This window comes from Psychrobacter celer, from assembly GCF_016107555.1.
GTDB classification, from domain to species: domain Bacteria; phylum Pseudomonadota; class Gammaproteobacteria; order Pseudomonadales; family Moraxellaceae; genus Psychrobacter; species Psychrobacter celer.
This window is the reverse complement of sequence record NZ_JABASU010000008.1, coordinates 57,672-105,496: the sequence shown is the minus strand read 5'-3', so window position 1 is coordinate 105,496 and position 47,825 is coordinate 57,672. Positions and strand designations below refer to the sequence as shown.

Annotated in this window: 40 protein-coding genes, 2 tRNA genes and 1 riboswitch; of the genes, 12 read left to right on the top strand and 30 right to left on the bottom strand. The window is 47.8% G+C overall.

The genetic code is table 11. The features are described from left to right. The first annotated feature begins 191 nt into the window (after positions 1-191). Entirely contained in the window at positions 192-1,481 is a 1,290-nt protein-coding gene (locus JFC05_RS06025; protein WP_192993866.1) for a replication-associated recombination protein A, read from the top strand. Between the two features lie 306 nt (positions 1,482-1,787). After that, positions 1,788-2,900 (top strand): bifunctional 3,4-dihydroxy-2-butanone-4-phosphate synthase/GTP cyclohydrolase II, encoded by a 1,113-nt coding sequence (gene ribBA, locus JFC05_RS06020; RefSeq protein ID WP_198336186.1) that lies wholly within the window; start codon positions 1,788-1,790, stop codon positions 2,898-2,900. 125 nt (positions 2,901-3,025) lie between these two features. Here the strand turns inward: ribBA and JFC05_RS06015 are convergent, their stop codons facing one another. From JFC05_RS06015 to JFC05_RS05990, 6 genes are all read right to left on the bottom strand, one after another. Beyond that, complete coding sequence (locus tag JFC05_RS06015) at positions 3,026-3,508, bottom strand: acyl-CoA thioesterase (RefSeq protein WP_198336185.1); 483 nt, start codon at positions 3,506-3,508, stop codon at positions 3,026-3,028. A gap of 66 nt (positions 3,509-3,574) precedes the next feature. Continuing rightward, positions 3,575-4,522, bottom strand: a complete 948-nt coding sequence (locus JFC05_RS06010; RefSeq protein ID WP_198336184.1) for a hypothetical protein — start codon at positions 4,520-4,522, stop codon at positions 3,575-3,577. A gap of 99 nt (positions 4,523-4,621) precedes the next feature. Next, positions 4,622-5,710: a uroporphyrinogen-III synthase gene (locus JFC05_RS06005; RefSeq protein WP_198336183.1), complete on the bottom strand. Its 1,089-nt coding sequence runs from the start codon at positions 5,708-5,710 to the stop codon at positions 4,622-4,624. 90 nt (positions 5,711-5,800) lie between these two features. Further along, the gene (gene hemC / locus JFC05_RS06000) at positions 5,801-6,835 is read right to left on the bottom strand and encodes a hydroxymethylbilane synthase (protein ID WP_198336182.1); all 1,035 of its coding nucleotides are present in this window, start codon (positions 6,833-6,835) and stop codon (positions 5,801-5,803) included. Between the two features lie 206 nt (positions 6,836-7,041). Beyond that, a complete protein-coding gene (locus JFC05_RS05995) occupies positions 7,042-7,779 on the bottom strand; it encodes a LytR/AlgR family response regulator transcription factor (protein WP_198336181.1) in 738 nt (245 codons plus the stop codon). Positions 7,780-8,103: 324 nt separating this feature from the next. Further along, positions 8,104-9,255, bottom strand: coding sequence for a histidine kinase (locus JFC05_RS05990; protein ID WP_198336180.1), 1,152 nt, complete (start codon positions 9,253-9,255; stop codon positions 8,104-8,106). 113 nt (positions 9,256-9,368) lie between these two features. Here JFC05_RS05990 and argH point away from each other — a divergent pair, with 113 nt between their 5' ends. Continuing rightward, entirely contained in the window at positions 9,369-10,742 is a 1,374-nt protein-coding gene (argH, locus tag JFC05_RS05985) for an argininosuccinate lyase (RefSeq protein ID WP_198336189.1), read from the top strand. Between the two features lie 306 nt (positions 10,743-11,048). Beyond that, positions 11,049-11,339, top strand: coding sequence for an oxidative damage protection protein (locus JFC05_RS05980; protein ID WP_075101388.1), 291 nt, complete (start codon positions 11,049-11,051; stop codon positions 11,337-11,339). A gap of 138 nt (positions 11,340-11,477) precedes the next feature. Here the strand turns inward: JFC05_RS05980 and phoU are convergent, their stop codons facing one another. The 5 genes from phoU to pstS form a co-directional block, all read right to left on the bottom strand. Then, positions 11,478-12,266: a phosphate signaling complex protein PhoU gene (gene phoU / locus JFC05_RS05975; RefSeq protein WP_198336179.1), complete on the bottom strand. Its 789-nt coding sequence runs from the start codon at positions 12,264-12,266 to the stop codon at positions 11,478-11,480. Positions 12,267-12,508: 242 nt separating this feature from the next. After that, the gene (gene pstB / locus JFC05_RS05970) at positions 12,509-13,267 is read right to left on the bottom strand and encodes a phosphate ABC transporter ATP-binding protein PstB (RefSeq protein ID WP_227526468.1); all 759 of its coding nucleotides are present in this window, start codon (positions 13,265-13,267) and stop codon (positions 12,509-12,511) included. A 251-nt stretch (positions 13,268-13,518) separates the two neighbouring features. Next, positions 13,519-14,421, bottom strand: coding sequence for a phosphate ABC transporter permease PstA (gene pstA / locus JFC05_RS05965; protein ID WP_198336177.1), 903 nt, complete (start codon positions 14,419-14,421; stop codon positions 13,519-13,521). A gap of 66 nt (positions 14,422-14,487) precedes the next feature. After that, complete coding sequence (gene pstC / locus JFC05_RS05960) at positions 14,488-15,441, bottom strand: phosphate ABC transporter permease subunit PstC (RefSeq protein WP_192993400.1); 954 nt, start codon at positions 15,439-15,441, stop codon at positions 14,488-14,490. A gap of 209 nt (positions 15,442-15,650) precedes the next feature. After that, a complete protein-coding gene (gene pstS / locus JFC05_RS05955; RefSeq protein ID WP_198336176.1) occupies positions 15,651-16,817 on the bottom strand; it encodes a phosphate ABC transporter substrate-binding protein PstS in 1,167 nt (388 codons plus the stop codon). 271 nt (positions 16,818-17,088) lie between these two features. After that, positions 17,089-17,205: riboswitch (TPP riboswitch) on the top strand. Between the two features lie 289 nt (positions 17,206-17,494). Here pstS and thiC point away from each other — a divergent pair. Continuing rightward, entirely contained in the window at positions 17,495-19,480 is a 1,986-nt protein-coding gene (thiC, locus tag JFC05_RS05950; protein WP_227697432.1) for a phosphomethylpyrimidine synthase ThiC, read from the top strand. A 102-nt stretch (positions 19,481-19,582) separates the two neighbouring features. Here the strand turns inward: thiC and JFC05_RS05945 are convergent, their stop codons facing one another. Together JFC05_RS05945 and JFC05_RS05940 are read right to left on the bottom strand one after the other, a co-directional pair. After that, a complete protein-coding gene (locus JFC05_RS05945) occupies positions 19,583-20,473 on the bottom strand; it encodes a fructose bisphosphate aldolase (protein ID WP_198336175.1) in 891 nt (296 codons plus the stop codon). A gap of 375 nt (positions 20,474-20,848) precedes the next feature. After that, on the bottom strand, positions 20,849-21,715 hold the full coding sequence (locus JFC05_RS05940) for an EamA/RhaT family transporter (RefSeq protein ID WP_198336174.1): 867 nt from the start codon (positions 21,713-21,715) through the stop codon (positions 20,849-20,851). Positions 21,716-22,017: 302 nt separating this feature from the next. Here JFC05_RS05940 and JFC05_RS05935 point away from each other — a divergent pair, with 302 nt between their 5' ends. Genes JFC05_RS05935 through JFC05_RS05925 form a run of 3 tightly spaced genes read left to right on the top strand, consistent with a single transcriptional unit; the run spans position 22,018 to position 25,513 of the window. Beyond that, a complete protein-coding gene (locus JFC05_RS05935; protein WP_198336173.1) occupies positions 22,018-23,943 on the top strand; it encodes an ABC transporter ATP-binding protein in 1,926 nt (641 codons plus the stop codon). A gap of 44 nt (positions 23,944-23,987) precedes the next feature. Further along, positions 23,988-24,878, top strand: a complete 891-nt coding sequence (locus tag JFC05_RS05930) for an alpha/beta fold hydrolase (RefSeq protein WP_198336172.1) — start codon at positions 23,988-23,990, stop codon at positions 24,876-24,878. A 17-nt stretch (positions 24,879-24,895) separates the two neighbouring features. Further along, complete coding sequence (locus tag JFC05_RS05925; RefSeq protein WP_198336171.1) at positions 24,896-25,513, top strand: alpha-ketoglutarate-dependent dioxygenase AlkB family protein; 618 nt, start codon at positions 24,896-24,898, stop codon at positions 25,511-25,513. A gap of 23 nt (positions 25,514-25,536) precedes the next feature. Here JFC05_RS05925 and JFC05_RS05920 read toward each other — a convergent pair whose 3' ends face one another. The 3 genes from JFC05_RS05920 to JFC05_RS05910 form a co-directional block, all read right to left on the bottom strand. Beyond that, positions 25,537-26,556, bottom strand: coding sequence for an NADP-dependent oxidoreductase (locus JFC05_RS05920; protein ID WP_198336170.1), 1,020 nt, complete (start codon positions 26,554-26,556; stop codon positions 25,537-25,539). Positions 26,557-26,669: 113 nt separating this feature from the next. Continuing rightward, positions 26,670-27,425, bottom strand: a complete 756-nt coding sequence (locus JFC05_RS05915; protein ID WP_075101430.1) for an endonuclease/exonuclease/phosphatase family protein — start codon at positions 27,423-27,425, stop codon at positions 26,670-26,672. 172 nt (positions 27,426-27,597) lie between these two features. Then, positions 27,598-28,710, bottom strand: a complete 1,113-nt coding sequence (locus tag JFC05_RS05910; RefSeq protein WP_198336169.1) for an AOC03_06830 family ribosome hibernation factor — start codon at positions 28,708-28,710, stop codon at positions 27,598-27,600. 555 nt (positions 28,711-29,265) lie between these two features. Between JFC05_RS05910 and JFC05_RS05905 the strand changes: the two genes are divergently transcribed. From JFC05_RS05905 to JFC05_RS05890, 4 genes are all read left to right on the top strand, one after another. Then, complete coding sequence (locus tag JFC05_RS05905) at positions 29,266-31,461, top strand: M3 family metallopeptidase (RefSeq protein ID WP_198336168.1); 2,196 nt, start codon at positions 29,266-29,268, stop codon at positions 31,459-31,461. Continuing rightward, positions 31,462-31,719 (top strand): YheV family putative metal-binding protein, encoded by a 258-nt coding sequence (locus tag JFC05_RS05900; RefSeq protein WP_198336167.1) that lies wholly within the window; start codon positions 31,462-31,464, stop codon positions 31,717-31,719. Positions 31,720-31,860: 141 nt separating this feature from the next. Further along, on the top strand, positions 31,861-32,451 hold the full coding sequence (locus JFC05_RS12755) for a hypothetical protein (protein ID WP_227697431.1): 591 nt from the start codon (positions 31,861-31,863) through the stop codon (positions 32,449-32,451). 22 nt (positions 32,452-32,473) lie between these two features. Continuing rightward, complete coding sequence (locus JFC05_RS05890) at positions 32,474-33,037, top strand: macro domain-containing protein (protein WP_198336166.1); 564 nt, start codon at positions 32,474-32,476, stop codon at positions 33,035-33,037. A gap of 209 nt (positions 33,038-33,246) precedes the next feature. On the opposite strand, the gene pnp is transcribed toward JFC05_RS05890, so the two are convergent. The 14 genes from pnp to tpiA all read right to left on the bottom strand — a co-directional run bounded on the left by pnp (position 33,247) and on the right by tpiA (position 47,490). After that, positions 33,247-35,349, bottom strand: coding sequence for a polyribonucleotide nucleotidyltransferase (gene pnp, locus JFC05_RS05885; RefSeq protein ID WP_198336165.1), 2,103 nt, complete (start codon positions 35,347-35,349; stop codon positions 33,247-33,249). A 710-nt stretch (positions 35,350-36,059) separates the two neighbouring features. Next, on the bottom strand, positions 36,060-36,326 hold the full coding sequence (gene rpsO / locus JFC05_RS05880) for a 30S ribosomal protein S15 (protein ID WP_075101373.1): 267 nt from the start codon (positions 36,324-36,326) through the stop codon (positions 36,060-36,062). 498 nt (positions 36,327-36,824) lie between these two features. Beyond that, positions 36,825-36,998 (bottom strand): hypothetical protein, encoded by a 174-nt coding sequence (locus JFC05_RS05875; protein WP_198336164.1) that lies wholly within the window; start codon positions 36,996-36,998, stop codon positions 36,825-36,827. A 67-nt stretch (positions 36,999-37,065) separates the two neighbouring features. Beyond that, on the bottom strand, positions 37,066-37,227 hold the full coding sequence (locus tag JFC05_RS05870) for a hypothetical protein (protein WP_158676696.1): 162 nt from the start codon (positions 37,225-37,227) through the stop codon (positions 37,066-37,068). A gap of 102 nt (positions 37,228-37,329) precedes the next feature. Then, positions 37,330-37,854: a type 1 glutamine amidotransferase domain-containing protein gene (locus JFC05_RS05865; RefSeq protein WP_198336163.1), complete on the bottom strand. Its 525-nt coding sequence runs from the start codon at positions 37,852-37,854 to the stop codon at positions 37,330-37,332. A gap of 465 nt (positions 37,855-38,319) precedes the next feature. Beyond that, complete coding sequence (truB, locus tag JFC05_RS05860; protein WP_198336162.1) at positions 38,320-39,363, bottom strand: tRNA pseudouridine(55) synthase TruB; 1,044 nt, start codon at positions 39,361-39,363, stop codon at positions 38,320-38,322. 9 nt (positions 39,364-39,372) lie between these two features. Further along, positions 39,373-39,762 carry a ribosome-binding factor A gene (locus JFC05_RS05855; RefSeq protein WP_192994550.1) on the bottom strand — a complete coding sequence of 130 codons (390 nt, stop codon included), beginning with the start codon at positions 39,760-39,762 and terminating at the stop codon, positions 39,373-39,375. Positions 39,763-39,966: 204 nt separating this feature from the next. Next, entirely contained in the window at positions 39,967-42,693 is a 2,727-nt protein-coding gene (infB, locus tag JFC05_RS05850) for a translation initiation factor IF-2 (protein ID WP_198336161.1), read from the bottom strand. A gap of 197 nt (positions 42,694-42,890) precedes the next feature. Next, entirely contained in the window at positions 42,891-44,375 is a 1,485-nt protein-coding gene (nusA, locus tag JFC05_RS05845; RefSeq protein WP_105244514.1) for a transcription termination factor NusA, read from the bottom strand. A gap of 113 nt (positions 44,376-44,488) precedes the next feature. After that, positions 44,489-44,989 (bottom strand): ribosome maturation factor RimP, encoded by a 501-nt coding sequence (rimP, locus tag JFC05_RS05840; RefSeq protein ID WP_075101367.1) that lies wholly within the window; start codon positions 44,987-44,989, stop codon positions 44,489-44,491. A gap of 438 nt (positions 44,990-45,427) precedes the next feature. Further along, positions 45,428-45,504: transfer RNA gene (locus tag JFC05_RS05835), tRNA-Met, on the bottom strand. Between the two features lie 125 nt (positions 45,505-45,629). Further along, positions 45,630-45,714 (bottom strand) — tRNA-Leu (locus JFC05_RS05830). 225 nt (positions 45,715-45,939) lie between these two features. Beyond that, the gene (secG, locus tag JFC05_RS05825) at positions 45,940-46,248 is read right to left on the bottom strand and encodes a preprotein translocase subunit SecG (protein ID WP_192994546.1); all 309 of its coding nucleotides are present in this window, start codon (positions 46,246-46,248) and stop codon (positions 45,940-45,942) included. Between the two features lie 441 nt (positions 46,249-46,689). Continuing rightward, positions 46,690-47,490: a triose-phosphate isomerase gene (gene tpiA, locus JFC05_RS05820; RefSeq protein ID WP_198336160.1), complete on the bottom strand. Its 801-nt coding sequence runs from the start codon at positions 47,488-47,490 to the stop codon at positions 46,690-46,692. Between the last annotated feature and the right edge of the window lie 335 nt (positions 47,491-47,825).

Sequence of the window (47,825 nt, the reverse complement as noted above, 5' to 3'; positions counted from 1 at the left end):
TCAAACCTATCTAATAGTCAATATTGGCTAGGTTTGAGTAAGATTTTTGGAACGGTAAGGAGTGCTAGGATAGTCCTACGCGTAATTGATATCCTATGATAGATAGTTGATACATTTTAATTTGATACTGCGCCTGTGCTTTTATATTGACTATCCTTTTGCCGCCCCATTGATTAACGATAGAGAGTGTTATGCCGCCAAACTTTCATGCCGATACCCCGCTTGCCCAGCGCATGCGCCCAGCGACGCTCGATGCTATCATCGGTCAAGAGCATCTGCTGGCAGCTGGGGCACCGCTACGACGCTTGGTCGAGCAAGGCCATCTGCCCTCCATTATCTTGCACGGTGAGGCAGGCATCGGCAAAACCACCATTGCTATGCTATTGGCTGATGCCGTGGGTCGGCCGTTTCATGCGTTGTCGGCACTCAATACGGGGGTCAAGCAGTTACGCGAAGTGCTGGAGGTTAAGGACTCGTTGAGCTTTGAGTCGCCGGTGGTGTTTATCGATGAGATACACCGCTTTAACAAAGCGCAGCAAGATGCCTTACTTGGCGCCGTCGAGTCTGGGGATATTACCTTGATTGGGGCAACCACCGAAAACCCCTCATTTAGCGTCAACAATGCTTTGCTATCGCGTTGTCAGGTTTATCGCTTGGAGCCACTGACACCCGAGCAAATCGCCGCCGTGTTGCAGCGTGCTATCTCAGAAGATAGCATTTTCAAAGACTTGGTCGTGGATTTGCAGGCACAAGACACTATTAGCCAACTGGCACACGGCGATGCCAGAAAGGCGCTTAATCTACTAGAGCTGGCCATACAAACGGCGGATACCAGACAATCGCCGCTGATCATCGATGATGCGCTGGTCGCTCGCGTTGCACAAACGGCGCTGGTACGCTATGACAAAGACGGCGAGCAGCATTACGATATTGTCTCTGCCATGATAAAGTCCGTGCGCGGCTCCGACCCTGATGCGGCGCTCTACTGGATGGCGCGGATGCTGGTGGGCGGAGAGCCAGCTGATTTTATCGCGCGGCGTTTGGTCATCTTGGCGAGCGAAGATATCGGCAATGCCAACCCCAATGCCCTACTCCTCGCTGATGCCGCCCTACGTAGCGTGCAGTCCATCGGTATGCCAGAGGCGCGCATTATATTAGGGCAAGTGGTGGTGTATCTGGCGACCAGTGCCAAAAGCAACAGCACTTATAAAGCGATAAATGCGGCGATGGCCTTGGCAGAAAAAGACGCCTCTCCCGTACCGCTACATCTGCGCAATGGCGTGACCAAATTGATGCGAAATCAAGGCTACGGGCAGGGCTACGCCTATCCACACGACTACCCAAATCATTATTATCCGCAGCATTATCTGCCAGATACGCTGCTGGGTACGCGCTTTTATTATTTTTCTGATAATCAGCGAGAGCAGCACAGCAAGCAGTTTATGGACTGGCTAAAATCCCAATCTGCCAGTAACTTTTAAAACCTGCCCGTTTATTAGTAATACTGAACGCTGTTTTTGACAGACTTCGGCATATAGTTTGGAGATGGGGCAGCACGATAGGATGAAAAGCGTTAAAATGTCCTCATAATGATATATAAGCAATGAGGCAATCGTGCCTAGCGTCCGTACCTATAGCCGGGTCGTGCCCATCATCGAATAAATGTAGCCAGCGGCACGTTTCCTAATCGCAACAGCCTATGGCGTCAGCGGCTGTTACTATAGGCAGATCATGCTATATATGTTACCTCACACCTATCTACACATAATAAAATATCGAGACTTACTATGAGTTTAAATACCATTCCTGAGATTATCGAAGACATCCGTGCTGGAAAAATGGTCATCTTAATGGATGATGAAGACCGCGAAAACGAAGGCGATATCATCATGGCCGCCACCCATGTGCGCCCTGAAGACATCAACTTTATGATCACCCATGCTCGCGGCCTAGTGTGTCTGACCCTATCGCAAGCGCGCTGCCAACAGCTAGCACTACCGTTAATGTCTGATCGCAACGAAGCAAAGTTTAGCACCAACTTTACGGTGTCTATCGAAGCGGCTGAAGGCGTCAGCACAGGTATCTCAGCGGCTGACCGCGCGCGCACTATTCAGGCAGCGGTCTCTGCATCAGCCAAACCCGAAGACATCGTACAACCTGGCCATATCTTCCCTATCATGGCACAAAACGGCGGCGTCCTGCACCGTGCCGGCCACACCGAAGCAGGCTGCGACTTGGCTCGCCTAGCGGGACTGGAGCCTGCAGCGGTCATCGTCGAGGTCATCAACGCTGATGGCACGATGGCACGTCGTGACGATCTTGAAATCTTTGCCAAAGAGCACGGCATCAAGATGGGTACAATCGCTGATCTGATCAATTACCGTATCGCCAACGAGCAAACGGTAGAAGAAGTAGAGACGCGTCCTTTTGAGACCGAGCATGGGACTTTTACCTTGCACCGCTTCCGTGAGTTTGGCGCTGAAGAGACACATTTGGCCTTGGTCAAGGGCGATGTCAGCGAAGGCGTCAGTACTGTTCGTGTCCATGGCTTCCATCCGCTGCGTGACTTGTTTGCCGCCAAAAACGATATGACAGGTCGTAGCGGATGGAGCGTACAGTCAGCGTTGGAAGAAATCAGCGCCTCAGAGCGCGGCGTGCTGGTTTGGATTGGTAGCAATCAGCCCGTTGATCTAGGCGATGCGCTGGATAAAGCGGCGGACAATCAATCGCAATCAACCATCACCCAGCAGCCGTATCGTAGCATCGGGGTTGGCGCACAGATTTTGCGTCATTTAGGCGTGCGTGATATGCGTTTATTGTCATCACCCATGAAGTTTTATGCACTATCAGGCTTTGATCTAAACGTAGTAGATTTTGTGCATGCACCCAAGCAAGGCTAGGCGCTGTGATCATTATTTAAGCACTATTCGATAGTGATTAAGTGGCCTTATCAATCATAAAAAAAGCACGCTTATAAACTGAGCGTGTTTTTTTATGTGCGAGTAACATCTATAAAAGTTGAGGCTCAGACCTCAGGCATATGACCAACGGTCGCTTCTAATGCCAATAGGCGCGCGCGCTCGGCGCTGCTCCACGGCAATTTGTCCTTGCCAGCGCTGTCCAAGCGCACCACCACCGCCTCAGCCGTCGCCACTACCAGACTTTGCGCCGTACTATAGTAACTATACTCCATCACGATACTGGTACGGCCCAAACGCTGGCAGCGCACTCCTAATAACAAAGTATCAGGGTAGACCACAGGACGCAAATACTGACAGCTTGACTGTGCCAATACCGTCACCATGCTGCCATCAAACATGCCTAATGCCTGCAGATAAGCAATACGCGCTGACTCAGCATAACGATAAAACACCACGTTATTTAGATGGTTAAAGGCGTCCATCTCGCCCCAGTGAATCGGCTGATGATGGATGACGGGATAGTAAGCCAGCTCAGTCGCTAGGGGCTCATTGACTGTCGGTAAATCGGCTGGTAGGGAGCGGTTCATAAAGTATCCTTTTTTATCATCCTATTTTTTATTATTTGGGTGTGTCTTATCATCGAGCACCAACGACTAGCGCTGCGATTTGGCTAAGACTTGCGTGGTCAATAGCGCCGTGGGCTTGGGTGCTTCGACAATCAATTGATCTAGCCAATTGATCACCTCTGCCACGTCGTTGGGGGCTTGCATCATCGTGATATTGGCCGTTTGATCTGACGCTTGCAGGTTGGCCTGTTTCTGCCGCTCATCAGCGCTTGGTGTGAGGGTTATGAGCTGTTTGCGTGCCTGCGACAGATAACTGATGAGCTGCTCACGGTCGCGCATATTGCTGGCTTGCATGGCCAAATTCAGCGTCATAATAGTCTCGTGGATGGTCAGCTGCCTACGGGTCAGTGACTCCTTGTCTTTAGCTGTGTTTGCAGCTGGGGTTTTATTGTCCTTGCTACCCTCTTTATGATCGTGACGCTCATGGCGATGCAAAAAGGTTTGGATATTTTGCATGGCCAAGTTATGCATCTGCCACGGGCTTGGCTGCGAGCTTTGCGCTTGTAGACGCTCAATGTCTTTTAGCAGGCTTTGCTTAATCACTACCGTCAGCGCAGGGGCAATCTCATTACTGCTTTGCGACAGCTGCCAGTGTAGCCCTCGCAGCAAATCAATCGCCGCGCTATCGTTGTTATCCACCAGCAGCCTATCCACCGCTTTTATTTGAATACGCAGTAAATCCAGCTGATTTTGCGCTTGGCTACTGGCTGCCACGCGCGGCTCAGGTAGCGTCTGCTGACTCATGGCAAACAAGCGATCATCCATCTCGTTTAAACGGCTGACAACTTGCTCGTTACTTTGCAGACGCTCGTGAACACTCTGCTCAAAACGCTGCTGGCTGATATATAACCAGAGTAAGGCGGCGATAAGCAATAAAATCGTCAGCCATTGTAAGCGTATGAGTAGCATATTTGCTTGCCGGCGCTGCTGGATAGCAGAGAGGTCCTTGGGTGAAGTCTCAGGGTTCATAGACATAGTACAGCACCGTTACTGGTAGATTGGGTCATGGTTGTCGCAAGCCGTATAAAACAGGAAGACGCATCCTGATGACAAAACAGCCATATTCTAGGCGTATCAAGCACTGATCGCAGCCAGTATGGTGGCTGGTGCCAAATCCTCCACCCGCCAGTAGCTCAACTGCTCATCGGCAACCATATTGGCCAAGCGCTCACCCAGCACCACATAAGCAAAGTCCGACAGCTTGAGCTTGGGCAATCCATCAGCACTTGTACTGTCTGCCAATGGCTGCTTTACAGTATCCTCAGCACTCGTCTCATCATTTGCTTGTCGCTTACCTTGACTGACCACTTGCCGCCAATGCTCAAAGGCGGTGGCACTACTAATGATAACGATCGGTTTTGACTGTTTGGATATAGGCTGTGGATGCTGAGCGGTGCTTGGCGCTGCTGGTACTGCTTCTGATGATAGGGGGCTAGGCACAGAAGCGGCCGTAGAAAACTGCTGTAACCACTGATTGTATTGCCTATAGGCCTCGTGAGGCATGATACGCTCGTACCAAGCGATGCTATCGATATGGACACCGCGCGCTTGTAACGTGTTGACCAATAAACGGCGGCCACCAAGACCGCGCCATACCAATAGCTTGTCCCCTGCTTGCAAGCTGTCGATCTCTGGCATCGCAAGCATGCCTTCGTTGTTGGCCACGCGCGGCTGCAGCACGTGATAGCTTGCCGCCTTGATTTTTGCCTCATTTAAGACCGCAGCTGTCGCCTCTCCTACCGCAATTAAGTGACTGGGGGCGCTGAGGTTTTGCCGCTCGGTGGTTTTTTGGCTTTCATTGTTTTGGCTTGCATTTTTTTGCTTGTCACCATTCCTCTCAGAGTGCTGGCCATGGTGCTCGCGGGCAAGCGCTTGCCAAACCGCTAGTCCCGCTGCTGCCGCCGTAGGACTGACGATGACCAGTGCCTGATAGTCGCCTGCAAACCACTGACGCATCAGCGCCATCTCCGCATTTGTGATAGGACGCGGCTGTAGCGTTAGCATCGGAATCTCTACCACGCTTAGACCCGCAGCTTGTAAATACTGCGTCAACGGAGCGGCACGCTCTACCGGTCTGGTATTGATGACCACACGCGTAGGCGCTGATGAGGCCGCACTCTTATGCCGAGCGGTAGGTTTTGAATGAGATGAGGTAGATGACATAGACGTACCATGACAAAAATCAAAAGAAATAAACAAGTCGCAAACCCATCTTAATTACTGGCTTGCAGCTCAGACAGCGGTATCTGCGTATTATTTGGTATCATAAATCGCTGATAAAATAGCGCCTGCACCATCTGCAAGTAACATATCAGCCACATCGATACCCAGCTGATTGGCCTGAGCTTCTTGCTCGTCTTGGTTACCAGTTAAGGTAATGCGTTTTTCTGCTTTTAGCAGCTCGCTACCATCGGCCTGCCCCACGCGCCCGCGCAGCCACAATATGTTGCCGTCGTCATTGTTGCCATTTTCGGTATTTTCCGCACGGTCACCCTCGGTCTCGTCTGCCATTTGCAAGACCGCATAGGCTGCGATCGGTACCTGACAGCCACCTTCTAAATGACGGTTGAGGGCACGCTCAGCAATCAGGCGAATACGCGCTTTATTATCATTTAGCGGTGCCAATAGCTGCAATACTGCATCATCGCCCTCGCGGCACTCAATCGCCAACGCCCCTTGCCCAACCGCGGGCAGACAAGCATCTATATCCAGCTCACCGCGAATACGCTCGTCCAGCTTAATACGCTGCAAACCACTGGTGGCCAAAATAATCGCGTCATACTCGCCTGCGTCCAATTTGCTCAAACGGGTACCAACGTTACCGCGCAGGGTTTTGATTTGTAGATCTGGGCGATAAGCCTTGATTTGACACTGACGGCGCAAGCTTGAGGTGCCAACGATAGCGCCTTGCGGCAACGCATCGATACTATTGTATGTATTGGACACAAACGCATCGGTTGGGGCGGCACGCTTGCAGTACACCCCCAACGTCAAGCCTTCAGGCAGCTGCATGGGCACATCTTTTAGCGAATGCACGGCGATATCTGCGTCTTTATTATAAAGCGCTTGCTCAAGCTCTTTGACAAACAAACCCTTGCCGCCAATTTTTGCCAGTGGCGTGTCCAAAATTTTGTCACCCTTAGTGACGATTTTTAGCAAATTAATCGTCATCTCAGGATATAGCGCCAACAGACGATCGCGGATATGCTCAGCTTGCCACAAGGCTAATGGGCTTTGGCGCGTGGCGATGTTCAAGGTAGTCAAAGCAGGTTGCTGCAGATTGCTCATAAAAGGCCTCAATAAGTTTGATATACAATATCAGTGCGAATCATCTCTGAATGAAACGATACGGTCGATTTGCCACAAAAATGGGCGCTATCACTCGTTGATAGTAAACGCTAACGCAAAAAAATACCCCTATTTAAGCATAAATAAGGGTTTGATGATATGGGATGATTATTTCTCTATAAAAACAGTCAGTTACAGATAGCGCTTTACATGCTTTGGATTTTATCACGTAACGCTGGCAGGTGGCGACGACTCACCGCCAATGTCTCATCGATGCCTTTAAAGCGCACTTGATATTGGCCGGCATCCAAGGTTTCTAAGTAGTCCAAAAAGCTCAGATTGATAATGGCATTGCGATGGACGCGGAACAACCGGTCTTCAAACTCTTGCTCAAGCTCTTTTAGTGTCTCATCAATCAATACGATACCATCCTTGTGACGGACTTTGACGTATTTTTGATCGGCAGTAAAGTAGTAGATGTCTGTGAGTTTAATCAATTCGACACCGCGATGGGTACGAGCGGCGATATGCTCACGTATTGGCCGCGCTGTCGGGTCCTCAAGCTTACGGATTTCGTTGAGCTGGGCGGCATTTAGATTTTTGGCTTTGTTTAGCGCCTCCAGCAGCTCGTCTTTATTGGCAGGTTTGAGCAAGTAGCCGATGGCATTGGCCTTGAGAGCAGCAATGGCATAGTGATCGTAGGCGGTGACAAAGATAATGGCTGGCGGATGCTCAAGCTCGTTCAGCGCTTGCGCACAGCGCACCCCATCCATCTCAGGCATACGAATGTCTAATAATATGATATCTGGCTGCTGGGTTTTGACAGCGACAATGGCTTCTGCCCCTGTCTTGGCTTGTGCCACCACCTGATGGCCTGACTCTTGTACAATTCTGGCCAAACGCTCACGCGCCAATGGCTCATCATCGCAGACTACGATCCGCATGCAAACTCCTGTTTTAGGACATACTTAATACGATTTAATGAAATAATTCATCAACCTATTATCAATAATAACACTAACGCCCAAGGACTTAGCATAAAAAAATGTTTGATTATTGCAGGTATTCTGAACATTTAATTTAGGCAGCGACAGCGCTTATTTATCGGTCAAATACATATTAGATATTGACGATTATCGTGCCGATTATAAACAGTACGCTGCAATAACTGTGCCATACTTTATATTAATCATATTAAACAAAAGTTTGTATTAGTAATAGGTATCTATTGATAATCGCTAGCTTACAGATAGCTAGATGACAGACCGCTATATCCCGACGTCTTGTAGCGGATAATCAATCAAGGTAATGATTTGGCTGTTGGTCACCTTGCTTCTGATATCGGCGCTTTGGCCAAAGTACGAGCGCAGACGCTCTGCTTGGATATAAAAATTCATGTGCTGGCGCAAGTCATGATTGATCATCAAGTTTTTTTTGGGGAGCTGGACGCTGATGGTGATGTTGACGCGGTGCTCATACCAAGTGACTTTGATATGAATAAAAATCGTCTCTGTGGTCATCTCCACCACGTTAAGGAGCATTTTTTCTAACACACTTTGCAGCGTCAAGGCGGTGATGACCATGTCATACATGATGTCTTCATCTGGCAGCTGCCAAGTGACATCAAGCTTGTCAGATAGCCGGCTAGACTCGATGGCCAAATAGTGCTCACACAAAGCGATCTCTTCTTCAAAGCTGATCTCACGCGCGCCACTAAAGCTGGCGCGAAACAGCGCTGAGACATGCTGTAGCAACTGGGAGGCGCGCGCTGGATTGGACTCCATCAGCGACACCAGTGTGTTGATGGTATTAAAGAAAAAATGCGGTGTGATACGGGCTTTGATTAAGTCGTTTTGGGCGTTTATTTTGTGCTCAAATGATTGATTAAGGGCATTCATCTCATGATAACGGCGCAAAAAGTACAATAAAAACACCAAGGTAAAACCGCCTGTAAGGATTAAGTCAAAAACCACTTCTAACACGAAGTTTTGTAGGCTGTATTCGTGCCAGCCCATGTTTATCATGACCAGCAAGACCAATACCATAGAGACAGCAGAGGCCAGCATAAGGATGGCGAGCACATACATACTGACCTTGGGTATGCTCATGCTCTTAAAAACAGGGCGCAGATAATCGATGATATATAAAGAAGGGATGATGCTTAAGGTGTTTTGTATCACTCGGCTGCCAAGCTTGATTATAAAGTCAGACCAAGTAGCTAGATCATGGCGGTCGATCACCGTGACAAACAGCGACCAAAAAAAGATATAAATCAGCCACTGCCAAGGCTTCATGACTTCCATGAGCTTGGGGATAAAAAACTCTAAGCGCTCCGCTAGTAAGGCAACCTCATCATTTGCTATACTTGAGTTCTTATTCTCTTGACTTGTCTTGTATCGATATGAACGCCAACTCTTCAAACCCTAGTAATCCTGAATTAAATAAAAACGTGTCAGTCTCTGATTCTAGCACAGATGACTCTACGACAAATAACGCGGCGCAAAACAGTCCTGCCAGCGCGCCAGGCCAGCAGATGTGGGGCGGACGATTTAGTGAAGCGACGGACAGCTTTGTGGCCGCTTTCACCGCTTCGGTCGGCTTTGATCAACGCTTTGCTCGACATGATATCCAAGGCTCTATCGCTCATGCGACCATGCTCAAAGAATGCGGGATTTTGACCGCTGATGAAGTGGCGACCATCATCGATGGTCTACAGCAGGTATTAGCTGAGATCAAAGCAGGTGAGTTTAATTGGTCTATTACCCTAGAAGACGTACACATGAACGTCGAGTCACGTCTGACTGATATCGTCGGCGCGGTGGGCAAAAAGTTACACACTGGCCGTAGCCGTAACGATCAGGTGGCCACCGATATCCGCCTGTGGCTACGCGAAGAAACCGACAATATCATCGCGCTGTTGGTGCGTTTACAAAACGGCTTGCTGGATTTGGCCGAGCAGCATACGGACACCATCATGCCAGGCTTTACGCATCTACAAACCGCGCAGCCTGTCAGCTTTGGCCATCACGTGATGGCATGGTTTGAGATGCTCTATCGCGATACCGAGCGCCTCGTCGACGCCCGTCGCCGTATCAATCAGATGCCACTTGGTAGTGCTGCGCTTGCTGGTACGACCTTTCCGATTGACCGTACCATCACTGCCAGACTGCTAGGGTTTGATGGCATTTGCCAAAACTCACTCGATGCGGTCTCAGATCGAGATTTTGCCATTGAGTTTACCTCAGCAGCCTCTATCCTTATGATGCATATGTCACGCATGAGCGAAGAGATTATCCTATGGATGTCGGCGCAGTTTAACTTTGTACAGATACCCGATCGCTTCTGTACTGGCTCGTCGATCATGCCGCAAAAGAAAAACCCTGACGTGCCAGAGCTGGTACGCGGTAAAGCGGCGCGGGTCTTTGGTCAATTAATGACATTGTTAAGCCTGATGAAAAGTCAACCGCTTGCGTATAATAAAGACAATCAAGAAGACAAAGAGCCGTTATTTGACTGCGTCGATACCTTGACAGGTTCGCTACTGGCATTCGCTGATATGCTACCAAACATCACACCAAATAAAGACAGTATGCGTCAAGCGACCATGAAGGGCTATGCGACAGCGACTGATTTGGCAGATTACCTAGTACGTCAAGGCGTGGCATTCCGTGATGCCCATGAAGTGGTCGGCAACGCTGTGGCTTTAGGCATCAAAGAAGGCGTTGATTTAAGTGACTTGTCATTGGCGCAGCTTCAGCAATTTAGCGACGCGATCGGCGATGACGTCTTTGATTACCTAACGCTAGAGGGCTCACTCGCCGCCCGTGATCATCTGGGTGGTACCGCGCCCAATCAGGTCAAGCAAGCGGTGGTTAATGGACGCGCGCGCTTAAAAGCTTTTGCATAATTTGCATAAACAGAGACATGATATTCCGACGCAGAACGGGTATAAACTTTCCTTATGGGCTGTGCCTGTTCGGACAGATGCTGCGTAAAACTCACCCCAGTCCCGCTGTATCGTTTTTATCCTGAACTCACTATACAACACCCGCGCCTAGCACTTACGTCTTAGCGCGGGTGTTTTTTTGTCCTCACATCGCCAAAACTTTCATCAAACCGCTTGGCTGTTACCGTCTATACACCCGATAGCCTTTGCTAAATTTACTCAGATCGTTATCATAGGGTGATATTCATAGTTTATAAGGAGCCTCTAATGACTGAGACTTTTAACCCGCAAGCCAATACCGTGTTTTGCCGCAAATACAAGCAAGAGCTGCCAAAAATGCCGCATCCACCCTTCCCCAATCAAAAAGGCAAAGAGCTACAAGAAACAGTCTCTGACAAAGCGTGGAAAGAGTGGCTAGAGCAGCAAACCATGCTAATCAACGAAAACCATCTAAGCATGATGGACCCTGAGGCCAAAAAGTTTTTAACTGAGCAGCGTGAGAAGTTTTTGGACAACGAAGACTATGAGCGCGCGCAGGGCTGGACACCAGAAAAATAAAAATTCGGCATCACTTTTATACTTATACCAGTATGTTAAATATTAGAACGCGCTATCTTTAAATAGCGCGTTTTTTTATTTTTTAGTGCACACTTAGTCGCACACAAGGTAGGATTTTTATAAATCCTCTTATCACCTTTAGTCCGTATCTGGCAATCCAACGTCCGTGGTTGACATGTTCGCTGACATTGCGCCATCGTGACGTGCCGCCATCCGATCATTGGCTTCTTGCACCGCTTTTTCGACCAGTGCATAGTCTGAGTGGCGTACATCTTGGCCGCTGATATAGTTGATGACCAGCTCGGCGATGTTTTGCGCATGATCACCAATCCGCTCGAGCGCGCGCAACACCCACACGATATTAATGACCTTGGAGACGTGGCGCGCGTCTTCCATGATATAAGTCATCAAGGCACGCATCGCTGATTGATACTCTTCATTGACCACATCATCATTGCGCATCACCTCAAACGCCTGCTCAGCATTGGATTGACTAAAAGCCTCTAGCGCATTGTGCAGCATCAGACGTACTTGATTGCTCAGATGCTGCACTTCGGCATAGCCATACGCTGATTTGCCTTGGGCGGCGAGCTTATTGGCCATTTTGGCGATTTTGACCGCTTCATCACCGATGCGCTCCAGATCCACCACGCCTTTACTGATGGACATCACCAAACGCAAGTCACCGGCCGCAGGCTGGCGCTTGGCGACCAATAACAAGATATGCTCATCCAGCTCGACTTCCTGCCGATTGATATCAAAATCCATCTCGATGACTTCTTGCGCCAGTGTGTCATCCTTGTCAATAAGTGCGTGAATGGCTTTGGCAACTTGGCTGGCTGCATGGTCGCCCATCACCAAAAACAGACGAATGGCTTCATCCAAATCTTGATCAAAACTTTTGGAGATATGCTTGTCACTTTGCATAAGAGGTATTCCCTGAATATCTGTATATTAATGGCGTGCTGCTAGCATAGCTGTATAGTCGATTTTAAATAAAACAGATACATCATATGTCAACGTGGAACTGGTATAAATTTTCCTTGCGTGCTGTGCCTGCGCCGACAGAGGCTGCGTAAAATTTATCCCAGTCCCACTGTATCGTTTTTATACGGAACTCACTATATTGTTGTTATTAAAAATTAACGATAGTTTTAATCTGTACAGCGTTAGCCATAACGACCCGTAATGTAGTCTTCCGTGGCTTTTTGCGTAGGCGTGGTAAATATCTGATCGGTCTCGCCCATCTCAACCATATCGCCCAGATACATATAGACCGTGTAGTCTGACACTCGCGCCGCCTGCTGCATGTTGTGAGTGACAATGGCGATGGTATAGTCTTTTTTTAAGTCTTCAATCAAATCCTCGATGGCGCCTGTCGAGATTGGGTCAAGCGCCGAAGTTGGCTCATCGAGCAGTAGCACTTCAGGCTTGGTAGCGACACTACGAGCGATGCACAGACGCTGCTGCTGCCCGCCTGATAGCGACAAACCTGAGGCTTTGAGCTTGTCTTTTACCTCCGGCCATAGTGCCGATTTTTTTAGCGCCCATTCCACCCGATGGTCTAGCTCAGCTTTGCTTAGTCTTTCATAAAGACGCACACCAAAGGCGACATTGTCATAGATAGACATCGGAAACGGCGTCGGCTTTTGAAATACCATACCAACCTGCGCACGTAGCAGGTTGACATCGATGTCTTTGCCCAAGATGTTTTTGCCATCGAGGTTGATACTGCCTTCTGCACGCATGCCAGGATATAAATCATACATACGGTTAAAGGTACGTAGCAGGGTCGATTTGCCGCAGCCGGATGGCCCGATAAAAGCAGTCACTTTTTTATCAGGAATGTCGATATTGATGTTTTTAAGTGCCTGAAAATCTCCGTAATAAAAGCTTAAATCACGAATTTGCATCTTCGCTGCTGGCATGTTTTTGGGAATATCATGCTGTGTTTGCTTAGTTAAGTTTGCCGCATCTGGCTGCGACAGTTGCGTGGTCGTCGCCATCGGTCTGTTTAATAAGCTGGCTGTGCTCGTATCAAAGTTGTTGCTATCTGCTGTGCTACGCGTTTTGCTGATGACGTCATTCATAATATTATCCAACCTAGCTTGATGAATATAAATTTAAGTAACTGCTATATATAAGGTGATTTGGTGGTAGGCGTTATCTACTCTGGCTACTATTTGCTGGAGCTGCGACCACCGATAAACCTTGCCAATACATTTAGTACCAATACCGAAGCAGTAATCAGCAATGCAGCGGCCCATGCAAGTGTATGCCAATTATCATAAGGACTCATGGCAAACTGATAAATAGTGTTCGGCAAGTTGGCAATCGGCTCGCCCATATCGGTACTAAAGTATTGATTATTCAATGCTGTAAATAGCAAGGGCGCGGTCTCACCAGTGATTCTGGCAAAGGCCAACAGCACACCAGTGGTCAGCCCCGCTCGAGCCGCCTTAATCGTCACTTGCGTGACCATCTTCCACTTCGGCGTGCCCAGTGCATAGGCCGCTTCACGAATGCTATTGGGCACCAAATTGAGCATGTTTTCTGTCGTGCGTACCACCACTGGCACCACAATCAGTGCCAATGCTAGTGCGCCCGCCCACCCAGAGAAGCTTTGACCTTTAACCATCAAAGCATAAATAAACAGACCAATGACAATCGAGGGGGCAGAGAGCAAAATGTCATTTAAAAAACGCGTCACCTTGCCAAGCAGGCTGCCTTGCGCAAACTCAGACAAATAAATCCCTGTCATCAGGCCAATGGGCGCGCCGATAAATAATCCCGAAAACGCCAACATCACCGAGCCGACAATGGCGTTGCGTAGGCCGCCTTCGCTCATCGGCGGCGGCGTGTCGGCAGTAAAGATAGGCATTTGCACCATGCCCTGAAAGCCTTCGACAAACAGCGTCACCAGTATCCAAAACAGCCAAATCAAGCCAAATACCATCGCCGATATGGCAAAACCCAAACCCAGCTTATTGGCCCAGCGCCGTTTGTTATAAAGACGCTTGTCGTAGCGGCTATCAAAGCCAGTCGGCGCAGGTAACGCTGAGTGCATCGCATTAGTAGGCATAAAACTCATTTCCCATATTTTCATCAGTACCAATAATCATCAAAATCTATCAAACCAATCGAATCATTAGCGGTTGCCTGCTTTTTGATCCATACGCATCAGCATGAGCTTAGCCAGCGACAGCACAATAAAGGTGATGATAAATAGTATGAGGCCAAGGTGCAGCAGCGAGGCCAGATGTAGCTCACTAGAGGCTTCGGCAAACTCATTGGCCAGCGCTGAGGTAATGGTGACGCCAGAGGTAAACAGACTTGGACTGATATTAAAGGCGTTACCAATAAGAAAGGTCACGGCCATGGTCTCACCCAGTGCCCGACCCAGCCCCAAGATAACCCCGCCGACCACGCCTGCTTTGGTATAGGGCAAGATAATTTTAAACATCACTTCCCAAGTGGTCGCGCCCATGCCGTAAGCTGACTCTTTAAGCAGGTCTGGCACGACAGAGAAAACATCGCGCATGGTAGCGGCAATAAAAGGAATAATCATAATGGCAAGCACCAAGGAGGCGGTAAACATGCCCAATCCCATTGGCGCACCGGTAAATAGCTTGCCGATGATAGGCAATGGGCCAATATGCTCGATAAACCACGGCTGAATGTGGTCGCCAAAAAACGGCGCAAAGACAAACAGTCCCCACATACCGTAGATGATAGAGGGAATACCTGCCAGCAGCTCAATGGCGATGCCGAGGGGCTTTTTTAAGAAGGTCGGACACATCTCGGTCAAAAAAATCGCAATGCCAAAGCTGACTGGCACGGCGATTAAAATAGCGATAAACGACGTCACCAGCGTGCCATAAATAGGCGCTAGTGCACCGTACTCATTGGCGACCGTATCCCAGTTATTACTGGTATAAAACCCAAGACCAAATGCTTGAATACTTGGCCAAGCGCCAATGATCAAAGAGAGCAAAATACCGCCCAATGATAGCAGCACGAGAATAGCAAATGCCTTAGTGGCATTGACAAATAATGCATCGTAACGTTTTTGTTTTGCCAGTTGCGACCTTAAATCATTCATAAGTGTCTCAGCATTAAATAATATTAAATCAAAATCTTTAAAAGACTCACCAGGTCTTATCACAACAAACTAAATCTTAATAAAGGGCGCTATTAACGGTCATTAATGACGCTATTTTTAAATTTGTTGTGATAAAACCTTTGAGACAACCACCGGAGAATAGGTGTCTCAAAGGGGCTTACAAGTTCTTCTATACATATGTATAAAAACTACTGAGCTGGGGTGTAGACGGGTTGACCATCGCTACCTTTGACCTCATTCCACTTGTCTTTAAACAGTGCCACTGCGGTATCAGAGAAAGGCACATAATCAAGCGCCATGGCACTATCATCACCTTGAGCATACGCCCAATCAAAGAAGTTCAGCACGCCAGCCACTTGCTTCGGGTTTTCTGGCTGCTTGTGTACCAAGATAAAGGTGGCAGCGGCGATGGGCCACGCTTGCTCGGTCTCAGAGTTGGTGATGACTTTATAAAAGCCTGCTTGCTGTGACCAATCGATGTCACCTGCCGCAGCAAAGGTCTCAGCAGATGGCTGCACGAAATTACCCGCCGCGTTTTTGAGGGCAGCGTGCGCCATGTTGTTTTGCTTGGCGTAAGCATACTCGACGTAGCCGATAGCGTTTTTCATGCGGTTGACGTAGCTTGATACGCCCTCGTTGCCTTTGCCGCCTGCCCCTGTGGCAGAGGTTGGCCATTTGATGGTTTTATCGACACCCACGCTGTCTTTCCAGTCAGTTGAAACCTTCGCCAAATAATCGGTAAAGTTAAAGGTCGTGCCTGAGCCATCTGAGCGAAACACGGTGGTAATGGCAGCATCTGGCAGAGTCAAATCTGGGTTCATGGCGGTGATAGCAGGGTCATTCCATTTACTAATCTTACCCAGATAGATATCGGCTAGAGTTGCGCCGTCCAGCTTTAGCTCACCTGGTCCGACACCATCGATATTGACAATCGGTACCACGCCGCCGATGACGGTTGGAAACTGAATAAGTCCTGCCGCATCCAGCTCTTCAGGGGTCATCGGGGCATCAGAGGCACCAAAGTCAACGGTTTTTGCTTGGATTTGTTTGATGCCACCTGAGGAGCCGATAGACTGATAGTTGACCTGACCGCCAGTCGCGGCATTATAGTCAGATGACCATTTGGCATAGATAGGCTGCGGGAACGACGCGCCAGCACCAGTGATGTTCATGGCGATGTTTTCAGCTGATTTAAAATCGCTTGCTGGAGAAGATGTCGCTGTGCTGGTGGTTTCGGCCACTGTCGCCGCGCTGGTGTCACTCTGCGCCGCTGACTCTGCGGTGTCGGTGGATTTATTACAAGCGGTGAGTACTAAGGTACAACTAACGGCGACTGCCAATAACGAATAACGCATGTAGGACTCCTAAAGTTTAACAACGATTGAACAAAGCATGATTGGTGATATGTGTGACATCTTGACAAGTTTTTATGACAGTTTGATGACAACCGCCCAACTCTTTTATCTGCGTGACAAATAGGGTCAAATCTGGCGGCGCTTGAGGCTAACGCTATTAGCCTGCGTGTCATGACTCATGGCCTCGTGCGCACGTTGACTGACATACCGATGGTCAAACACCAGTAGCCCTCATGGCAGAAGTTTGTTAGTATGAGACTGATTTACAACACTGACAGACTCGGGGTGCGGTGTACGAATGGCTGACTGCCTTTGTACATTCGCTGAGAGATCACCCGCCGAACCTGATGCGGTTAGTACCGACGCAGGGAAGTCTTCAGCACTTTATTATGTATGGCAAAGACGGGCAGAAATGCCTTGTTATCCTCATGACTGTTGGCCTAAATGCCCGCTTGGTGGTGCTAAGCTTTATAGGGTTAAGTAGTGCCAAATAATGATGAGAGATACCAAGCGTCGCTTACAGGTTGATGACATCCTCCGCGAAGGCAGGTTTTCGCGATGATAGATTTGACAGCCAGTGACGACGACGCAGTAAAAATTGCCTAGATGATAAGTGCTACCCCCGCAGCTTCTGGCGGTGTTGTTTTTATTCAAAAACCAACACGCTAGGACAGCATATGACAACCTCAACCCTACCTCCAAAGACCCAGAAAAACGCTTCTGACAAAAAAACCGACGCGCTAAAAACCCCTGCGCACCGTAGCGCCAAAGACACGCGCTTTGAAGAAGAAGCGCGCGACCTACACCGCATTCTCCCCGCCTCGCAAAAAGTCTATATCCAAGGCTCAAGACCTGATATTCAAGTGCCGATGCGCAAGATCACGCTAGATCCCACGCCTATTCAGGGCGTGGATGAGTCCGACTGGGAGCAAAACCCGCCGTTTTATGTCTACGACACCTCAGGCGTCTATACCGACCCTGATGCCCAAATTGACCTAACCCGCGGCTTGCCCAAACTGCGTGAGGGCTGGATAGCCGAGCGCGGTGATACAGAGCAGCTAAGCGGTTTGTCCAGCTCATACGGGCAAGCGCGTGCGCGTGATATCACCACAGCCAATCTACGGTTTTCCCATATCGATAAGCCGCGCCGCGCCAAAAAAGTCAATGGTAAAGCAGGCAATGTCACCCAGATGCACTATGCGCGCCGCGGTATCATCACCCCTGAGATGGAATATATCGCCATTCGTGAGACGCAAAAGCAGCATGAACTGACAGATATGCGCCAACATGACGGTGAGAGCTTTGGTGCCAATACGCCAAAAATCATCACCCCTGAGTTTGTGCGTAGCGAGGTCGCGGCCGGTCGCGCCATCATCCCAAATAATATCAATCACCCTGAATCTGAGCCGATGATTATCGGGCGTAATTTTTTGGTAAAGATTAACGCCAATATCGGTAATTCAGCACTTGGCTCGTCTATCGATGAAGAAGTGTCGAAGATGACATGGGCAACACGATGGGGCGCGGATACCATCATGGATTTGTCGACAGGCAATCATATCCACGAGACCCGTGAATGGCTGATTCGTAACTCGCCTGTGCCCATCGGTACGGTACCAATTTATCAAGCATTAGAAAAAGTCGACGGCATCGCCGAAGACCTAACGTGGGAGATATTCCGCGATACACTTATCGAGCAAGCCGAACAAGGCGTTGATTACTTCACCATCCATGCAGGCGTGCTGCTGCGCTATGTGCCACTGACGGCCAATCGACTCACAGGTATTGTCTCTCGCGGCGGCTCTATCATGGCGCAGTGGTGCCTTGCCCATCATACAGAGAGCTTTTTATACACCCATTTTGAAGAGATTTGCGAGATTATGAAGCAGTACGATGTGGCCTTTAGCTTAGGTGATGGTCTGCGTCCTGGCTGCTTGCAAGATGCCAATGACGAAGCTCAGTTCGGTGAGCTGCGCACGCTTGGTGAGCTAACGAAAATCGCATGGCAGCACGATGTACAGGTGATGATCGAAGGCCCCGGACATGTGGCGATGAACCGCATCAAAGAAAATATGGACTTACAGCTAGAGACTTGCAGCGACGCGCCGTTTTATACCTTAGGGCCGCTGACCACCGATATCGCACCCGGTTATGACCATATCACCAGTGCCATAGGCGCGGCGATGATTGGCTGGTTTGGCACAGCCATGCTCTGTTATGTGACACCAAAAGAGCACTTAGGACTGCCGAATAAAAAGGATGTGAAAGACGGTATCATCACCTATAAAATCGCCGCGCATGCCGCTGATCTGGCTAAGGGCCACCCAGGCGCGCAAGCTCGCGATAATGCCTTGTCTAAGGCGCGCTTTGAGTTCCGCTGGGACGATCAGTTTAATCTGGCGCTCGATCCTGATACCGCCCGCGAATACCATGATGAGACGCTGCCAAAAGACGCGCACAAATCGGCACACTTTTGCTCGATGTGTGGGCCGAAATTTTGCTCGATGAAAATCACCCAAAACGTCCGTGAGTACGCCAAGGGTTTGGACGCGTCAGAAAGCTTAGGCACAGAGACTATGAGCACCGCTGAGATTGAGCAAGGTATGAAAGAGATGACTGAAAAATATCATAGCGAGGGTCGACAGCTGTATAAAGAGGTATAAATCCGCTGATTTGACTGCTGTATATTTAATTACTTTATATAGCAAAAAGCTCGCTTCTTATGCCTGTAGAAGCGAGCTTTTTTTTCTTAGCCAAAGAGCCGTTTACACATTTGACGCCTGATAAATCTCTTCAATTGAGGCGTTCATGGTATCAGCAAACTCTTTATCGCTTTGTTGTTTGCTCAACCCTTCGGTAAACGCGCGTGAGAAGCTGGCAATCATACCGGGGTTTTGCTTAAGCTTTTCGCAGGCCTCACGACGACTATAACCGCCAGATAATGCCACGACTTTGAGTACTTTTGGATGATCGATCAGCTCTTGATAGAATCCGCCGTCGGTGGGCAAGGTTAGTTTGAGCATCACTTGATGGTCGTCATTTAGACGCTCAAGGTTACGCAAAATATCCGCTTTGAGTATCACTTCACACTCATGCTTTTGGGCGCTATCGATATTAACCTCAGGCTCAACGATTGGCATAAAGCCTTTGGAGAGGATTTGCTTAGCCACATCAAACTGCTGCTGGACGACAAGCTCGATACCATCGACACTTGGCTCATAAATGACTGAGCGCATCTTGGTACCAAACACGGGATAGTTTTTGGCTTTATCCAGTAGCGCGTCCAAGTCTGGCATCGGGCGCATGACTTGTACGCCGCTCATTTGCTCGGCCAAACCCTTATCGACCTTCAAAAACGGCACGATGTTTTTATCTTCCCACAGATAGTTTGCCGTTGGCTTGCCATTGACCTCGCGCTCCATGGTGTCTTCAAATAAAATCGCCCCCAGCACGCGCTCATTATCAAAGCAGTCGCAGGTCATGATACGCGCGCGCATCTCGTGCACCAGATCAAACATCGCGTCATCATTGTCATAAGCATCGCTGCTGATGCCGTAGTTTTCTAGGGCTTTTGGTGTGCTACCGCCGCTTTGATCAAGCGCGGCGATAAACCCTGAACCATCCTTTATACGCTGTCGTTGTTTTTGGTATTCCATTGAAAAAGTATCCTATTTCTATTGATTAAAACCAAACATCACCAATCGACTCAATCTATATGAGCCTTGCTATTTGTAGACAACCTTACCATAGGATGCTTTATCTGCCTATATAGGATGCGTGACAGCGCCGCCAATTTTTATGATATATCAGTTGAAAATAGCCAGTTGAAATAGTCAGTTGAAAATAAAACGGTTATATAAATTTAAACACGCTACTGATATAAATTTTACTGACGTGCGGCGTTCTCAGAGGCTGCGCAACCTACATTTAAAAATAGCATCCCAGTAGCGCTATGCTCTTTTAGAGTGCGTCGACTATAGGTATAAGAATATTATGCCAAACCACGTACATCAAAGCCTTACGTCAAACTCTTATGCCAAAAACAGTACCGCCACACAGCCAATCGCCAGCAGCAAGCCTAGCACATTGATACGACCGAGCCGCTCTTTAAACACAGCCACGCCGATGAGCGTCGCGACGGCGATGACCCCGACGTTCATCCCAGTAAAGACAATACTAGGAGAGTCGGACAATACTTGGTGGGCGCGCACATACGCATAGATATTGCCCATGTTTAGAGCGCCCAGTAATAGCCCTGCTGCCAAGGCATTACCCTGCCAACGCACGCGTGTCACAAGCAAATAAATCAGCAATAACAATCCTGCAACGCCAAAGCTGACAAACAGCGTCAGTGGAAAGGCTGTGCCTTGTTTGGCGACTTGTTTAAATAAGATATCGACGATACCATAGCCTGCCCATACGCCAAATAGCCATAGCGGGGTACGCGCGGCGGGCGGGCTCATACTAGCGTGCTCGCCTCCATCGGTATGTTTGGGCCGGTAAACCAAAGCCCCCAACGCCAAAAACCCTAAGACCAGACCAAGCACTCGCGTGCCCGTCAGCACCTCACCAAATAATAAAAAAGCGGCGATAATGGGAATAATCAGCGACAAGCGCTGGGCGGCATCGGTTGCGACCATGCCGACCGATGCAATCGCACGGCCCAAGATAATAAAAACCGTCGGCAGCAGTATCCCAAGCGCCAGAATGATGCCCCAAGCGTTGCCAAGCGTGCTTATGCTGCTGACATCTGGCGTTAATAAAAACCATGTCAGCAAAAAAGCCACGGGATAACCTGCGACGATGGTCTGGCGAATATCGATATTTTTTTGCCGCAGGATTTTGAGCAGTACCGAGACGGCCACACTGCACAGTACTGCTATCACCAAATACATCATAACCCTTACCTCTATCCTTGATTCATGTCAGAGCAACACCGCACGTCAGCAATACACAAAACCATGGCAAACAATATAAAACCACTGAATGTAACAAAATATTTCCAATATAACAATGGCTTTTTGGTGTTTTGTTGTGCTGATACTCATGGCATTTATATGCACGCAATTACAATTAGCCTGCAGGTCTGACATGAAATTTTGCTAAAATAGCCAGCACTCCCAATCACAAAGTAAAGATTCAAAATAACGACCGTCATCGTTTGTTTTGGCGTACTGCTATTGATGTTTTATCACTGCCTATGAATGCTCTATTTCGCTTTTTTGAAAACCGCTTACCGGCCTTCCCCACCACCCCCATGCCGCTGCCCTCGCCTCGTGACGGTATGCTGCAGTTTTTGTGGGCTTGTACAAAGGGGCTGCGCATCTGGCTGCTGCTGTTTATGGTGTTGTCAGCAGGCATCGGCATTTATGAAGCAATGCTGTTTGCATGGATTGGCGATATCGTCGATTGGCTTGGCGTCTATACGCCGCAGAACTTATGGCTAGAAAAAGGCGATATGCTGCTGCTGATGCTGGCGGTGATGATTGTCAGCCCGTTTTGGATTGCCTTATCCTCGTTTATTCATTTTCAGACCTTGCAAGGCGTGTTTCCCATGCAGATGCGCTGGCGTTTTCATCAGCGTATGCTTGGGCAGTCCATGCAGTTTTATCAAGACGAGTTTTCTGGACGTGTCTCAGCCAAGGTCATGCAGACCGCGCTTGCGGTGCGTGATACGGTGATGACCGTCACAGATATGTTTATGTATGTCACCGTATATTTTGTGACCAGTGGCCTTATTTTATTTAATTTAGACAGCTTGTTATTGATTCCCTTTATCCTCTGGTTTGGGTTGGTGGCGCTGGCGATATGGTATTTTATTCCAAAGCTCAAACAAACCGCCATCGTACAAGCAGATGCGCGCGCGTTGATGACGGGGCGCATCACCGATGCCTATGCCAATATCATGACTGTCAAGCTGTTTAGCCACTCACGCCGTGAGCTTGGTTATGCCAAAAACGCCATGGGGCAGTTTTTAGGAACGGTACATGCGCAGATGCGCTGGGTCAGTTATTTAGAAATTTTCACTCATCTTATCAGTGTGATTTTGGTCAGTAGTACCGCAGGAATTGGCCTGTATCTATGGCAACAAAGCGCGGTCGGGGTCGGGGCGATTGCCGCGGCGACAGCGATGGCGCTACGCCTCAATGGTCTGACGCGCTGGATCATGTGGCAAACCGCCAGCCTTTTTGAGAGTATCGGCACGGTACAAGACGGCATGCGCACGCTATCCGCGCCGCAGACGATCGTCGATAAGCCAGACGCAGCTGAACTACGCGTCACCGAGGGGCATATCGTCTTTGATCATGTCGACTTTAGCTATGAGAATGAAGACCAAGATAACTATCACGCCACCGATAAAACGTTTAAACCGTCGGTAGCGACCACTGACATGGCGCAAGACAACTCGGTCAAGCTGCTTGATGACTTTTATTTGGATATCAAACCAGGAGAAAAAATCGGCTTGGTTGGGCGCTCGGGAGCGGGCAAATCCACGTTGGTCAACTTGCTGCTGCGCTTTTTTGATGTCGATCGTGGCAAGATATATATCGATGGTCAAGCGATCGATGATGTCACACAAGACTCTCTGCGTCAGCAGATCGGTATGGTGACCCAAGACACCTCACTGCTGCATCGTACCATACGTGAAAACATCGCTTATGGCCGTCCCGGCGCCTCTGACGAAGAGATTATCCATGCCGCCAAACAAGCTCAAGCATGGGACTTTATCAAAGACTTATATGACGATAAAGGCAATACAGGTCTTGATACCCAAGTGGGTGAACGCGGCGTCAAACTCTCCGGCGGTCAACGTCAGCGCATCGCCATCTCTCGTGTTATGCTAAAAAACGCGCCGATCTTGTTATTAGATGAGGCCACCAGCGCGCTTGACTCTGAGATTGAGTTTGCCATTACCGAGAGCCTCAACGATATCATGACCGGCAAGACCGTGATTGCCATTGCCCATCGCCTCTCTACCATCGCTGCGCTCGATAGGCTGGTGGTGATGGAAAAAGGTCGAATCATCGAGCAAGGTAGCCATGACGAGCTGTTGGCACAAGGCGGCGTCTATGCGCGCTTGTGGCAGCGTCAAAGCGGCGGTTTTTTGGGCGAAGACACCCCCTAGACCGCCATCATCATAAAAATAAAACATAAGGAAGTGGGCAGTTTATGGAAGCCTTTACCCATCGTATCAATTTAAGCGGCAAACAAGCACGCTACTACGACCTTGGCAGTCTCAACCCATCAGTAGCAGCAGAGCACAGCAAACGTGCGCCTGCGCACTTTTATGGAGGCAACAGCTTTACGGTCGGTACTTATACGCCGCTGCTGCATGAGCTGGCAGCAACGTTTGATATCAGTGCGCTTGCCCTACGCGGCTACTGGTACGATAAGCCGCAAAAACGCCGCCTCACTCGAGAGCAAGACGCTGAGCTATTGATTGAGTTTTTAGAGCGCACCCAAGATCGGCCTGTGGTGGGTATCGGTCATTCGCAAGGTGCCACTGCCACCGCCATGGCCGCCGCCAAACGTCCAGATTTATTCTCCCAGTTGTATCTGATAGAGCCGGTCACCTTTACCAAAAACCAAGCACGACTGTATAACTTATTGCCGCGGCGGTTTTTGCTCAGTCGAGAGCCTTTTAAAAGCACACTGACCAAACCCGCTATTTGGACGAGCGTTGATGCGTACTATCAAGCCCTACGCGCCAACCGAGCCTACAAACGCATCAGCGATGCGCATTTATACGTGTTTGCTGAGCAAAGCTTGAGCGTCAATGCCGATGGTAGCCACACGCTGATGTTTGCCCCAGAGCAAGAGCTTGCCAACTATTTTGGTGCGCCGCATATCGACACCGCTCTAAAAAACCTTCGCTGCCCTTATACACTGATCACGGGCAAGCCAACCTTATTTATTAGCAATAAAGTCCGTAAGCAGTGGCAAAAATTCGTCCCTGCCGACAGTATCATCTCTTTACCAGATTACGGCCATCTTTTGCCAATGGAAGCGCCCAAACTGTGCGCACAAATTATCAATGGGCATTATGAAAACAGTCACTAAGCTGAGCAATGTAAGCCATGAGCGACCTTTTTGCCCCTGCCCCAACCGATAACTTATTACCTTATGATGGCAGGGTAAATGACTTCGGCCGCATCATCGATGATGACTGCCAGCTCTACGATGCATTATTGGCCGAGCTACCGTGGCAGCCTGATAGGGTGACCTTATTTGGTAAGACGCACGTCACCACTCGCCAAGTGGTATGGATGGGTGACAAAGCTCTGAGCTATCAGTACTCAGGTCATACCCGACACAGCCTGCCATGGTCAGACACTGTGTTTCACGTGAAACATCATACTGAACAGCAACTATCAAGCATCGGTATTGATGCCAACTTCAATTCTTGTCTGCTCAATTACTACCCGACAGGTCATGATGGCATGGGCTATCACGCCGATGATGAAAAAGAGCTGGGCGCGCGGCCTGTGATTGCTTCTTTATCACTGGGTGCCACACGCAAATTTGTCTTTAAGCACAAAAAAACTCAAGACAAAGTCGCGCTTTATCTTGAGTCCGGTCAGCTAATCGTCATGCATGGCGAGACGCAGCGCTTTTGGAAGCACAGCATCACTAAGACAAAAACCGTCGCCGATGGGCGCATCAGCCTAACTTTTCGGCACCTACAGCCAACTTAACGAATATAACTGCATGGGTCTGGCTAATCGCTTTTTTGTTGTACTTGTAAGACTATCTTGCCAAAGGCATCGCCTTTTTGTAGCTCATGATGCGCCGCCACCACTTCCGAGAGTGGGTAGACGCTTTGAATCTTTAAGTGTAACTTATCATCAGCGATGAGTTGTAAAACGCGTGCCATATCATCACCGCTGCGCTGCGCTTTGTAGCCTGTGACCGTTAGCTGCTTTTGCTCACCTGCTGCTTTGAGTTTATCAACCCAGATAGTCGGCAAAACAAAAACCCGAGCCGCAGGCTTGAGCACGCTCAGCGCTCGTATACCTGCCTCATCACCAACCAGATCCAGTAGCACATCAGCTTGCAGATCAGGAAACGCCGCGTCTTTGGTATAGTCAATCCAGCCTGCCAGCTTGTCTTTATCGATTAAGTCTGCAAGCTTGTCATACTTCTCAGGTGAGCAAATGACCGTGACCTTGATATCGTCGTTGGCTACTTTGTCCATCAACAGCTGTATCGCTAGGTGCCCCACCCCGCCTGCGGGTGCGTTGATGACGACGTGCTCACCTTTTTTGATAGCAGCAAACTCAACAAACTGTAGCGCGGTTTGGCCAATACAAGGCAGTGCGCCTGCTTGCTTTAGTGTGACAGGGTTGGGCACTTTGGCCAGCAGTTTGGCATCCACTGCCACATATTCAGCGTAGCAGCTGCCCTCAAAGCTCAAAGCCGCCACCTGATCACCGATGGCAAATTTATCACTACGGCTATCTACCACCGTACCTGCGACATCGAAACCCAAAATTGCTGGCTCGTTTTTATCAAACTTATTGTTTTGAATTGCCTCTGCGCCCCAGCCTTTGCCTTGACGCGTTTTATAATCGACGGGGTTTATCCCTGCATACGCCACTTCGATCAAAACTTGCTCGTCTGCCAACGATGGCATCGCCACCCCGTCTTGATACTGCATCACTTCAGGTGCACCAAACTCTTTGATGAGGACAGCGTGCTGCGTGGTTGGCAGTTGTTTTTCGGTTGTTAAATTAGACATGGTATATATCCTTATCCGTCTATTGGTTAAAGTATTTTTGGCTTTTTATACATATATTTATACACGTAATCATACATCAGGGTCGGTGTCGTCACTCTCATAAGCTGCACCCGCTATAAGGTCAGCTCAGCACTAAGCGGCAGATGATCAGATAGAGTCGACCAAGGCTTGCCCGTGTGCACCCACGCGTCTTTGACCGTCAGATTACGCACATAGATACGATCTAAGCTGAGCACTGGTAGCTTGGCTGGAAAGGTGGGCAAGAGCTTGCCATGACAGTGCTTAAAGGCTTCCGTCATGCCGAGGCTGGCCGCCAACTTATCACAAGACATTTTTTTCCAGTCATTAAAATCCCCAGCCAAAACCAGAGGTTGGTCGTCATCGATTTCGTTACGTACATAGTTAGCGATGGCCTCATACTGTTTGATACGGTCGCGCTCAAACAAGTTTAGATGCGCGCACAATACCACCACTGGCCGCTCCCAGCCGACGGGTTGTACTTCACAGTGGAGAACGCCGCGCTGCTCTAGCTTATTGACGGTGATATTGACGTTATGCTTTGGGTCTAATGGGAAGCGGCTGAGCACCGCATTGCCATGATGGCCATTTTCGTACTCTGAGTTTTTGCCGTAGCTGTTTTGCAGTTTTAGGTACTCGCCAAACCACTCATGCTGAGATTGGTCAGGGTACTCATTGTATTGCATATTGCGCTTTAGGTTTTGACCCTGCACTTCTTGCAAACACAGCACATCAGAACCTATGATATCGAGCGCTTGCGCGATGCCTTGTATTTTGACTTGGCGGTTCATCGGCGACATGCCTTTATGAATGTTATAGCTGGTTAAAACAAAAGAAGTCGTGGTAGTCATAGGTTTGGTCATAAACTCAGTATGGTAGGATAAAGGCGGCATGGTCTGCGGTGAGCCAAAACCGACGTAAAAAGAGCATTGATTCGTTGTGAACCAATGCTCTTATGTTATACCTAACTGCCGCCGATGGCTAATACGTCATCGTATCACGCCAGTATCTGGCAGCCCCGGTTTAGTAGCGAGTCACCAGAGCAATCGGTTGGTCTGCACCCATGATATCTTGTGGCATAAACACCGCTTTACCACCATTATGAATGACATGCTCAATGATTTCACCGATGGCATCATCCGTCACGCCATCAGCAGCTGGGTCGTCTGCGAGGCTCAGGGTCTGCGCTTGTTCATCTATCTTTGCAGGCTGGATATAACCGCGGCGGACATAGAGGGTCTCGCCCACGCCTTGATAGGCACGGCGATAGACTTCTTGCAAGTCAGTCTGGAGCATACTGGCGCCACGCGCTTTATCTATCTCACCGAGGGCTTCTTGATGTAGCGACGAGCGATAGCCCTCGACCGCTTCTTGTACGCTATCGATGATATGCTGAGCGCTGCCATCTTCTAGGTTGGTCGCATTGGTGACGGTAGCAATGATGTTGTCAGGACGGTCACAGACTTCTTTATAGTAGCCGATGTTTTTAGCATCACCCACGATGACCAGCGGCATTTTATTCTCGCCCCACAGCTCTTGCACGCTTTTATCAACTTGATTAAAGAATTCTTTGAGATAGCTGCTTTCGTTGTTTGATGAGCGATCTGAGCCACCATCGCCTGTGGTATAGGGGCCGTTATTTTCTACAGGAAATGGGATGTTTTCCATGTTGTTTTGTGCATCGTCATCTTTGTCAAACTCTCTGATGACGCGATCGTTCGAGGCTTCGATGAGGCGCGCATGTTCGCGGGTTAGCACCACGGTGTAGTAGTGGACCGCACTTGCCATATCACGTACTAGATCACGAGTGGCAAAACGATCTGAGATAACGACGCGCTCCTGGGTATCGATCGGCATACGAATGACTTTTACATCATCGGTGCTGGCAAATATCGCTAAGGTGTCAAGGTTATAGTTATGGTTGAGCTCTTTGGTTTTTGCGTAGATATTGTCCAAAATAGTAGTAGCCGTACGCTTATCATATTCACTGTTTAAGCGCTCTTCGACGACTTTTAATTGGTTTTTTAGGGCAATAGGGTCTTGATCGTTGGCAGGGTGCTCACGATGCGTTTTTACAAAGATACTGACCGCAGGGTTGGCTTTGGTTTCACGTAAGCTCTTTAGAGTTGCTTTCATATATTGCTCCTTGTTTTATTATGGTTTCATGGCTTTTTAGTGTTTATTAAACCTAATATTTTTTACACTTATTTTTATTAGATGGTGTCTTCTATTAAAAAAAGCCGCTTAGAAAAACATCCATTTAAAAGACAGAGCTGCTTGTTTTTATGTTGTACTGTCTGTTTTTTATGTTGTACTGTCTGTCATGTGTCATGTCTGTGCTGATAGTCCATTACCTTGATGCTAACAGCTAAACCTCACACTCTATAGGGTGACTTTGCAAGCAAATGATAGCGCTTTGTAAGCGAAGCACTCTTTATTGTATATAAACTTGCCTGACTCAAAAAATGACGGATTGTTTACATGATTTTGTGCGCTCATTGTTTTGTTGCACTGTTTACATCGTTTGCGATTTTGCGCTGTTTGCGATATGACTGGCGCGTAGGTTGTATTTTTGGCAAACGAACCCATCTTTTATACAGCTTATAAATAAAACGATAAGGCCGCCTACACCACCTCATGCCAAACGCATGATTGTCAATTATTCATTTATATCAGATATCGGACGCCGCTATGACAGCCATTTCTCCAGCATTACACCTTGTCGATTTTGACAACGTCTCACCCGCCACTCTACAAGACCAAGTCCGCAGCGCCATTGATGCGGCCAATGCTTTTTTAGATACAATGCCCGCTTTAGACTCCTTGCCAGCTGACCGCCAAATCAGTGCTGAGCAAGCACTGGCAGATGTGATGAGCTTTGACCATATCAATTTGGCGTTGGACCGCAGTTGGGGGATTTTATCGCATCTAAATAGCGTGATGAGCAATGATGATATCCGTCAGGTACATCACGAGCTGCTCCCCAAGCTTTCTGCTTATGGCACACGTGTCGGCCAACACCAACCGCTCTTTGGCCGTTATCAAGCCATCAAAAATGACACAGCGTTTTTTGCAGCGCTTGAGCCTGCGCGCGCACGGGCGATTGAGCTGGCACTGCGTAGCTTTGAGCTATCAGGCGTGGCATTGCCAAAAGAGGAGCAAGCCACTTTTGCTGATATTCAAAGCAAGCTCTCAACTTTATCTGCGACGTTTTCAGACCATATTTTGGACGCCACTCAAGCTTATGCTCTGCCGCTTAGCCAAGCGCAGTTGGCAGGGTTAACCGACAGTGGCTTAGCACTGCTAGCAGATGCCGGTGAACAATATAAAGCGCGTGAGCTGGCTCGTGGTACGCTCTCACAGGCCGATGTCGATGCACTACCAACGCCTTATTATGTAGCCAGCTTAAACATCCCTGTATATTTGGCCATCATGACCCATGCCGACGACCGTGATTTGCGCGAGACGCTATACCGCGCGTATGTGACCCGTGCCTCAGAGTTTGACATCCATACCAATGCCAAAGGCGAGTCGCTAAATAACGCGGATATCATGAGTCAGATTTTGCAGCTGCGTGAACAAAAAGCCAAGCTGTTGGGTTTTGATAATTATGCAGAGGTTTCTTTATCGACCAAGATGGCGGACAGTGTGACAGAGGTCGAAGACTTTTTACGCAACTTGGCCGCGCAGGCCACGCCAGCGGCGCAGCAGGACTTAGCGCAGCTACAGACATGCGCCCAAGACTACGGCATTGATGAGCTACAGCCCTGGGACAGCGCTTATATCGCCGAAAAAGTTAAACAAAGCAAGTTTAGCTTGTCGCAAGAAGAGATCCGTCCATATTTCCCCTTACCAAAGGTCATCAGCGGCTTGTTTGCAATCGTTGAGCGCTTATACGGTATCAAGGTACAAGAGCACAGCGAATCGGTATCGCGCTGGCACAATGACGTGCGTTTTTATCAGTTGTTTGATGCCGATGATACATTGCTTGGAGGGTTTTACTTCGACTTGTTTGCTCGTAGTGGCAAGCGCGGCGGCGCATGGATGAGTGGCTTTCAGTCGCGCTATCGTCATGAGGCCACAGAGCATCAGCAGCTACCAGTTTGCTTTATGGTTGGCAACTTCACCCCTGCCTTAGATGGCAAGCCAAGCTTATTGACCCATGATGAGGTATTGACCTTATTTCATGAGTTTGGTCACGGTCTCCATCATTTATTGACCCAAGTGACGGTCGGCGATGTGGCTGGGGTCAATGGGGTTGAATGGGACGCCGTCGAGCTGCCCAGTCAGTTTATGGAAAACTGGGCATGGGACAGCGAGGGCATCGCGCTGATTAGTCGTCACGTCGATACTGACGAGCCTCTACCAACCGATAAGCTTGATGCCCTACTGGCGGTAAAAAACTTCCAAAGCGGCATGCAGACCTTACGTCAAATCGAGTTTGCCTTGTTTGATTTGCTGATTCATGCACACACGCCAGCACTTGATTATGAGGGTATTTTGGCAACACTAGATGCGGTACGTCGTGACGTCGCTCTCATGCAAACCCCCGACTACAACCGTTTTGCCAATGGCTTTAGTCATATCTTTGCAGGCGGCTATGCGGCTGGCTACTACTCGTACAAATGGGCAGAGCTACTCTCTGCCGATGCCTTTAGCAAGTTTGAAGAAGAGGGTATCTTTAACCCTATCACTGGTAAGGCTTTTCGTGAGACGATTTTGTCGGTCGGTGGTAGCTTCCCTGCCAAGACCAACTTTGAAAACTTCCGTGGCCGTAGTGCCAGCATTGATGCTTTATTGCGCCATAGCGGTTTTGTCGCGACTCAAGGCATGCAAAATACCGATACTACTCATAGCACGCGTCACAGCACGCGCGAGGGCATCTAAATGCGCTATCAATCATCAACCCCCAAGCGCCGGTTTTTAGCAGGCGTTCGTTGCCCTAAATGTCAGGCGATGGATGCGGTGGTGCAGGTAAATATCGTCACGCCCGTAGCTGATGAATATATCGAGTGTACCCAGTGCGGGCACACAGAGCGCCGTCCAGACCCTGATGCCATCAGTGCCAAGAACCATGCCGAAGACCAGATCGCTCGCGATGCCATGACCACAGGTACCAGCGGGACAGTGAAGTTTAAGCCCTAAACGGTACATGTCGCTATTTGAAGATAGCGACGTGTTTTATTCTTTAACGGTGTTTTAAGCCTATCTTTTAATAGATAGGCTTTTTATTTTGAGTTTGCTATAGTATGGGCACTGATATCTTTGACATAAATCGATCAAAGTATGAAAAACAAAAAACCGCACCCTTTATTAAATAAGCATCTAAACAACAAACCCTCTAAATCGCACTCAAAAGCCGCAGTCGCTGTGATATTGGTTTTGCTTGTTGCAGCTTTTGGTTACTTTATTTGGACGCAGTCTCAGCCTAAAGTAAGCGAGCCTATCGACCAATCCTCGTCGGCCTTAGCTGAACAGACTAAAACAACAAATACAGTAGCGTCTCCCGATGTCTCACCAGATGATATAAAGAGTGATGTAGAAGGTAATATAGATGACACGGCTGATGATGGCACCAGCCGTGATAATGATACGATAAATACCGAAAACAATAGCGCTGCGATAGCCAGCAACCAAATACCAGATCCAAAAGCCATCCTACAAGCACCGCTACCACAGAATAATAGCTTAGCCAAAGAAGAGATTGATCGGTTAGAAGATGAGCGCCAACGTCTCGCCGAGCAAGAAAAACTGGCCGCTGAGCAATTAGCAATGAATAAAAAACTTGCAGATATGAAAGCAGAGCAAATCGCTCTACTCGAACAGCAAATCGCCCAGCTAGAAGCGGATAACGCCAGCAAAACCACTGAGCAATAAGGATTTTTTTAAGGGGCTGATCATGGCAAGCATCCAACTCACTCACGCCCCTATCTTAAATAGTAGCGCGCAGCTGCTTATCCTGCCTGTCAATACTGCTGGCATTTTGTTAGACCCTATTCTCACGCGCGCCAAAACGCTGTTTCCTGACAACTACCAGCGTTATCATCGTGCCTGCCGCGACGGTAGCTTGCACGTGGGCAGCTGTCTTTTGCATAAGCGCATGCGCGAGCAAGCGGGACTTGCAGCCAGTAGTAATGGCAATCAGCCAAGCCACATTGCCAATCTTGTGATATCAGACCATCCCTATCATTCAGCTCGTATGCGCTGGCTGACTGCCGCGTTGATACAGTTACGTGAGCAGCTGATACCGCTGATACGCTATCAAGGAATGCGTAGGGCCGCGCTTCTGGCCCGTCCCTTAATTTATGATACTACGCGGCACCACTCACCTGCTACCGCGCATTTAGCAAACGCCGTACCGCCAGATTGGGCTACAGAGACATTACCGCTTTTGATGCAGCATTTACAAGATCTGCCCAAACTGCGTATCGATATACACGTCCCCAAGCATTTTGACATTTAATCATCCATTAAGACAATCTACCAAATAACATCCGTGCTTGCTTAAGTCTAACCGACACACCAGCCGGCACCAGCAACATGTATATTGATTGTGTTGTATGAGCTATCGGCTTTATAACGGCCAAAAAAAACCGCCTTAAGCGTTCATAAAGAACAACTTAAAGCGGTTTTGGGTGTTTATAAAACGCATCAAACGCTTATAACGACAGCTTAATTTTGCTCAACACCCTTCATGGTTAGCTTGATGCGACCACGGTTGTCGACGTCTTGAACCAAGACATTGACTGCCTGACCTTCGCTTAGATAGTCTGATACGCTCTCGACGCGCTCTTCTGCGATTTGTGAGATATGCACAAGGCCATCAGTGTTTGGCAGTACATTGACAAAGGCACCAAAGTCTACGATACGGGCAACCGTACCGGCATACGTTTTGCCTACTTCCACTTCAGCCGTCAACGCTTCAATTTTGCCAATTGCCGCTTTGGTCGCTGCTTTGTTTTCACCAAAGATACGAATCGTACCACCGTCATCGATATCAATGACTGCACCAGTCTCTTCAGTCAACTGACGAATCATGGCGCCGCCTTTACCGATGACATCACGGATCTTGTCTGGATTGATCTCGATGACCGCATAGTTTGGTGCATGCGCGTTTATCTCAGTACGGCTTTGCGGCAAGACTTTATTCATCGCCTCAAGGATATGAATACGACCAGCATGCGCTTGCTTTAGCGCTTGCTCCATGATGTCAGGGGTGATGCCTTCGATTTTGATATCCATCTGCAGCGCAGTGATACCGTCTTTTGAGCCCGCCACTTTAAAGTCCATGTCGCCCAAATGATCTTCGTCACCTAAGATATCTGATAGAACAGCAAAGCGATCGCCCTCTTTTACCAGGCCCATAGCAATACCTGCCACAGGGGCTTTTAGAGGCACGCCAGCATCCATCAATGCCAAGCTAGCACCGCACACAGACGCCATAGAAGACGAACCATTTGACTCGGTAATCTCCGATACCACACGAATGACGTACGGGAAGCGCTCGCTATCTGGTAGCATGGCTTGAACACCGCGGCGCGCTAGGCGACCATGACCGATCTCACGGCGCTTAGGGATACCTTCACGGCCTGTCTCGCCGACAGAAAAGTGCGGGAAGTTGTAATGCAGCATGAAATGATCACGAATCGTACCGCTTAGTGAATCAATCATATTGACATCACGGCTGTTACCCAACGTCGTGGTTACTAGCGCCTGCGTCTCACCACGCGTAAATAGCGCAGAACCGTGGGTATAAGGTAATACGCCAACTTGCACGTCTAGCGCACGCACGGTCTCAAGGTCACGGCCATCGATACGCGGCTTACCTGATAAGATATTGTCACGAACGGTGCGGTATTTCAGATCTTCGTAGATGTCTTTTATCTCAGAGACTTTGCTGTCATAGTCTTCTGATTCGCTATCCCCTGCCAGCGCTTCGATGGCAGCATTTTTGATATCATCAAGTTTGCTATAGCGATCTTGTTTGTTGGTGATGGTATAGGCATCAGCCACTTGCTCACCAAACTGCGCTTTCATGCTACTCTCAAGCGTCTGATCTCGCTCAGGTGACGCAAATTCTTGCTTGGCAGTGCCGACTTCTTCTGCCAAAGAGGCGATATTATCGATGACGATTTGCTGCTGCTGATGACCGTATAACACAGCGCCCAACATCTGATCTTCTGACAGCTCTGCGGCCTCAGACTCTACCATCAACACTGCTGACTTGGTACCGGCAACCACCAAATCCAGATCACTACTCTCTAGCTGCTCAAGCGTTGGGTTGAGAACATATTCACCATTGATAAAACCAACACGCGCTGCCGCGACAGGGCCATTAAATGGCGCATCAGAGATAGCAAGTGCCGCTGACGCACCGATAAGCGCTGCGATATCAGCAGACTGAGTCTTGTCTGATGACACCACGGTGGCGGTAATTTGGATTTCGTTTACATAACCTTCAGGAAACAACGGGCGAATCGGACGGTCGATAAGACGCGAGGTAAGAGTTTCAAACTCGCTAGCGCGGCCTTCACGTTTGCCATAAGCGCCTGGGATCTTACCCGCGGCATACATTTTTTCTTGATAGTTTACGGTGAGCGGAAAGAAGTTTTGACCTTCTTTGGCTTCTGATTTTACTACCGCTGCTACAAGGACAGTCACCCCGCCCATATGAATCAAAATAGAGTTGGCTTGACGAGCCACGCGTCCTGTTTCGATGACAACCTGCTGGTCGCCATACTGAAATTCGCGCTTAATGGTATTAAACATTGTCATATAATCTTCCTAATGTTGACTGACAAAAACTAATATCAGCATCGTATAAAGCCGATATCTGTCATTAAAATTCTTTGAATATAGCCGCCTGCTGACTGACATCGTTTGCTATGTCATCGCCGCGGCGGCATATCTCATTACGATCTTTGTATCCATGCCTGCCACAGATATTTTGCTGGTATGTATATGTGGCTGTGCAGATGTGGTCTTACTATCGTTTGATCGATCTATTATCTAAAACTGATGCAGCGCGCTTAGCTACCTGCATGCTACCTTGTGCAATATATTTATGATGACTGCCTTATTGGCACTCCCTGCATAAACACCCTACTCACTGGCAAGTCCTCTATCTAACAATCGCTAAGCCATCAAGTTAACAATGCATTATTTTACAGTGATTTGTGGCTATTGACCAATCAATTACAAAACGGCACGTCCACCGCTGATGCTCGGCCATTATCACTATAACAGACAGTAAGAATAACACACAGCGCACGTGCCACACGTACCCCCGATGCAGACAGTATTACTTCTTAACTTCTTATAAATAAGCATAAAAAAACGGCGTGAAACTATTCCACACCGTTTTTAGAAAAATCTATTGTATCGATATCAGCAAGTAAGTGTGACGCGCTCTGCTAGAAGCTTGACAGTTAGCGCCTAAAGGGGCGTCACTTATCTGAATGAGCGCTCGTACTATCGTCGCTGTATTAACGACGTAGACCTAACTGGCTAATAAGAGTGGTATAGCGACCAAGATCTTTACCTTTTAGGTAATCAAGCAATTTGCGACGCGTGTTTACCATACGGATAAGGCCGCGGCGGCTATGATGGTCAGCTTTGTGCTCTTTAAAATGGTTTTGTAAATCATTGATACGTGCACTTAACAACGCTACTTGTACTTCTGGAGAACCCGTGTCGTTTTCGCTGCGCTGATATTGGGCAATGATTTGTTCGCGATCAGTATTGGTTAGCATAAATATCTCCGGCAATGCTAAAAGCTTTAAATATGCTCGAATTTGAGCGATATATAAAACAGTAAAATAAAAAGTAAAACAGCTTATACGGCATTCAGGACAACCCTGCATTACTAGAGTTGACCTAGTGTCGCTAAGCTCAATCACATAAGATCATCATCTAAAAAAGGCAGATAAGTCACGGCTCCCTCTCGCTCCTTATGAGCGCAATGATTTAAGCCTAATGCTATCTTCAAACCAAATTTAAATGTGGCGGCAATTATAACAAAAAACTGCTGAACTCGCAGCAGTTTTTCATATTAGTTTGTGATAAAAAGCGTAAGATACAAACCGACTCAAACGCGTCAAAAGATGATAGTAGATTCAGTTTAAAAATATTATAGCGCTACTAGTATAAATTTTCCTTGCGTGCTGTATACACAGAGGCTGCGAAAAATTCATCCCAGTAACGCTTTGGAACTTATGACAGTTTTGTTTTCCACTGACTATAAAAGGCTTCTATTTTTTTGCATCTTTTTGTGTCGCATGCGCGCCCAACTCGTTGTCCTCTAAAGGCACCGTGGTGGCTTCTGCTAAGCTATCTGGCGTCGCATCTTCACGTGGATTGATATCCTCAGCCAGTTTTTCAATTTCTTGTTCTTGTTGATCCATATTATCTGTGGACTGACTCATAATCCCTCCTATTTTTATTATTTCCACTTAGTTACAGCTAAATTCAATTATAAATCAGCTGTATTTATTACTGATCTTTTTTTACATTTTCTAAATTATCAGCAATTCTATCAGCCGCCGCCTCAGAATCTTCTGTGTGATTGTCTTCAGTTTGGCTTTTTAATGCCGCCTTTGCTGATTCTGAGCGTTGTTGTTCTAGCTTTGTATCGTTTGGATTTGAATTAGCCATGATAGTTTCCTTTTGATTATAAAACTTGATTGTAAAATAAGTCTTAGCGTTTAAAGGTTATTAGACAGAATAAGTAATAGACAAAATATTGCACATACACAGTTACGATAATGCTTTGTCAATAGCAGCAACGAAGTTGTCAATATCGTCTGGATTACGTGAAGTAATCAAATTACCATCGACTTGAACGGTCTGGTCTACAAAGTCCGCCCCAGCATTTTGCAAATCTGTCTTTAGCGAATGATAAGCCGTAAGCGTCTTACCTTTTGCGATACCGGCATTAATAAGCACCCAAGGTGCATGGCAAATCGCCGCTAAAGGCTTGCCAGCATCATTAATAGCATGGATCAGCCGATGGGCGTCTTGCTTGTCGCGTATGGTATCAGCATTGACGGTACCGCCCGGCAAGACCAGCGCGTCATAGTCGTTCGCGTCTGCTTCGCTAGCAAAAATATCAGCAGTAAACGTATCTGCTTTATCGACGTCTTGCTGCATCGCTTGGACTTGCTTGTCTTTGTTGGTAGTAATCAATACTGTCTGATAACCCTTATCTTTTAGCTGGTTATCGACATCTTCATACTCGGCTTGTTCAAAGTGATTATGTAATAAAAATGCAATGGTCTTCATCGTTATCTGTATCCTTATCGTTGTCTTTGTTAAAAACTACTTTTATCAACTACTTTTTATCGATTTATAGCCACGTATTTACTATTCTATTTTTAGATAGCAAAACCATAATCCGTTATTTTCACTTACTTATATTTTTATTGATATTTATTATTATCTTCCCTCTCAACCCTCTATAGTAAAACTATAATGCGTTTCTAGTTTTTCTTATACTTTGTTATTATTTTTATATTTTATTTAAACGTCCTGTTTTTTCTTATCTTAATAAAACTCTTAATTGTTATTTTTATCACGAGTTTTTTTATTATTATAATGTCACGTTTCCCTTGCTGACTTAATCAATGTACAAAAAAAACAGGTCTCACCATAGGTGAAACCTGCAATAAAATGTGACGATATGTGATTAGTGTAAACTGTTAGTAAGCCAGCTGGGCAATAAGCCGCTGATCAACCAAGACGGTAACATTAACGTTGAATAAGCTTTTTCGGTTGTAGCCTACCGTTTAGACTGACAGCACCCAAACCCAAAAACTGACCTTGTTCATCTAGCAGACGAATATCTACTGGTACGTCAGAGGCGAGAGCTGTGTTGCTGACAGTCGTTTCGTGAGCCGCAGTAGCTTCTACTACTTGGCTGCTGGTAGACTGGAGAATCTGTTGGGATATATAAGCATGTAGCTCATCTGTCAATTGTGCAGACACATTTAGACGCTGTCCCATATGGACACGCTGACATTGCTCGGCCGTCAGCGTCATTTGTGCAGGTATCTCGATACAGGCATCTATCGGCATCAGCTGCGTGAAACGCTCGACCAATGGCAGATCTTCTAGAGCAGATAAAGTGATGGCATTATCAACCTTAAAGCTACCAACTTGTAAGCGGCGCAAGGCGGTGAGATGGCCGAGTGTACCGAGCGCTTTAGCGATGTCTTCACCCAGCACGCGCACATAAGTGCCTTTGCTACAAGTGACGGTTAGCTGAATCTGCTCATGATCGAGTGCTGTTAGGCGAATAGAGCGGATGATAATATCTCGCGGCTCACGCACGACGTCGATGCCAGCGCGGGCATATTCGTAAAGCTTTTTACCGTCTTTTTTTAGGGCAGAGTACATCGGTGGTATCTGCTGCTGCGCGCCTAAAAACTGCTGGGCAAGCTCCTCTAAAGCGGCAGCATCAAATGTCGGCACAGAGGCCGTTGCAATTACTTGACCTTGAGCATCCCCTGTGTCTGTCTGGCCGCCAAGCAAAATGGTGGCTTGATAAGATTTGTCGGCATCTAGCTGATAGTGGCTAAACTTGGTGGCCTCTCCCAGACAAATCGGCAGCAGACCGGTGGCCATGGGGTCAAGCGTCCCCGTATGGCCTGCTTTTTTGCTGTCGTGCTTTGGGGATTTAAACAAATACTTAACCTTGGACACCACTTGCTGCGAGGTCAGACCATAGGGCTTATCTACCAAAATAACCCCTGAGACTTTTATCTTATCATTTTGCTTCGCTGGGATAGGCATAATATGGGCTTACTCGTCATGCTCGTTTTTTTCGGTTTTGCTGACGGCCTGATTGATCAAGTCCATCATATAATTACCATGCGCTGTCACTTCATCATAGTGAAAACGCAAACGCGGGGTTGTACGCGTTTTTAGGCTGTGGCTAAGCTCGGTACGCAAAAATCCTGCTGCTTTATTGAGCACATTGATGCTCTCTTCATGATTGGTCTTAGTCATCGCATCATCGAGCCCTGGCTCCATGATAGTGACATAAATATCAGCGTAACCCAAATCAGGACTGACTTTGACACTAGAGATGGTGACAAAACCAGTCAGACGCGGATCATTGACTTCGTCGCGGATAAGGACGGCAAGCTCACGCTGGATTTGATCGGCTAGGCGTTGTAAACGTTGATTCATGTTATTACCTTAATATTAGTATGGCTTAGTTAATATGGCTTATTTTTATTGGTTAAGTGACTTTGTTATGAGGACTTATCTATGGTAAAAAAGGCCTAGCAGGATGTACCTGTTAGGCCTCTGTACTACGGTCTATCCACCACACCTTTCAGACTTGGCTGATAGAGCCTATGGTCTGAGGGGTGTTTGTATCTAGCTTTGTTTTTAGATAGTACGAGCGAACTCTTGGATTTCAAAGACTTCGATCTTATCACCCACTTCGACATCATAGCCACGAACCGCAAGTCCACACTCCATACCAGTACGTACTTCATTGACGTCTTCTTTATAGCGACGTAATGACTGCAACTGACCGGTAAAGATAACCTTGTCATCACGCAAGACGCGAATAGGCTTGTTACGATAGATTGTACCTTCGACCACCATACAACCAGCAGCAGCACCAAACTTACTAGAGCGGAAGACTTCGCGAACCTCAGCGATACCAAGGATTTTTTCGCGATGCTCAGGCGCTAGCATACCGCTCATTGCCGCTTTGACATCATCGATTAGACCATAGATGACGCTATAGTAGCGGATATCGATATTGGCGACATCGGCTTTGCGGCGTGCGGCGCTATCTGCGCGGACGTTAAAGCCGAGCAATACCGCTTCGCTAGATTCAGCAAGCGTGACATCAGATTCAGAGATAGGGCCCACACCTGAGCTGATCACTCTGACTTTGACTTCATCCGTTGATAATTCGTTTAAGGCGGCCAGTAAGGCTTCTAATGAGCCACGAACATCCGTTTTTAGCACGATGTTTAAGGTCGATACATCGCCTTGTTCCATCTGATCAAACATGTTCTCTAAACGCATTTTGTTCTGACGCTCGAGTTGACGCTCGCGCTCACGATTGGTTCTAAAGTCCGCAACTTCACGTGCTTTTTTCTCATCAGTGACGACTAAGAACTCGCTACCAGCGGCTGGCGTTTCAGGTAAACCTAAAATCTCGACAGGAATGGAAGGGCCAGCTGACTTGATACGCTGACCGCGCTCATCTGTCATGGCGCGCACTTTACCGTAGTATTCACCTGCCAATACCAAGTCGCCTTGCTTGAGTGTGCCTTTTTTGACCAACACGCTCACCACAGGACCACGACCTTTTTCTAGTCTTGACTCGATGACCACACCTTGCGCTGAACCATCAAGCGGTGCTTCTAGCTCCATCAGCTCAGCTTGCAATCCGATAAGCTCTAATAACTCGTCGATACCGTCGCCTGTCTTAGCAGAGATACGTGCCATTGGGGTATCACCGCCCCAATCTTCTGACACCACTTCTTTGGTGGTCAGCTCATTGAGGACGCGATCTGGGTCAGCACTTGGCTTATCCATTTTGTTGATAGCAACGATAATCGGCGTACCAGCAGCGCGCGCATGGTCGATGGCTTCTGCCGTTTGCGGCATCATACCGTCGTCAGCGGCCACGACCAAGACGACGATATCTGTCGCTTGCGCGCCGCGCGAACGCATGGCACTAAATGCTGCGTGACCTGGGGTGTCAAGGAAAGTAATCACACCGCGGTCAGTCTTAACATGATAAGCACCGATGTGCTGAGTGATACCGCCCGCTTCGCCAGTCGCTACTTTGGTCTCGCGAATCTTATCGAGCAATGAGGTCTTACCATGGTCAACGTGACCCATGATAGTGACGACAGGTGGACGGGTTTGCACGTTACTGCTGCGCTCATCGACAGCATCTTGTAGATCGTCTTCGACCTTGGTATCACTGACAAGGACAGGGTTGTGACCCATCTCTTCAACGATCAGACTTGCTGTCGCTTGATCGATGGTGTCTGATTCGCGAGCGATTTCACCCATTTTCATCAGTAGCTTAATGACTTCACGAGCCTTGACTGCCATACGCTGTGCAAGATCTGCAACAGTGATATGCTCACTGATTTCGACGTCATAGATGATTTTTTCGACAGGTTTTTCGAACTTGTGCTGTGAGGCTTGCGTTGAACGTAAACCGTTTTTGCGGTTTTTGAATTCACGCTCATCTTGGTTTTTACGGCGGCGGCCACGAGCACCCGTGCTATTAGCACCACGCTTGATCTCACGGCGCTCTTTTTCAAACGACTCTTCTAGAGCATCACCGACCAGACCTTCGGCCAACGGCTCATCTTTACGCACTTCTGCCACAGGCTCACGATCGGTATATTTGCCTGCCATTTTACGCATTTGCTCAAGCGTACGCTTTTGCGCTTCTTCTGCTTGCTTGCGGCGTGTTTCTGCCTCAATTTCACGCAGACGCGCTTCCTCGGCTTCGCGTGCTTCACGAGCTTTACGCTCAGCAGCGGTTTCTACCTTCGGTTTGGTCACAGCGGCTTTTTTCTTCGGTTGCTCTTTTGGCTTCACTTCAGTGGCTGCTTTGCCACCTTTTTTTACCACCACAGAGGCTGAAATATCGTCGTTTTTATCGTCAGACTTTTTGCTTGAACCTAGGCTTGCACGCATAGCGGCCAGCGTTGCCGCTTGACGCTCTTCTGCTTTTTTCTTAGCAGCAGCACGTTCTTCTGCTTCTTTAGCAGCACGAGCTTGGGCTTCGATTAAGGCTTGCTCACGAGCAGCCAACTCTTCAGCCATTTTTTCTGGATTGGGTTTTTCAAAGACTTTCTTTTTACGCACTTCCACATTGACGCTCTTAGACTTACCTGAAGAGCCGGTCACACGCGCAGTGCTAGTCGTCTTAGACTTCAGACTAATACGGCGCTTTTCTTGCTGACCATGACTTTGCTTTAAATACGTCACCAACTTCTCTTGCTCAAGCTCGGTGACTGGGTCATCCTCTGCGCGAGCAGGCAGCCCGGCATCCACCAGTTGCTGTCTTACAGCACTTGCGGTTTTGCCTACCATATCTGCCAGTTCTTTGACGGTCTTATCTGCCATTTATTATCACCTACTGTCTATTATTTGCTATATGTTCAATTCAGTTGTTGGCTACAAATGATTGGGGTAAGGCTGATTTCATACACTCATCTGTCCGTATTGATACGGCAATAATGCCTGTGACGGTATGAGTGCCTGTTATCAGCGCTTTATTTTCAATAGCATATCACCAAAAGACAGCGATATGCAGTTACCGCTTATTCATCGAACCAAGATTCCCGAGCTTTCATGATGAGTTGTCCTGCAGTTTCAGAATCTAATCCTTCGATATCTTCTAAATCGAAGACGGCTTGTTCTGCCAAGTCATCTACGGTGATGATGTCTTTTTGTGCCATTTTATAGGCCCAGCTGACCGTCATACCTTCAAGCTCTTGCAGCTCTTGACTTGGCTCTTTCATGTTTTGTTGTTTGACCAGCTCATCTGCGATGACCACTTCTTTTGCACGCTCTTGAATGATGTCAATCGCTTCGTCGTCCAAACCTTCGATATCATAAAAAGTCTCTACAGGTACGTAGGCGACTTCTTCGATACTGGTAAAGCCAATATCCACCAGCGCTTGTGCCAGATCATGATCGACCTCCAAACGCTCATAAAACAGCTCAATAAAGGCTTTGGATTCGTTTTCTTGACGCTGCTGATACTCTTCTTCTAGCATCATATTGAGCTTATAACCAGTCAGCTCTGAGGCCAGACGGACGTTTTGACCTTGTGAGCCAATCGCACGCGCGAGCTGGTCGTTGGTGCTAAAGATAATGTCAGCGGTCTGGGTGTCTTCATCGAGGATGATACTGCTAACATCGGCTGGCTCTAGCGCACTGATGATAAATTGGGCTGGGTCATCTGACCACACCACCACATCGATACGCTCACCATCGAGCTCTTGCTGCACCGCTTGGATACGCGTACCACGCATACCAATACAAGCGCCAACTGGATCAATACGATGGTCGTTGGTCTTGACTGCTATTTTAGCACGAGTCCCGGGCAAGCGAGCGACGTTACGGATTTCGATGATTTGCTCTGCAATTTCAGGCACTTCTTTTTGCATCAAAGCTGAGAGCATCTCAGGGTGCGTGCGTGATAAAAGCAGCTGGGCACCGCGGTTTTCACGGTTAACATGATATAAAATAGCGTTGATACGTGATTTTGGACGTAACTGCTCACGAGGCAACATCTGATCGCGCGACAAATAGCCTTCGGCATTATCACCTAAGTCGATGATATAGCCATCACGAGTTTGTTTTTTTACTTCGCCATACATCATCTCACCGATACGTGGCTCAAAAGCGTCTGCAACCAGTGCACGCTCCGCTTCACGAATTTTTTGGATAATGACTTGTTTGGCTTGTGTGGCAGCGATACGGCCAAACTCAATCGACTCAATCTGCTCTTCTTTGATGTCACCGATGGACCACTCGTCTTGATCTAAGTCACTGATGGCCAACTGACAAGCCGGCATTTCGTGATCTTCATCGGCAACCACTGTCCAATAACGATAAGTATCATAATCGCCAGTTGCACGGTCGATTGATACGCGTACCGCCACTTCTGGCTGGTCGGTATATACTTTTTTCTTGGTTGATACCACCAAAGCATCTTCTATAGCTTCAAAGATATCTTCAGGATTTAAGCCCTTTTCATTACTGACAGTTTCTACTACCGTTAAGATTTCACGACTCATGCTATACCTGTCCTATCATTTTTTAATTGACTTAAATTTTATCATTAATGTATTAACGTTGTTTTTCACCATAAACCATCTAGGTCATTTGTGCAGTCGCCCAGGTAGGCCACCTAAGCATCTTCGTATACCAGATTGGCTTTATCAATATTACTTAACGCAATATCAAACTGCTCGCCATCAGCCGCCGTCAACTTCAATGAAGTGGCATCGATACTGTCTAACGTACCTGTCACTTTGCGGCGTTTTTGCTCACCTGTCCCGATCGCTTGGATCAAGCGCAGGCTGATGGTTTGACCAACATACGCATGCATTTGCTCATCTGAGAAAAACGCGCGATCAAAACCAGGCGATGACACCTCTAAGACGTACTCACCTGCGATGGGATCATGCACTTCAAGAATACCGCTGACTTGATGGTTCACCGCCGCACAGTCTTCTATAGTGACGTGTTTGCCCTGAGCCTGCTCTTCTGGCAGTGCTTCGATATAAATGCGCAGCAACGAGCGACGGCCTTGCGGCGCAAACTCTATGCCCCATAGCGCCACATCACAAGCAGCAACTGCAGGCGCGATGATATTGGTCAGTTCTGCAACTTTGGTCGAAAGCTTCATAATTTATTTATATTTTCCTGTTCACTTATCTATCGTACTCACAAACTCTATTAAAGTTATGCTGATCGTTTACCGATGATAATCACTCACCGTAATGAGTCATACTCATATATTGTAAACCAAGACAGATCGTTGTATGTATGCGCGTTTATATAAGGCTGAGCAAAAAAACATCAAGCTCAGCCAAACATTGCTTTTATTATTCATAAAGCAGTACTATCGATAAAGGAGTGAGGAATAAAAGATAGTGTGCTTACGAAACAATCATGCCAATGGCGGCAAGTGACGACCCGTATCGTGCTCTATAGACATAGAGCTTAGCATAAGTAGGATAGATACCGCGATAACACTGACCTTCAGATACAAAAAAACCCACAAACATTATGGTGGGTTAATCGTTACTGACAAATTTAGTGTACAAAACATCAGTATAAAAAGTGGTAGCGGGGGCTGGATTTGAACCAACGACCTTCGGGTTATGAGCCCGACGAGCTACCAGACTGCTCCACCCCGCATCAATCTAGAACGCATATTATAGGGAAGGTTTGTATGATTGTCAATGCTTATTTTTTAAATAAAATTTAAACAAGCCATTTATCATCAATCAATCTGCCCTGACGTCATGCTGCGTCATAAAACTTGGTGCGATTGGGGGGACTTGAACCCCCACAGCTTGCGCTACCACCCCCTCAAGATGGCGTGTCTACCAATTCCACCACAATCGCGTTTTTTACTGCTTTTACTCTGCCGTTTAGCTTGTTGAGTATCTATATAAGCCACTCTAAAGCTAGACTGTGAAAAACAGAAAAGGCATTGTAAATCTAACGTCTAAAAATAGCAAGTACTGCTGAAAAAAAGACCGTCATTCAAACCCCAATCCATAAAAAACCAACCACTTACTACTCTATTGCCTACAAGGCTACCCCTATAGACCGGTAGTGAGCCAGCCGTTATTGAGGGTCTTGGGTCAAGGGGCGCGGCGTTTGCGGTGCTGACACAGGTGCATCTAAGCGAAACTGATCTTCTGCTTGCTTACGCGCATGTACCGCGAGTGTCATACTGGTAATAAAAAATATCACTGTCAAAACAGCGGTCGCGCGCGTCAAAAAGTTTGCGGAGCCTGCCGCCCCAAAGACGGTACCAGACGAGCCTGCACCAAAAGAAGCCCCAGCGTCTGCCCCTTTACCATGCTGTATCAAAATCAAGCCAATCATGGCAATCGCCACAATAATATGCAGGGCTAATATAAACGTAAACATGGTGGCCTCTTTTGCCGCGTAACGACGACTGATAACGGAAAATAAATCTAAGAATCAATATATAAGCTGACTTGAGTCTAACAAAGCGACAATCTAACAAGGCGACTTAAAAGTCTGGAATATTAGCAAATAACAATGTTAACTTTTTAGTGCCAACCTTTTACGTTACCTACTAACTCTACTTTATCTGCTATGCAAACACAGAAGTGACTCCACGCAAAAGTCACTGCCCGACCCGCTTATATATGAGAGTATATAAATAAGGCGCATTGTACACGATTACAAGGGCACTGTTAAACCCACTTTTATCAACCGATAAAGACATTTTGTATACAAATGATGACCTTACCATAACCGTATGCTTATAGTGCCCGCGCCAGTACCAGCAGCACTATACATAACAGTGACCCAGCTGCGATGTTCAACGTAATGTCAGACGCCTTAGGCTTGCCCATTGCCAAAAGCTTGCGCAATTGCCAAAAAGCTGGCAGCCTTTAATGAAGCGCCGCCGACCAGTGCGCCATCAATCATAGCATCTGCCGCAAAACTATGGGCATTATCAGCATTGACGCTACCTCCATATAAGACTGTGATATTGTCCAATGCTTCCCCATAGTCTGCGACCGTCTGCTTGATATGCTGATGCGTCGCGCTGACTTCGGCCACGGTAGGCACTTTACCTGTGCCGATGGCCCATACTGGCTCATAAGCGATGATAAGGCGATCGGATAAGGTATCAGCAAGCGCAGGCTGCTGCGTTAGTATGTCTTTTATGACGGTGAGCTGCTCATCGATAACCGCAAGTGTTTGTCCAGCGTCATACTGTGCTTGTGTCTCCCCAATACAAAACACCACGCCTAGGCCTTGGTCAAACGCATGGGTCATTTTACTGAGTAAACAAGCATGCATCTCTTGATGATACTGGCGGCGCTCAGAGTGACCAAGTAATGTCCAAGTTGCGCCAGCATCTGCCACCTGCTGCGCGGAGCAATCCCCCGTATAGGCACCTGTAGTGCCACTATGCGCGCTGATATCTTGCGCAGCACACAGTACTGGGCTGTCTTGTAGATGGGTGCTGACACCGGCCAAGTGGATACAGCTAGGGGCCACCATTAACTGGCAACCAGCGCTATTGGCACCGTCATCTTTATCAGCAGTCGCCAATAAATCGCTTAATAATGTCTGGACATCATTGCTCGTTGCAGGATTTTGTTTCCAATTACCAATTACCCAAGCTTGCATCTGTAGTTACCCTGTCTTAAGTATTTATGCCAATTCGGCTAATGTGCGCGCCAGTATAACAAATAATTCACAACTGCTATAGTATGGTGCTGCATCGGCTGTCATGGCTTGATATGGCTGCATCGGCTGACCGCACTAAGCCATCTGACGCTATTTATTGACCTCTTATTATCTTTTTGGTGTCGTCAATAAACAGTTTAATAGTTGCCATAAGTTCTTTAAACTAAAGTAATGTTCTATATTATTACCCTAATACCCAAAAAAACTGCATAGTAGCATTCGTTTACTACCTATTTATTCGTGCAACAGCAGATAACGATACAAACGTTTGTTAT

Coding starts and splice junctions, on each gene's coding strand:
- JFC05_RS06025 (WP_192993866.1), top strand. CDS start 192: ATGCCGCCAAACTTTCATGCCGATACCCCGCTTGCCCAGCGCATGCGC.
- ribBA (WP_198336186.1), top strand. CDS start 1,788: ATGAGTTTAAATACCATTCCTGAGATTATCGAAGACATCCGTGCTGGA.
- JFC05_RS06015 (WP_198336185.1), bottom strand. CDS start 3,508: ATGAACCGCTCCCTACCAGCCGATTTACCGACAGTCAATGAGCCCCTA.
- JFC05_RS06010 (WP_198336184.1), bottom strand. CDS start 4,522: ATGTCTATGAACCCTGAGACTTCACCCAAGGACCTCTCTGCTATCCAG.
- JFC05_RS06005 (WP_198336183.1), bottom strand. CDS start 5,710: ATGTCATCTACCTCATCTCATTCAAAACCTACCGCTCGGCATAAGAGT.
- hemC (WP_198336182.1), bottom strand. CDS start 6,835: ATGAGCAATCTGCAGCAACCTGCTTTGACTACCTTGAACATCGCCACG.
- JFC05_RS05995 (WP_198336181.1), bottom strand. CDS start 7,779: ATGCGGATCGTAGTCTGCGATGATGAGCCATTGGCGCGTGAGCGTTTG.
- argH (WP_198336189.1), top strand. CDS start 9,369: ATGTGGGGCGGACGATTTAGTGAAGCGACGGACAGCTTTGTGGCCGCT.
- JFC05_RS05980 (WP_075101388.1), top strand. CDS start 11,049: ATGACTGAGACTTTTAACCCGCAAGCCAATACCGTGTTTTGCCGCAAA.
- phoU (WP_198336179.1), bottom strand. CDS start 12,266: ATGCAAAGTGACAAGCATATCTCCAAAAGTTTTGATCAAGATTTGGAT.
- pstB (WP_227526468.1), bottom strand. CDS start 13,267: ATGCCAGCAGCGAAGATGCAAATTCGTGATTTAAGCTTTTATTACGGA.
- pstA (WP_198336177.1), bottom strand. CDS start 14,421: ATGCCTACTAATGCGATGCACTCAGCGTTACCTGCGCCGACTGGCTTT.
- pstC (WP_192993400.1), bottom strand. CDS start 15,441: ATGAATGATTTAAGGTCGCAACTGGCAAAACAAAAACGTTACGATGCA.
- pstS (WP_198336176.1), bottom strand. CDS start 16,817: ATGCGTTATTCGTTATTGGCAGTCGCCGTTAGTTGTACCTTAGTACTC.
- thiC (WP_227697432.1), top strand. CDS start 17,495: ATGACAACCTCAACCCTACCTCCAAAGACCCAGAAAAACGCTTCTGAC.
- JFC05_RS05945 (WP_198336175.1), bottom strand. CDS start 20,473: ATGGAATACCAAAAACAACGACAGCGTATAAAGGATGGTTCAGGGTTT.
- JFC05_RS05940 (WP_198336174.1), bottom strand. CDS start 21,715: ATGATGTATTTGGTGATAGCAGTACTGTGCAGTGTGGCCGTCTCGGTA.
- JFC05_RS05935 (WP_198336173.1), top strand. CDS start 22,018: ATGAATGCTCTATTTCGCTTTTTTGAAAACCGCTTACCGGCCTTCCCC.
- JFC05_RS05930 (WP_198336172.1), top strand. CDS start 23,988: ATGGAAGCCTTTACCCATCGTATCAATTTAAGCGGCAAACAAGCACGC.
- JFC05_RS05925 (WP_198336171.1), top strand. CDS start 24,896: ATGAGCGACCTTTTTGCCCCTGCCCCAACCGATAACTTATTACCTTAT.
- JFC05_RS05920 (WP_198336170.1), bottom strand. CDS start 26,556: ATGTCTAATTTAACAACCGAAAAACAACTGCCAACCACGCAGCACGCT.
- JFC05_RS05915 (WP_075101430.1), bottom strand. CDS start 27,425: ATGACTACCACGACTTCTTTTGTTTTAACCAGCTATAACATTCATAAA.
- JFC05_RS05910 (WP_198336169.1), bottom strand. CDS start 28,710: ATGAAAGCAACTCTAAAGAGCTTACGTGAAACCAAAGCCAACCCTGCG.
- JFC05_RS05905 (WP_198336168.1), top strand. CDS start 29,266: ATGACAGCCATTTCTCCAGCATTACACCTTGTCGATTTTGACAACGTC.
- JFC05_RS05900 (WP_198336167.1), top strand. CDS start 31,462: ATGCGCTATCAATCATCAACCCCCAAGCGCCGGTTTTTAGCAGGCGTT.
- JFC05_RS12755 (WP_227697431.1), top strand. CDS start 31,861: ATGAAAAACAAAAAACCGCACCCTTTATTAAATAAGCATCTAAACAAC.
- JFC05_RS05890 (WP_198336166.1), top strand. CDS start 32,474: ATGGCAAGCATCCAACTCACTCACGCCCCTATCTTAAATAGTAGCGCG.
- pnp (WP_198336165.1), bottom strand. CDS start 35,349: ATGACAATGTTTAATACCATTAAGCGCGAATTTCAGTATGGCGACCAG.
- rpsO (WP_075101373.1), bottom strand. CDS start 36,326: ATGCTAACCAATACTGATCGCGAACAAATCATTGCCCAATATCAGCGC.
- JFC05_RS05875 (WP_198336164.1), bottom strand. CDS start 36,998: ATGAGTCAGTCCACAGATAATATGGATCAACAAGAACAAGAAATTGAA.
- JFC05_RS05870 (WP_158676696.1), bottom strand. CDS start 37,227: ATGGCTAATTCAAATCCAAACGATACAAAGCTAGAACAACAACGCTCA.
- JFC05_RS05865 (WP_198336163.1), bottom strand. CDS start 37,854: ATGAAGACCATTGCATTTTTATTACATAATCACTTTGAACAAGCCGAG.
- truB (WP_198336162.1), bottom strand. CDS start 39,363: ATGCCTATCCCAGCGAAGCAAAATGATAAGATAAAAGTCTCAGGGGTT.
- JFC05_RS05855 (WP_192994550.1), bottom strand. CDS start 39,762: ATGAATCAACGTTTACAACGCCTAGCCGATCAAATCCAGCGTGAGCTT.
- infB (WP_198336161.1), bottom strand. CDS start 42,693: ATGGCAGATAAGACCGTCAAAGAACTGGCAGATATGGTAGGCAAAACC.
- nusA (WP_105244514.1), bottom strand. CDS start 44,375: ATGAGTCGTGAAATCTTAACGGTAGTAGAAACTGTCAGTAATGAAAAG.
- rimP (WP_075101367.1), bottom strand. CDS start 44,989: ATGAAGCTTTCGACCAAAGTTGCAGAACTGACCAATATCATCGCGCCT.
- secG (WP_192994546.1), bottom strand. CDS start 46,248: ATGTTTACGTTTATATTAGCCCTGCATATTATTGTGGCGATTGCCATG.
- tpiA (WP_198336160.1), bottom strand. CDS start 47,490: ATGCAAGCTTGGGTAATTGGTAATTGGAAACAAAATCCTGCAACGAGC.